The sequence below is a fragment of the Ideonella sp. genome (assembly GCF_041287625.1).
Lineage (GTDB): Bacteria > Pseudomonadota > Gammaproteobacteria > Burkholderiales > Burkholderiaceae_C > Ideonella.
The window spans coordinates 57,672-115,342 of the sequence record NZ_JBGGNH010000012.1 but is presented as its reverse complement, the minus strand read 5'-3'; the positions used below and the strand labels follow the sequence as shown (position 1 = coordinate 115,342).

The window sequence follows — 57,671 nt, the reverse complement described above, 5'->3', positions numbered from 1 at the left end:
CGCGCGGGCAATCGCCACGCGCTGCTGCTCGCCGCCGGAGAGCTGCGCCGGGTAGACGTGCTGGCGGTGCGTGAGCCCCACGCGGGCCAGCAGCGCCTCGCCGCGTTCGGTGGCTTCGGCCTTGGTCTTGCCCAGCACGTGGATGGGCGCTTCGATGACGTTCTCCAGCGCCGTGCGGTGCTGCCAGAGGTTGAAGCTCTGGAACACAAAGGCCAGCCGGGTGCGCCAGTGCTGCAGTTGCTTCGCATCGGCTGCGCCCAGGCTGCCGTCGTGCTGGCGCTTGAGCTGCAGCACCTCACCGTTCAGGCTCAGCGTGCCTTCGTGCGGCTGCTCCAGCAGGTTCAGGCAGCGCAGCAGCGTGCTCTTGCCCGAGCCGCTGGAGCCGATGATGGCGACCACGTCGCCGCGCTGCGCCTGCAGCGACACGCCGCGCAGCACCTCGCGGTCGCCAAACTTCTTGTGCAGGTTCTGGACCTGCAGACCGCCGGAAATTTGCATGCGATGGCTTTCAGGCGGACAACAGCTTGCCCTGGCGCAACGCCTGCTCGCCGGCCACCTTGCCCAGCGTCATGCCGGCCACTGCAAAGCGGCGCAGGTCGCGTGCGAAGAACAGGCCGGTGACGGGGCTGTTCAGCGTGGTGACCGCGCCGCTGATCGGGTCGATCAAATCCACCAGTGGCTCGCCAGCCTGCACCTCGGTGCCCGGTGGCTGCAGGAAAACGACCATGCCGCCGTGCGGCGCGACCAGCGGGATGGAGCCCGACAGCGGCGTTGGCGCGCGGCGCAGCGCCGGCATCGGCAGCGGTTTGGCTTCGGGCGCCACCGCACCGCAGGCGACCAGGAACTGCACGATGCCTTCTGCGTCCGCCTCGGCGCGGGCGTGCGAGACATCCGCCTCGCCGCGCAGCTCGATGGTCGCGGCCATGCACGAAGGCGGCAGCGGCTTGTCCGGCCCGAGCCTGGCGGCCAGCGCCGGCCAGACCATCGAACAGGCCTCGTCGAACGGGTCACCACCGGAACGCTCGGCCAGCAGCGAGAGTTCGGCGCGGATGCAGCGCGCCAGCAGCTCGGCGGTGGACCAGGTCGCCGGCGTGGTGTAGAGGTGCAGCACGGCCTCGCCGTCGCAGTGCAGGTCCAGCACCACGTCGGCGTCGATGGCCAGCGCCAGCAGCGTCTTGCGCAGGCTTTCCAGCTCGGTGGCCACCGGCAATGCCGCCGCGGCCTCGCGCAGCGCGCCGCGCACCAGCGCGACGTTCTGCTTCGCGTCCGCGCCCAGCTGCGCGCCGACCGCCGCCAGCACCGCCTCGGTCAGGTCCGCATAGTTGCGGTTGAAGTTCTCGCCGCTGCCCAGCTCGAAGCGGCCCTGGTAGTTGCGCAGCACCCATTGGCCGATGCCGATCGGGTTGGCCGCCGGCACCAGCACGATCTCGCCGAGCAGCCGGCCCGCGGCCTCCAGCGCCGCCAGCTGGCTGCGCAGGTGGTGGGCGACCAGCATGCCGGGCACTTCGTCGGCATGCAGCGAGGCCTGGATGTAGACCTTGGGGCCGCGGCCGGGCTCGCCGTGGTGCAGGCTGACCAGTTCGCGGCGGGTGCCGGGCACGGGGCTGAGCAGGGAATGGGTGACGGTTTTCATGGGTACGACAACTGAAGTTTCAGTGCGGCAGATTCAGCGCGGGAGCAGCGGCTGCAGCCAGCGCTTTTCAGCCTGGCGGAACAGGGCCACCAGCACCAGCGTGATCAGCACGTAGAACGCGGCAGCGGTGATGAAGGCTTCGAAGGGCAGGTAGTAGATCGAATGCACCTCGTTGGCGGCATTCGTCAGGTCGGCCAGCGTGACGACGCTGGCCAGCGAGGTGCCGTGCATCATCAACACCACCTCGTTGCCATAGGCCGGCAGCGAGCGGCGGAAGGCCGAAGGCAGCACGATGCGCCGCAAGGTCACCCAACGCGACATGCCCAGCGCCTTGGCCGCTTCGATCTCGCCGTGCGGCAATGCCTTGATCGCGCCGTGGAGGATCTCGGTCGTGTAGGCGCAGGTGTTCAGCGCAAACGCCGCAATGGCGCAGAACCAGGCCGAGCTGAGCCAGGGCCACAGGATGCTGGCGCGCACCCACTCGAACTGCGCCAGCCCGTAGTAGAGGATGAACAGCTGCAGCAGCATCGGCGTGCCGCGCATCACGTAGGTGAACAGCCAGACCGGCTTGTTGGCCCAGGGCGACGGCAGGCTGCGCAGCATGGCCAGCGGCAGCGCGCCCAGCATGCCCAGCGCCAGTGCGGCGACCAGCAGTTCCAGCGTGACCAGCACGCCGTGAAAGTACAGCGGCAGGCTTTCGCGGATCGCGTCGAAATCCATCGTCAGTTCAACTTCTCAACGCTCAGAGAGAAACGCGCCGCGTGCCGATGGACAGCCGCTTCTGCAGCCACGCAAAGCCGAGCTCGGACAGGCTGGTGAACAGCAGGTAGATGCCGCCGGCCGCCATGTAGAACAGGAAGGGCTCGCGCGTGCTGCCGGCCGCGCCCTTGGCGCGCGCCATCAGGTCCGACAGCCCGATCAGCGAGACGATGGCGGTGCTCTTGATCATCACCAGCCAGTTGTTCGACAGGCCGGGCAGCGCATGCCGCAGCATCTGCGGGCCGACGATGCGGCGCAGCACCTGCCAGGGCGTCATGCCGTAGGCGACCGCGGCCTCGCGCTGGCCCGGCGGCACGGCCAGGAAGGCGCCGCGCAGCACTTCGGTCAGGTAGGCGCCGAAGATGAAGCCGATGGTCAGCACGCCGGCCACGTAGGGGTTGATGTCCAGGCTGTCCCAGCCCATGCGCTCGGCAAAGCTGTTGGCCGCGACCTGCCCGCCGTAGAAGACCAGCAGCATCACGACCAGGTCCGGCACGGCCCGCACCAGCGTGGTGTAGGCCGTGGCCAGCCACTGCAATGCGCGCACCTTCGAGAGCTTGGCCAGCGCGCCGGCCAGGCCCAGCACCAGCGCAATGGCCAGCGAGCCAAGCGCCACCGCGAGTGTCAGCAGCGCGCCCTCGAGCAGGCTGTGGCCGTAGCCGTGCAGGAAGTCCAAGCGCGAGTCCCCGCCTTACTTGCCGAAGACGTCGAAGTCGAAGTACTTGTCCTGGATCTTCTTGTAGCCGCCATTGGCGCGCAGCGAGACGATGGCGGCGTTGAACTTGTCGACCAGTGCGGTGTCAGCCTTGCGGATCGCGATGCCGGAGCCGTCACCGAAGAACTTGGTGTCTTCGATGGCCGGGCCGATGAAGCTGAAGCCCTTGCCGATCGGCCGCTTCAGGAAGCCGCCGTCTTCGGCGACCGAGTCACCCAGCGTCGCGTCGACGCGGCCGGCCGCCATGTCCAGGTAGACCTCGTCCTGCTTGGCATAGCGCACGATCTCGCTGTCCTTGTAGAAGGCGGTGACGTAGCGGTCGTGGATGGTGGTGCGCTGCACGCCGATCTTCTTGCCCTTCATGCCGGCAGGCGACACATCGGTGCTGGCGTTGCCCTTGCCGACGAAGCGGGCCGGCGTGTTGTAGTACTTGTTGGTGAAGGCGACCGCCTTCTTGCGCTCTTCGGTGATGGCCATCGAGGCGATGATCGCGTCGAACTTCTTGGCCTGCAGCGCAGGGATCATGCCGTCCCATTCCTGCTGCACCAGCGTGCACTCGGCCTTCATCTCGGCGCACAGCGCCAGCGCCATCTCGATGTCGAAGCCCTTGAGCTTGCCGTCCGTGCCCACTTCCGAGAACGGCGGGTAGGCGCCTTCCACGCCGATGCGGACCTTCTTCCAGTCCGGAGCCTGGGCCAGCGCAGCGGCGCTGGCGAACGTGCCGAGGGCGGCGAACAAGCAGGCGATGAAGAGAGGGCGGCGTTGCATGGTGCAAAAAGCTCCTGGGGAGAAAAAGCGCACGGGGACCGAAACGAAGGCCGGAGTATCGCGCGGCGCGGGGTGCGCGCTCAGCGGCCGGTCCACGGTGCAAACAAGGGCCGTGCCATGCGCACCGGCTGCAGGTCCAGGTAGACATTGACCACGCTGTAGTCGTCGCCGCCCTGCTCGTCGGAGTACCAGCCCAGCGTGTCCTTGCCCTTGTAGAGGCGGAACGAGAAGCCGAGGTCGGGCAGCGGGTCGCCGGGCTGCGCCTTGGGATCGAAGGCCAGGCCGCGCACTTCCTTCTGGCTGCTGTCGATCAGGAAGCCCATCGCATTGGCCACCGTGGTGTCGCCCAGCATGTCGATGTAGAAGGGCTCGTTGGTGAAGTCGGGCTTGTAGCCGGCGGCGTTCGGGTCCAGCTTCTGGCCACGCTGCTTGCGCTCGGACGGCGTGATCTGCCGCGTGCCGAGGTCGTAGTGGTCGCCGCGGTCCAGGTAGCTGAGCTTGGCACCGGTGAGGTTCAGCGCGCCGAGCTGCGGGTTGGTCTGCACATCGGCCAGGTCCACCAGCAGCGCGCCCTTGCCGCCAATCACCTCGACCAGGTCGCCCTGCACGATGGCCGCGCTGTTTTCGTCCACGCCCAGCCCGAGCTTGTAGCCCTTGGCCAGCATCAGCGGGATCATGCGGCCGAAGCGGCCTCGCTTGAGGAAATGCTGGTCCACGAACAGGTTCGGGCCGACGAAGCCCAGGCCATGGTCGACTTCCTTGCCGTCGCGCAGCTGGCCCTTCATGACGCTGAGCACGCTCAGTGCGTCACGGAACATCACCGTGCTCATCACCGCGGCGCCGGCCGAGGTGCCGGCCACCACGCCGCCGCGGCGGTACACGTCCCAGATGGCCTGCAGCATCGGCGTGGGCTTGCCGCCAGGGTTGAAGGTGTCGACGATGCGCTCCTGCGCGCCGCCGGAGAAAAACACACCCTTGGCGTTTTTCACCAGCTCCAGCAGCGCCGGATCGCGCACCGCCTTGTCCAGGTCCACCCATTTCAGCGCAGGCGCCACAGGCAGCTGTTCGGCCACCGCACCGCGGCGCTCCAGCAGGTCGCCGATGCGGCGCGCGGTCTTGTCCGGGTTCTCGGAGGCGGTGCCAAACACCACCCAGCGCGAACCGCGCCCGCCGGCCAGCTCCACCAGCCGGCCCCAGACCTCGTCGTTGTCATCCTTCAGCGCACCGCCGATGACCACCGCGTAGCCCTTGACCTGCTGGAACGGGATCGCCCCGGCGGTGATGCCGCCTGCCCGTGTGACCGCCCCGACCGACTCGCGGCCCGCCACCGCCACCTGGGCATGCAGCCCAGGCACCAGGCCAAAGCCCAGGCTCAGCGCCAGCCCAGCCAGCAGCAGCCGGTGGTGCCCCATGCGCTTCAACGCCTTGCCATCCCTCTTGTCCGTCTCGCGGCGCACGCTCATGCCAAACCCATCCCAAATCCATCTGAACCACGAAAGCGGCTGACGCACCTGCCCGGAGGCGGCGCATCGCCATGGCGCATCTTGGCACCGCATTCCGTTGGAACAAACGCCACGCGTGGGATTGCGTCGAGATTGCGGGCCTCGTTACGGCCCCGGCGCAAACACCCCATGCAATCCCTTGTGAAGCCAAGTTGCTGAATTGCGACGCTCGGTGAAAGCGCCGTGACATGCGGCGCGAACGCTTCCTAGACTGGCAGACCACCCTGACACACCACAACACATCGCTTCGGAGGATCTTCTTCATGCACCGACCCGTCACGCCGCACGCGGCTGCCCACCGCCCCACGCGCCTTCGGGCCTGCGCCCAGGCTGTGGCCCTGCTGCTTTCCGGCGCGGCCCCGGCCTTGCTGCATGCCCAGACGGCACCAGCCGACGAGCCACAACGGGTGGAGATCACCGGCTCGGCGATCAAGCGCATCGACGGCGAGACGGCGCTGCCGGTGCAGGTCATCACGCGCAAGGAGATCGACAAGGCCGGCCTGACCACGGCCGCCGAGATCGTCAGCCGCATCAGCGCAAGCGCAAACAACCTGACCGATGGCGGCAGCATCGCCTACGGCGGTTTCCGCGACCAATCCGGCCTGAACGCGGCCAACCTGCGCGGCCTGGGCGTCTCGTCCACGCTGGTGCTGCTGAACGGCCGCCGCATGGCCAACTTCGCGTCACCGGGTGACGGCGCAGGCGTCGACCTGAACACCATCCCAGCCGCCGCCATCGACCGCGTGGAAGTGCTGCTGGACGGCGCCTCGTCGCTGTACGGCAGCGACGCGATCGGCGGCGTGATCAACTTCATCACCAAGCGCGATTACCAGGGCGGCGAGATCAGCGCCTACGTCGGCAAGACCGGCGAAGGCGGCGGCGGCAAGCGCTCGGCCACGCTGTCGGGTGGGCTGGGCGACTACGGCCGCGACGGTTTCAACCTGTTCGGGGTCTTCGACGTGCAGAAGACCGACAGCCTGAACGCACGCCAGCGGCACTTCATCAAGGACCTGAAAATCCCGGAGCGCCTGCCGGACCTGCTCTCCAGCGCCACCTTCCCCGGCAACATCACCCTCAGCAGCTCACAGCGCGACCGGCTGATCGACGAAGGCTATTCCAGCAACGGCAAGACCGTCATCGACTCGAAAACCATCAACCCTGCCGCTGCCACCGGGTGCAACCCGCCCGCCACGCTCTATCTGCCGAACGGCATTGGCGGCGCGGATGGCTGCACCTACGACTACATGCGCGACATCGAGCTGTACCCGCAGTCCACCAAGACCAGCCTCTTCGGGCGTGGCGCGCTGGATCTGGGCGGCGGCCACCAGCTCTTTGGCGAAGCGTCCTGGGCCCGCGCGCGCACCTTGTATTCGGGCACACCGAACCGCATCGATGCCGACATGGACGTCTCGCTGGTGCCCGGGCTGGCCGGTACCAGCCTGAACACGTTGGCCCCGGACGACGAAGACCGCATCATCACCGTGCGCACCCGGCTGGCGGAGGCCGGCCTGCGCACCAGCGAGCTGGTTTCGACCGGCCAGCGTTATGTGCTGGGCCTGAATGGCACGCTGTCGAAGTGGGACTACGAGGTGGCGCTGAACCACAGCAGCAGCCTGGTCTCGGACCGCGACCACAACGGCTACCTGAACGAGGACATGATCCGTGATGGCTTTGCCGACGGCACTCTGAACCCGTTCGGCCCATCCGGGGCGGCCGGCCTTTCGCTGTACGGCGATGCCCAGATCCGCGGCGAGGTGCGCCACGCCACCGGCCAGACCGACAGCCTCGACTTCAAGGCCTCCCGCCCGGTGCTGGCCCTGTCCGGCGGTGACATGGCACTTGCCGTGGGTGGCGAATTCCGCCGCGAACGTCAGAATTACCACCAGTCCCAGGCCTTGGCTGACGACCTGATCCTCGGCGAAACCTCGCAGGGCCAGAACGCCGACTTCGGCGCGGCGCGCCACGTTGGCGCCGTCTTCGGCGAAATCAGCGCGCCCATCACCAAACAGCTCGAACTGCAAGCCGCTGTTCGCTATGAGCACTACGAAGTCACCGGCAGTGCGACCAGCCCGAAGATCGGCCTGAAGTACACCGCCAGCCCGGAGCTGATGTTCCGTGCATCGGCTGGCACCGGTTTCCGAGCGCCCAGCTTGTCCGAGCTCTACCGCCCAGTGACCGAAGGCTCTGCCGCGACCGTGACCGACCCGGTCTGCCTGGCCAACGACCCGGAGAACACGGTCACCGACTGCTCCGACCTCTGGACCACGCTGAACTACAGCAATGCCAAGCTGAAGCCCGAGCGCTCGCGCCAGTTCACGCTGGGCACGGTGTTCGAGCCGCAGCGCGGCATGAGCGTGAGCCTGGACTACTGGAACGTGCAGAAGAAGGACACCATCAGCACCATTGGCGTGGACGTGATCCTGGCCAATCTGGACAAGTACGGCAGCCTGGTGCACCGCTACAACGACCCGGCTGGCGATCCGGCCAGCGACTTCATGCGCGTCTGCGGCGACGACCTGGACGAAGACGACAACTCGATCTGCTACATCGACCTGGTCAAGCAGAACCGTGGCCAGCAGCGCGTCTCCGGCCTGGACATCGGGCTGTCGCTCAGCAAGCTGCAAAGCGGTGTCGGCACCTTCGGCGTGCGGCTGAACGGCACCTGGACCGTCTCGTCCAAGCAGCAGACCGGCAAGGGCGATCCCTTCGTGAGCAACCTCGGCGAATTCGTCAACGACGGCGTGGTGCAGCGCTGGCGGCACACGGTGGCGCTGGACTGGGAACAGGGCCCGTACTCGGCCACGCTGTCCAACAACTACCTGTCGGGTTACAAGGACCAGCACATCATCGGCAAGGACGATCGCCGCGTCTCGGCCTACACACTGTGGAACCTCTCGGGCGGCTGGGACATCACCAAGGACTTCACGCTGCGCGGCGGCGTGCAGAACCTGTTCGACACCGCCCCGCCGTTTTCGCAACAGGCCTGGTTCTTCCTGTCCGGCTACGACCCCAGCTACACCGACCCGCGCGGCCGCTTCTTCTACGCCAGCGCCACCTACCGGTTCAAGTAAGCCGCATCTCGCCTTTCTCCAAAAAGCCCGGCCGCTCGCGCGCCGGGCTTTTTTTCGTCCATCGCCGCCAGCGCCTGTCAGGTTTCACGGCCTCACTCGACCAACGTTCTCCCGGACCTGAAAAGGTTCAAGAAAACGTGAAACCTGTGCGCCCGCCCCGGCCGAACAATGGCTGGGCGCGGGTGCTCGCCCACGCCTGAGCCCAACCATGTCCCACCTTGCCGCTCGAAAAGTCCTGCTGGTCGAAGACGACGCGCCGATTGCTGAGCTGGTGCAGATGCACCTGCGCGAAGAAGGCCTGGACGTGACGCACGCGGCCAGCGGCAACCTGGGCGCTGAGCTGCTGGCGCGCAGCCAGTGGGACGCGCTGGTGCTGGACCTGATGCTGCCCGGCGTGGACGGGCTGGAGATCTGCCGCCGCGCGCGGGCGATGGCGCGCTACACGCCCATCATCATGATCAGCGCCCGGGCCAGCGAGGTGCACCGCATCCTGGGCCTGGAGCTGGGCGCCGACGACTACCTGCCCAAGCCGTTTTCGATGCTGGAGCTGGCCGCCCGCGTGAAGGCCTTGCTGCGCCGCACCGACGCGCTGGCGCGCGACGCGCGCATCGAGTCCGGCGCGCTGTCGCTGCACGGGCTGGAGATCGACCCGCTGGCGCGCGAGCTGCGGCGGGACGGCAAGTTGATCGAACTGACGCCACGCGAGTTCGACCTGCTGTATTTCTTCGCCCGCCACCCTGGCCAGGTCTTCTCGCGCATGGACCTGCTGAACAAGGTCTGGGGTTACCAGCACGACGGCTACGAACACACGGTCAACACCCACATCAACCGGCTGCGCCTGAAGATCGAAGACAACCCTGCGCTGCCGCAACGCGTGCTCACCGTGTGGGGCCGCGGCTACCGTTTCGCAGCAGAGGCGCCGGCATGACGACGAGGGCAAGCTCGCTCTCCACCCGGCTGGCGCTCTTGTTCGGTGGCCTGCTGCTGGCCTGCGGCATGGCCGCGACCGCATTGCAGATCCATGCCGGCGAGCAGCGCGAACAGGAGGTGGTGCAGCGCCTGTCGCTGGGGCTGGCGGGGCACATCGCCGGCCATGAGCTGTTGATGCTGCCGGACGGACCCGATGCGGCCAATGTGCAGCGCCTGTTCAGCAAGCTGATGGACGTGAACCCCAGCGTGGAGCTGTACCTGCTCGGCACCGATGGCCGCATCCTCGCCGAGGCTGCGCCGCCCGGCCACCTCAAGCGCCACCAGGTGGACCTGGCGCCGCTGCAACGACTGCTGGCCGGCGCGCCGCTGCCGGTCTGGGGCGACGACCCGCGCAGCGAGACCGGCCAGAAGGTCTTCAGCGCCGCGCCGCTGTGGACCAACGGCCGGCTCGCCGCTTATGTCTACGTGGTGCTGATCGGCGAGGAGCACCAGGCCTTGCTGCACCCCTGGGCCGACGCGCCAGCCCACATCGGCGCGATGGCGCTGATCACCGGCCTGGCGCTGCTTGCCGGCCTGCTCGCGCTGCGCGCCATCACCCGGCCGCTGCAGCGGCTCACGCGCATCGTGCAGCACTTCGACCACGAAGGCCTGGCCGGGCTGGAGGCCGCGCAGCAGGCGCTGGCCGGCGAGCCGCCGTCGAACGACGAGATCGGCCGGCTGCGCCAGGCCTTCGGCCACATGGCGCAGCGCCTGGCCGCGCAGTGGCAGGACCTGAACAACCAGGACCAGCAGCGCCGCGAGCTGGTGGCCAACATCTCGCACGACCTGCGCACGCCGCTGACCTCGCTGCACGGCTACCTGGAAACGCTCAAGCTCAAGGCCGCGCTGCTCAGCGAAGCCGAACGGGCGCGTTACCTGGACGTGGCCATCGGGCAGAGCCGGCAGGTCGGACGCCTGGCGCAGGAGTTGTTCGAACTGGCGCGACTGGAATACGGCGCGGTGACACTGAGCCGCGAGGTCTTCGCGCTGCCGGACCTGGTGCAGGACGTCTGCCAGAAGTTCGCCCTGGCCGCCGAGGCGCGCGGCCAGCGGCTGCAGGCCGACATTGCGCCGGCGCTGCCGCAGGTCGAGGCCGACGTGGGCCTGATCGAACGTGTGCTGACCAACCTGATCGACAACGCGATCCGCCACACGCCGCCGGGCGGGCTGATCGAGCTGCGGCTGCGCGCGCTGGGCCAGGCAGTGGAAGTGCGGGTGCGCGACGACGGACCCGGCGTGCACGAGCACCTGAAACCACACCTCTTCGTGCGGCCCAGTTTCCAGACCGGGCTGCGTGGCCGCGCCGGCGGCCTGGGCCTGGTCATCGTCAGCCGCATCCTGCAGCTGCATGGCTCGCAGATCCGGCTGCAGCCCTCCGAGCGCGGCGCGGTTTTTTCGTTCCAGCTCGCGCCGGTCAACGCCTGAAGGCCTGCGGGCCACTCCCGATGGGCTGCTGGCAAGGCGCTGACACAGAGATCACGAAGCGTTGATCTTTGCGTGAACAACTGGCGACCACCATCGCCGGAGACTGCGGCTCAACGCAGGGCCAGGCAGGCCATGCGCCCCGACACAGGCACCTCTTTGTTCAACCGCATTCCTCGCTTCCTCCCGGAGATCAACATGACCGTTTCCCGCCTCACCCTGAGCACCATCGGCCTGGCCATCGCGGCCTTCGCTTCCACGGCCGCCCTTGCCGACACCGTGGCCGTGCCCGGCCTGCACAGCCACAAGGTCTTCACCAGCAGCAATGCCGCAGAAGGCAACGAGCTGATGGTGCTGGCGCCTTCCGCCACCGGCGAGCTGGGTGTCGTCGCCCACACCACCACTGGCGGCCTGGGCCTGGGCAAAGGCCTGGGCTCGCAAGGCGCGGTCACGCTGAGCGGCGACGGCCAGTACGCGTTGGTGGTCAACGCCGGCAACAACACCGTCTCGGTCTTCACGCTGGGCGACGACACGCTGACGCTGAGCGCCACCGTCGACTCCGCCGGCCTCACGCCGATCAGCGTCACCGAACACGAAGGCCAGGTCTATGTGCTCAACAGCGGCGGCGCCGGCAACGTGGCCGGCTTCACGCTGGCGGACGGCCAGCTGACGCCGGTGGCGGGCGCGGTCGCGCCGCTGTCGGTCGCCACCGGCGCCATGCCGGCCCAGGTCAGCTTCAGCGCGGACGGCAAGGCGCTGGTCGTGACCGAGAAGGGCACCAACAAGCTCAGCAGCTACCACGTGCATGCCGACAGCTCGCTGAAGGGCCCGATCGTCACCAACTCGCCCGGCCAGACGCCGTTTGGCTTCGCGTTCAGCGCCAATAACGTGATGGTGGTCAGCGAAGCGGTGGGCGGCGCAGCCGGTGCCAGCACCGTCTCGTCCTACCGCTTCAAGGACGGCTCGCCGGCCGTGCCGCGCGTGATGAGCGCCGCGGTGCCGGACACGCAAAGCGCCGCCTGCTGGGTCGCCATCACGCCGAGCGGCAAGTGGGCCTATGTGGCCAACACCGGCAGCAGCAGCGTGTCCAGCTACCGCATCGACAGCAAGGGCATGGTCACGCTGAGCGCGGCCGTGGCCGGCAACACCGGCGCCGGCACCGCGCCGGCCGACCTGACGGTCGCCGCCGACGGCCAACACCTTTACGTGCGCAACGGCGGCGTGCCTGGCATCGCCAACTTCACGATCGGCAAGGGCGGCGTGCTGAGCGCCGGCACCAGCTTCACCGGCCTGGTCAGCACCGCGACCGGCCTGGCCGCGAACTGACCCCGCTGGAATTCAGGGTTGCCCGCCCAGTTGCTTCTTCAAGGCCACGCCCACGCCCTTGTTGACGAACTGGTAGGTGGCGACCTTGCCCAGGTCGACCTCGCCGGCCTTGTACAGGCCGGCGCGCACCATCTTGTCGTAGAAGTCCTTCACGCGCTCGGGCTTCATCGCGCCGATGCCTTGCGTCAGGCTGTCGCCGCTGTCGACCACGCCCAGGTCCTTCATCAGCGCCAGGGACTGGTCGATGGTGGCCTGGTCCATTTCGGGGTTGTCGCGCTTGATCAGCGCGTCGCCCTTGCTGTGGTCGCCGTAGAGGTAGTTGACCCAGCCGATGATGGAGGCCTCGACGAAGCGCTGCACCAGGGCCGGGTTCTTCTGCACCGTATCAAGCCGGGTTTCGATGGTGGTGCTGTAAGTGCTGTAGCCGTGGTCGGCCAGCAGGAAGGTCATGGGCTTGAAGCCGCCCTGCTTCTGGATGCTGATGGGCTCCTCGACCGCGTAGCCCTGCTGCACGCTTTTCTTGTCGGCCAGGAAAGGACCGAGGTTGTAGTTGTAGGGGCGCAGCTGTTCGTCGCTGAAGCCGTAGTCGGCCTTCAGCCAGGCCCACCACGAGAACTGCGCGTCCTTGGCGATCCAGGCGACCGGGGCCTTCTTCAGGTCCTCGAACTTGACATAGCCCTGGCCGGGATGGGCCATCAGCGCCTGCGGGTCCTTCTGAAACAGGCTGGCGACGGTGACGACCGGCACGCCGTTCTTCACGTTGTCGAAGCTGTGCAGCAGGTTGCCGGTCATCAGGAAGTCGATCTTGCCGGCGGGCAGCAACGGCCGGTTGTTGACCTGCGGGCCGCCGGGCCGGATTTCCACTTCCAGGCCGTACTTCTTGTAGGTGCCGTCGGCAACCGCCTGGTAGAAGCCGCCGTGCGCGGCCTGGGCCTTCCAGTTGGTCGCGAAGACCACCTTGTCGTCCGCCTGCGCCAGGCCACTGTTGCCGGCCATCGCCAAGGCGGCCAGGGCCGCCGCCGTCCAGTTCGTACTCGTCATCGTGATGCTCCTCCAACGATGCGGCATGGTAGCGGCGGCGAGGTTCCGATGCAGCATCAGCGTGAGGATGCACGCCGCTGCGCCAGTCGCAGCACCAGCGCGCCGGTGCTGGCCAGCGTTGCCAGCACCGCCACGCCGCTCCAGCCCCAGGTCGACAGCGCCAGGCTGCCCAGCGCGGCACCGCTGGCCATGCCGATGAACACGCCCGTGAACAGCAGCGCATTCAGGCGGCTGCGCGCGGCCGGCTCCAGGCCGTAGACGATGGTCTGGTGCGCCACCAGCGCGGCCTGGATGCCGAAGTCGAAACCGATGGCACTGGCCACGATCAGCCCGAGTTGCGCACCAGCCGAAAACATGGATGAAAACAGCGGCGCCAGCAGCATCGCGGCGAACGACAGCGCAGCCAGCCCAGCCCCCAGGCGGATCACCAGCTCCGGCCCGCGCCGGTCCGACAGCCGGCCGGCCAGCGGCGCCGCCAGTGCACCAGCCGCACCCGCCAGGCCAAACGCGCCGGCCGCAGCGCTGCCCAGGTGGAAGCTGCCATGCAGCATCACCGCCAGCGTGGACCAGAAGGCGCTGAAGCCCATCGACAGCAGGCCCTGCGCCATGGCCGCGCGTCGCAGGCCCGGATGGCGCCGCCACAGCGCGATCATCGAGCCCAGCAGCGCGCCGTAACCCAGCTGCGTGGTGGGCGTGAAGCGCGGCAGGCCGCGCCAGACCGCCACGCCCACGGCGGCAATGGCCAGCGCCGCGCCCAGGTACATCGCGCGCCAGCCGAAGTGCTCCGCCACGAAGCCGCTGACCACGCGTGACAGCAGGATGCCCAGCAGCAACCCGGTCATCACCGTGCCGACCACCTTGCCGCGCTGCGCTTCGGGCGCCAGCGTGGCCGCAGCCGGCACCAGGTCCTGCGCCATCGTCGCCGTCAGGCCCACCGCGAGGCTGCCCGCCACCAGGCCGGCAATGCCAGGTGCCACACCGCACAGCAGCAGCGCCAGCGTCAGCAGCACCGCCTTCACCAGGATCACGCTGCGGCGGTCGAAACGGTCGCCCAACGGCGCCAGCAGCAGGATGCCGAGCGCGTAGCCCAGCTGCGTCACCGTGGGCACCAGGCCCACGGCGCGCGTGCCGGCTTGCAGGTCGGCGCCCAGCACGCCGAGCATGGGCTGGCTGTAGTACAGCGAGGCCACGCTGAGGCCGGTGCCGGTGGCCAGCAGCAGCACCAGGCCGGCCGGCACGCCGGCTTGGGCCGGCGCGGGCTGGGCATGCACGGAAGGAATGGAGGTCATGGTGAAAACCCTGTGATTGCGCGAATGGCTGCCAGTGTCTTCTCGCGCGCCCCGGAACGGTAGTCGCCGCGGATGCAGATTCGCTATACGCTTGGCGCATGACCAACCTGCCCGCGCCCGGCGCCGACCGCATCGAACTGATGCAGACCTTTGTGCGCATTGTCGAAGCCGGCAGCCTCTCGGCCGCCGCCACCCAGCTGGGCACCACGCAGCCCACGGTCAGCCGCCGGCTGCAGGCGCTGGAACGGGCGCTGGGCCTGAAGCTGCTGCAGCGCTCCACCCACGGCATGAAGCTGACAGGCGACGGCGAGCGCTGCTTCGCCCATGCCAAGGAACTGCTGGAAAGCTGGCGCGCGCTGGAAGACGACCTGCGTGGCGCGAGCGATGCGCCGCGCGGCCTGCTGCGCGTGGTCGTGCCGCATGCCTTCGGCCAGGACCAGCTGGTGGCGCCGCTGACCGAATACCTGCAGCGCCACGCGCAGGTGTCGGTCGACTGGCTGCTGCACGACCGCCGGCCGGACTTCATTGCCGAAGGCATCGATTGCGCGGTGATGGTGGGCTCGGTAGACGACCCGGCGCTGATCGCGATCCGCCTGGCCGAGGTGCCGCGCATCGTGGTCGCGGCGCCGTCGCTGTTGCCGGCCGGCCCGGCCGCGGCGCATGCACCGCTGGCCGAGCTGCCATGGCTGGCGCTGAAGACCTACTACCGCAACGAGGTCACGCTGCAGCACCGGGAAGATGGCCGTGAGCAGCGCTTCGCCATCCAGCCGCGCATGGCGACCGACAGCCTCTACGCGCTGCGCCAAGCCGCACTGGCCGGCCTGGGCGCCTGCATCGCCTCGGCATGGATCGTCGCCGGCGACATTGCCCAGGGTCGGCTGGTGCACCTTGCGCCCGACTGGCGCGCCTCGCCGCTGCCGGTCCATCTCGTCTACCCGCCCGCGCGCTTCTACCCGGCCAAGCTGCAGCGGTTCATCGAGTTGATGCGCGAGCGCATGCCAGGCATCGTCGGTATGGTGGGCACGGCCCGCAAGCCAGCGCCTGCAAGCTGAAGGCCTCAGCGCCCTCGCTCGCTGTCATGCCAGCCGCGCAGCAGGCGCCGCGACAGCCATTCGAAAAAGGCGTGGATCAGCACGCCGGTCAACGAGACCAGCAGCAGTGCGGCGAACATCTTCGGGATCTCGGTGCGGAAGGCCGCTTCCAGGATGCGCGAAGCCAGGCCGGTGTTGCGGCCCGCGGCGCCGGCGGTGAACTCGGCCACCACGGCGCCGATCAGGCTCAGGCCGCCGGCGATCTTCAGGCCGGACAGGAAATACGGCAGCGCCGAAGGCACCAGCAAGAAACGCAGCGTCTGCCAGCGGCTCGCGTGGTACAGGCGGAACAGCTCCCGCAGGCCGGCGTCCGCACTGCGCAAACCCGTCAGGGTATTGGCCAGCAGCGGGAAGAAGGCGACGATGAAGGCGCAGATCAGCACCGTGGCGGTGGCGCTGTCGGTCAGGATCATGATCAACGGCGCGACCGCAATCACCGGCGTGACCTGCAGCACCACGGCAAACGGCGTGAGGCTCCATTCGACCCAGCGCGACAGCGCGAACACCGCCGCCACGCCCACGCCGCCCACACAGGCCAGCGCCAGCGCCATCAAGGTGATGCGCAGCGTGACCCACCAGCTCGCCATCAGCGAGCCCAGGTTGTCCCACAGCGTGACCAGCACCCGCGAGGGCGCCGGCAGCAGGTAGGGCGGGATCTCCCACCAGGCCACGGCCGCTTCCCAGCCGCCCAGGAACAGCAGCACCGCCAGCAGCGGCAGCAACCAGCGCAACGTCTGCTCGTGCCGGCTTGCGGAAGCAGATGCTGCGTGGACCACGATCAACCGAGCGCCGGCTCCTCGGCCGCGCGGGCCAGCGCTTCGCTCAGGCGCGCGCAGGCATCGACGAACACGGGGCTCTGGCGGAACGAGGCGTCGCGCAGGCGCGGGCCTTCGATGCGCAGGTCGCAGGTGATGCGGCCCGGCCGCGCGCTCATCACCAGCACGCGCTGGCTGAGGAACACCGCCTCGAACACGCTGTGCGTGACGAACACGCCGGTGAAGGCCGGCACCTTGGTCTTTTCGCCTTGCGGCAGCCACAGCGACAGCAGGCTTTCGTTCAGCGCGAAGCGAGTGATCTCGTCCAGCGCGGCAAACGGCTCGTCCAGCAGCAGCAGCGCCGGCTGCGTGACCAGCGCACGGGCAATCGCCGCCCGCATCTTCATGCCACCGGACAGCTCACGCGGCATGGCCTCGGCGAACTCGCCCAGGCCCACGCGGGCCAGCGCGGCGCGTGCCGCAGCCTCGCGCGGCTCGGCCGCCATGCCTTGCAGGCGCAGCGGCAGTTCGACATTGGTGACCACATTGGCCCAGGGCATCAGCGTCGGTTCCTGGAACACGAAGCCGGCGTCGCGCACGGGGCCGCGGGTGGCCGCGGCGCCCTGGCGCAGCACCTCGCCACTGCTCGGCAGGTCCAGCCCGGCCAGCAGGCGCAACACCGAGCTCTTGCCGCAACCCGAGGGGCCCAGCAGGCTGACAAATTCACCGGGCGCGATGCGCAGGTCCATGCCTTGCAAGGCAAGCAGCCCGGTTTCGTAGCGGCGATCAACCGCTTTCAGTTCGATCAATGCAGGAGAGTTCACGGGCGGAACTGTACGCGAGGCGGGCGCCAGCCCTGTTTCTGCAACATTTCACCAGCCCTCGCGCGGGCCAGCTTCACGGCACGCGCCGGAAAATAGGCACCTTTATCGGGAGGCCTCGCCGGCGCCCAGCAGCACCTGCGCCGCGGCCCTGCACACGCCGTCGCGCAAGGCATCTGCCAGCGGCAATCCTTGCCGGCATTGCCAGTACAAGGCCACGTCCAGGCCGCGCCCCGGCAGCAGCTCCACCAACTCGCCACGCGCCAGCCGGTCCGCCACCAGCGGCTCCGGGTTCATGCCCCAGCCCAACCCTGCAGCGCTCGCGTCGACAAAGGCTTGCGTGGACGGCAGCCAGTGCGTGGGCACCGGCGGCGCGGCGCCAAAAGCGAGCTGCATCCAGCTGTCCTGCAGGCGGTCGCGCCGGCTGAAGACCAGACAAGGCGCGGCGGCCAGCGACTGCAGGTTCACGCCTTCCGAGAAGAACCGCGCCACGTAGGCCGGACTCGCCGTCGCCCGGTAGCGCAGGCTGCCCAGCGGCACGCTGCGGCAGCCCGGCACCGGCGCCGCCAGCGCGGTGACGGCCGCCACCACCTCGCCCGAACGCAAGCGCTCGGCGGTGTGGTCCTGGTCCTCCAGGCTGATGTCCAGCAGCACCGGCTGAGATTCGGCCAATGCGGCAGCGGCGTTGACAAACCAGGTCGCCAGGCTGTCGGCATTGACGGCCACCGGCAGCGTCACGCGCGCAGCCGGTGCAGCATCGCCCGGTAACAGCCCTGGCAGCGCATCGGCCAGGCCGCGCTCCAGCAAGGCAACCTGCTCGGCATGCCGGCACAAGGCGCGGCCAGCCTCGGTCGCGCGGGTCGGCTGTTCACGCACCACCAGCACCTGCCCCAGGCGCTGCTCCAGCAGGCGCACACGCTGCGAGACGGCCGAAGGCGTGATGCTCAGCACCCGCGCGGCGCGCTCGAAGCTGCCTTCGCGGACCACCGCGGCCAGGGCGTCCAACAAGGCGTAGTCGAGCATTCGAGGCCGGTGGAAAAAGAGAGGGCCGAAGCAGCGCTTCAGGGGCTGAAGCAAGTCTAACTGGCGGCCTGCGGCGGTCTTGGGCATGCTGCGCGGCGATGTCCTTGACCCCTGCCTTCGCTCCCACGTCCCTCGCCGGCCCCGCGCTGCAAGGCCTGCTGCTGTGCGGCTCGTTGATCGTCGCGATCGGCGCGCAGAACGCCTTCCTGCTGCGGCAGGGCTTGCGCCGCGAACACGTGGCGCCGCTGGTGCTGGCCTGTTCGCTGGCAGATGCACTGCTGATCGCGCTCGGCGTGGCCGGCCTCGCAGGCCTGCTGGGCGCACGGCCACAGCTGGCGCAGGCGATGGCAGCGGCCGGCGTGCTGTTCCTGCTGGCCTATGGCTTGCGCGCCTTGTGGCAGGCGCGCAAGCCTTCGACGCTGCAAGCGGCCCAGGGCAGCTCGCTGTCGCTGCGCGCAGCCTTGCTGCAGCTGGCCGGCTTCACGCTGCTGAACCCGCATGTCTACCTGGACACGGTGCTGCTGATGGGCTCGGTCGGCGCGCAGCAGACCAGCGGCGCGGCGCGCGCGGCCTTTGTCGTCGGCGCCAGCAGCGCCAGCCTGATCTGGTTCACCGGCCTGGGGTTCGGCGCGCGCAAGCTGGCGCCGCTGTTCGCCAAGCCCCGGGCCTGGCAGGTCTTCGACGCGCTGATCGGCGCCGTGATGCTGCTGATGGCCTGGCAGCTGCTGCCGCTGGCGGCCGGTGGACACCTGGCTCCGTGAGGACGCGGCGCCACCCTCCAAGAGGGTTCGCAGGCGGCCTTGGGGCGGCCCGGCGTCGGCCTGCGTGTACGCTCGCGCCCCTATGTTGATCGGAACCCTGTTTGCGCTGGCCGCCGGCCTGATGTGGGGCCTGGTGTTTGTCGGGCCGCTGCTGCTGGCCGACTACCCGGCCGTGATGTTGTCGTTTGGCCGCTACCTGGCGTTCGGGTTGATCGCGCTGCCGCTGGCCTGGTTCGACCGCGCCGCGCTGCGCCAGCTGAGCCGGGCCGACTGGCTGGAAGCGCTGAAGCTGTCGCTGGTCGGCAATGTCATCTACTACCTCTGCCTGTCGGCCGCGATCCAGCGCGCCGGCGGGCCGCTGCCGACGATGATCATCGGCACGCTGCCGGTGGTCATCGCCATCTGTGCCAACCTGCGCGCCGGCGGCCAGGGCGTCACGTCCGAACGCCTGCCGTGGGCGCGGCTGGCACCCTCGCTGGGCTTGATTGCGCTGGGCATCGCGCTGGTCAACCGCACCGAGCTGGCCCAGTTGCAGGCCGACCCGCACGCCGACCTGGCGCGCTACGCGCTGGGCGCGCTGCTGGCCATCGGCGGCGTCATCTGCTGGACCTGGTATCCGCTGCGCAACGCGGATTGGCTCAGGGCCCATGCGGACCGAAGCCCGCGCACCTGGGCCACTGCGCAAGGCCTTGCAACGCTGCCCATGGCCTTGATCGGCTACGCCGGGACCTGGCTGTACTTCTCCGCCACCGATGCGCCCTGGGCCATGCCGCTGGGCCCGCGGCCGCTGCCTTACCTGGGCCTGATGTTCGCCATCGGCCTGTTCGCCTCGTGGCTGGGCACGCTGTGCTGGAACGAGGCCAGCCAGCGCCTGCCGCCGCACCTGGCCGGGCAGCTGATCGTGTTCGAGACGCTGTCTGCGCTGAGCTACGCCTACCTGCTGCGTGGCGAGTGGCCGGCACCCGCAACGCTCGCCGGCGTTGCCTTGCTGATCGGCGGCGTGATGTGGGCGCTGCGGGTCAAGCCCGAGCCACCGGCGATTGCCGAGCCGGCGCCGCACTGACGGGTTCAAAGGCATCGCCGTCCAGCGCCGGGTTGAACCAGCGCCGCAGCGCATCCGCCAGGCCTTCCGTGCCGCTCCCATCGCCCGCCCAGGCCACGCAGGCATCGGGGCGGATCAGCATCGACGGGCCGCCATCGACGGCGACGCAGCAGACCTTGTCGGTCGCCGCTGCCACGCGGCTCGAAAGCTGCCGGTCGGGGGATGCGTCGAGGAACACGCCGGCACCGGCGTGCATGAGCGCGTACAGCGAAACCTCCACCTCGCCGTGGCGGACCGCCTGGTCGCCGATCAAACGGCCCACCTCGTCCCGCGTGGATCCGAGCTCGTAGCGCGTGGACAGGCCGCTCGTCATCTCGCCAATGAAGCGGTTGACGTCATCGAACTGCAGCAGCTTGGCCATGAGTTCCCGCATCGCGCCGGATTGGGGATCGGGCCGCATGATGGCGGCCTGGGCCAGCGTGTTGGCCAGCACCGCTTCGGCAACGGGGCGCCGCTCCGCGGTGTAGGTGTCGAGCAGGCTGTCGGGCATGTCGCCTCGCATCACCGCGGCGAGCTTCCAGCCGAGGTTGGCCGCGTCCACCAGCCCCAGGCTCATGCCCTGGCCGCCAAACGGCGTGTGCACATGGGCTGCGTCCCCGGCGAGCAGCACCCGGCCTCGGCGATAGCTGTCTGCAAGCCGCGTGTTGTCGGTCCATTTGCTGGCGCTTTCCAGTGCCGCCACGCGGACATCTGCACCGCTGATGCGGCGCAGCACGGCTTCGATCTCCGCCGTGGCGACCGGCGCGTCACGGTCCGCGGGCGGGCCGCTGAAGTCCAGCATGACCAGGCGGCGCGGCAGGAAGCCGTAGGAGAACACGCCCGCCTCGGTGCGGCGCCAGCCGCTGGGCGCCAGACGTTCGGGCAGGTCGACATCGAGCACGGCCTGGTACATCGTCATCGTGGGCGGTGTGCCGGGAAAGGCGAAGCCGGCCATCTTGCGCACGCGGCTGCGCCCGCCGTCGCAACCCACCAGCCAGGCGCAACGGACACGGCCGTCGCCCGCCGGGGATGACCAGGCCACGTCAACCCCATCGGCCTGCTGCACAAAGCCCGTCACATCGCACTCGCGGCGCGGCTCGATGCCCAGGGTCTGCGCGAGCTCGCCCAGCATGGTTTCCACCGCCGGCTGGTCCACCGGGCGACCGCGCCGATCGGGCTCTTTCTGCGCGTCCGCGCGGATCAGCGAGAGCCCGGCGAAATGACCGATGTAGCGCGGGCCTGCCGCACTCGCCGCAGGCCGGTTCATCAATGCCAAGCTGCGTGCCTCTGCGGCGGCGATGGCTTCGGCCATGCCGCGGCGCTGCAAGGCCTCGACGGCCAGCGGCCCGATGCCCAAGGCCTTGGCAACGAGGCTGGGCGCGGCCAGGCGCTCCAGCACCCGCACGCGAACGCCACCCAGCGTCAGCTCGATGGCGGTCAGCAGCCCGACCGGCCCTGCGCCCACGACCACCACATCCACCTGCTCATCCATGGACTTCACCCAAACATGTACTTAGTACATTTAATGTACTCGGTACAATATTTGGATGTCAACGCCCCCCGACCGCCGGTCCCGCAAACGCCTCGTCACGCGGCAAAGCATCTCCGACGCCGCGACGCGCCTCTTCCTGGAACGCGGTTTCGATCGGGTGACGGTGGACGAGATCGCGGCTGCCGCGGACGTTGGCCGCATGACGGTGTTCAATCATTTCCCCCGCAAGGAGGACATGTTTTTTGACCGCGACGAGGAGGGCCGCGAGGTCTTGCGCAACGCCTTGCGCCAGCGCGATGCCCGCGTCACGCCCATCGAAACGCTGCGCCTGCTCGCGCACCGGCTGGTGGCCGAACAGCGCCCATACGTCGAGTTCTCGGCCTTGAGCCAAGGCTTCGTGCAAACGATTGCGGGCAGCGAAACCCTCAAGGCCAGGGCCAGGGCGATCCGCGACGAGCTGGCGCAAGTCGTCGCGCTGGCGCTGTCCGAATGCGCGGGGCGCGAAGCTGCCGATCCCGACGCGCATCTGGCGGCCGGCCTGTTGCTGGCCATCTGGAGCGTGGCCTTCCTCCAGGCTCACCAGACCTTCCGCGAGCGGCAAGACACGGCGGCAGCCAAAGCCGTCTTTCTCGCCCTGGTCGACAAAGGCAGCATTGCACTGAAAGCCGCCATGGCGGGCACGCCTTACGCCTGAGCTCAATTTCCGCTGCCACCGTCCGATAAAAGTGGTCCATGCGGGACTCCCCCCGCGAAGGTGGTACGCAATGGCTGCAAGCACGGAGGCTCCTCTGAAGATCCTGCTGGTCGATGACCAGCAATCGCACCGCATGGTGCTTTCGGCGGAGCTGCAAGCCCGGGGCCACCAAGTGCTGGAAACCGACAACGCCGAGTCCGCCGTGCGGCTGTTCGTGCAATGCCGGCCAGACGCCGTGCTGCTGGACGTTGAAATGCCGGTGCACAACGGCCACTGGGCGGCGCGCAAGATGCGCGAGACCGAACCCGAAGGCTGGACGCCCATCATCTTCCTGTCCGGCCTGGTGGGCGACCGCGACCTGGCCACCGGCATCGAGGCCGGCGGCGACGACTACCTGTTCAAGCCCGTCTCTCCCGTGGTGCTGCATGCCAAGCTGCGCGCGATGCAGCGCCTGTGCGGCCAGCAACGCCAGCTGGTGCAGCTGACCGATCAACTCAAGGCCAGCAACGCCAGCCTGCAGGCCCTCTCGGTGCGCGACCCGCTGACGGGACTGACCAACCGCCGCGGCCTGGACGCGCGGCTGGACGAGGAACTGCGCGCCGCGCGGCGCGAAAAGCAGCCGCTGACGCTGATGCTGGTCGACGTCGACAACTTCAAGCTCTACAACGACACCGCCGGCCACCTGCAGGGCGACCAGTGCCTGCGCCGCATTGGCCAGCTGCTGGGCGAGACCTGCCGCCGGCCGCGCGACCTGGCCGCTCGCTTCGGCGGCGAGGAATTTGTCATCCTGCTACCCGGCACCTCGCATTCCGGCGCGATGCTGTTCGCCAAGGGCCTGCAGAAGACCATGCGCCAGCTGGCACTGCCGCACCCGGCCAACGGCCAGCGCTGCGTCACCGTCTCGGGTGGCATCAGCACCTGCGTGCCCGATGGCAGCACCACCATCGAATCCCTGCTGTCCCGCGCCGATGCGGCGCTCTACACCGCCAAGTCCCTCGGGCGCGACCGCTTCTTCTGCTTCGAAACCCAGGCCGACACCAACACCGGCCACGCCGAAACCGGCCACTACGACCGCGACCAGGGCAGCTCGGCCGAGATGTTCTGAAGCGGCCCTGTGCAGGGGGCTGCGCCCAGCCCCCGGTGGACAAGGAAACTTGGGGCGGCCCGGCGCTTCCTTGAGCATCTCTACGCGCAACAAACATTGCGCGTAGATTCGTTCTTGCGCGTACGGCTTGAATTGTTGCGCATGGAAGGTCGCCATCGTGGCCAAGCCGCCACCGGAAAATGATCTCACCGCCATCGTGGCTGCCCTGGGTAGCCAAGCTGAGGCCTGCTCGGCGCAGAAGATCCTGCAACCCCGGCGTCCCCGCCATCGCGGCACACGCTGCAATACCGGCTGCGCTTGCTGGTAGACAGGGCCGGACAACCTGCTGGCTGACCCGCTGGCCGCCGGCCGGCTGCGCTACATCTCGGTCGGCATCGAAGGCTTGACCTTCCATCTGCTGGAAGTGCCGTTCCTGATCGAAGAATGCTTTGACCAGATCCTGGCCACCGCCGCCGCAATTGCGGACCCGTACGAGCAAGCCTGGTTGGTGCGCTCGGGCGTGCGCAAGGCCGAAGCGGCGGCACGCATTGCCGGCCGGTCCGCCGCGCATGTCGCACCCGAGGACCAGCCCATGTTCAACCAGGTGGTGGAAACCGAACTGGCCAGCCTGCACGAAGGCAACTTCGCCCGCTACGCGATCCGGCCTGCGGTGTTCAAGGCCTGGCACGAGCGCTGGCGCGCCACCTGAGCCAGCCGTCCAAAGAACCCGCTGACTCTGCGGACCTGGATATTCCGCAGCCGCACGGCGCCAGCGCCGCCACAGGATGCTTATCCTCCTCTCCTGCCGGGAACACCATGTCGATTTGGCTTCCCGTCGTTCGTCGATGGGATACGAGGGCGCTCCCAGGCGGGCGCGCCGACCGGTCAACTTGGCAGACAGGAGCGAAGACATGTCATACATCGATGGTTTCGTGATCGCGGTCCCCACCGCCAACAAGCAGAAGTTCATCGAGCACGCGCGCCATTTCGACGCGATGTTCATCGAGTTGGGCGCACTTCGCGTGATTGAAAGTTGGGGCAATGACGTCCCCGACGGCAAAGTCACCGATTTCCGCCGCGCAGTCCAGGCCACGGCCGAGGAGACGGTGGCCTTTTCATGGGTCGAATGGCCGGACAAGGCCACACGCGACGCCGGCATGAAGAAGATGATGGAAGACCCGCGCATGGATCCGGCCACACCCGGCAACCCGCCCATGCCCTTCGACGGCAAACGCATGATCTTCGGCGGCTTCGAACCGGTGGTCGAAGTGAAGGCTTGAGCGCCAGGGCCACACCGCCCCAGGACGCGCGACGCGTCACGGCGGGCGTCTGCGCACAAACTCTCGACCCGCAGGCGGGGTCTCCGGGACATCGCGCAGGGCGCCCGCCGCCCCGGCCCACCACCCAAGCACCCAAGCACCCAGGCCACCCAACGGCCAGCGCCCGACCGTCACCCCGCCGCTGCCGCCAGCGCCTCCCGGACAACAACAAGGCCAAAAGCCGGGGCCCCGGAGGCCACCAGGAGACAGCCCGAACTGGGTGACGGCGGCCCACGAGCTTCTTCCGACAAAAGACTCGGCGCAGGTCCCGCCACGGGATGCGCATGGACCCGCACGAGTGCATGCGACTGCGCCAGAATGCGCGCGTCGGGCGTCGTCCCATCCTTGAACGTAAGACCGCGGGCAGCTGCCTCTCGTAGGCGCCGGCAGCCGGCCAGGAGCGGTCGAGGCAATGGGCGGCTTTGGCCCCTGGCGCCCGGACGGCTCATGGACAAGTTGATCCAAATGCACTAAACTGGCGATGCAAATGAACGCAACACCGGAGCTCCTCATGTCCTCGACCGCCGCTTCCCCGCTGCACAACCTCTGGTCGATTGTCCTGTCCAAGGTCGGCAGGGCCCACATCGAGCTCGGCGACAACATCATCATCACGAACAACGAGGTGGGCCCGGCGCCGCGGGCGGGTGGCAAGGCTGCCGCCAAGGGCGACCTGAATGACGTCAAGGGCGTCGGTAGGGCGTTCAAGATCGACTCCAAGCTTGGTGGGCACGCGCACGTGCACCGCAAGTCTGCTGTCGAGCTCTTCACGATCCCTGACCACCTGTCGGCCAAGCAAGCCTACGTCATCGTCAAGTTGGGCATCCCTAGCCGCAGCCTGGAGCCGCTGAGCGACCACTTGGGCATCGGCAAGGGCGCGGCCGCGGGTGTCCTGGGAATGGACCGCGCCACGGCCAACCGCAAGGTGGCCAAGGACGACGTGCTTCCGACCTACGCGGCCGAGAGCATGCTGCGCCTGCTCGAGCTCGACGCGATGGCACGCGACACCTTCGAGACTGATGAAGAAGCGGCTGCGTGGCTGCGCCAGCCACACCCGATGCTCGACGGGGAGACGCCGCTGGACTGCGCCAAGTCCGGCTTTGGCGCCGAACGCGTCAAGGACATCCTCAGCGCCGTCAAGTACGGTGGCGTCGTTTGACCACGGTCTACCGCATCGGCTACTGCGACACGCCGGCACCAGCGCTCAACATCCTGCTCATGAGTCTGGGCTACGGCTCGACGCAGGGCAACGGCCGCTGGCACACCAAGGGGCCCAACCAGGTCGTCTACTGCGGCTCGAGCCGTGCCCTGTGCCAGCTCGAAAAGCGCGTGCACGCTAACGGCGCCAACCCCAAGAACCAGGCGCTCATGCGGTTGGAGATTCCCGCGGCCGCCCCCCTGATCGAGGTCGAGACGCTGGGCCTGCCCGCGGACTGGCGCGACGACGAGACGGCCACCCAGACCATCGGCAACACCTGGGTTGCCTCGGGCGCGAGCCTGGGGCTATGGGTGCCGTCCTACATCGAGCCCGGCGAGCGGAACCTGCTGCTCAACCCCGCGCACCCGGCGTACGCCACCGTCACCCTCCACATCGAGCGCCACCCGTTCAAGTTCGACCCGCGGCTGTTCATCGCGCCGGCGCCCGCAGCGGCTGGCACTTCGCCCTGAAGCGCCAACTTCCAGACGCCAAGAGAGTTCTTTGGCTGTCTTGCTGAGGCAAGCGCCGAAAGGGCTTTGAACGTCCGCTTCGCCGCGCCGAGATCAGCCGACTCGAAGACCGCAAAGGGTCGTAAGCAGGTATTCGACAGTTCGCCTTGCCGGCCCTGAAACAGCCTCCCTTGCGCCAAGACTTGCGGCCCCGCCGCGCTAAAGCGCGCAGCCCCAATCCTCAGCGAACCAGCCGGCAGGCATCCCCGCTCGCTTCGCGCCGCACTTCAACGCGAGCAAGCTTGCTGCTGTAAAGCAGCTCCATCGCGCGCCAGATGTAGGCGCAGAGGTTTTCCAGCGTGGCGGGGCCGAGGCCGTGGACTTCGTCGAGCAGGCGGTGGTCGAGTTCGAGGCGCAGGGTTTCGATGGCGCGGCGCAGGTGGGCGAGGTCGACCACCATGCCGGAATCGGCCCCGGGCTGGCCAGACAGCGTGACTTCGGCGATGTAGGTGTGGCCGTGGATGCGCAGGCTGGGCGCCACGTCCACGGTGCGGCGCAGCGTGTGGGCGGCTTCGAAATAGAAGCGCTGGCTGAGTTCGAATTTCATCGGATGCCCAGCACCTTGTGCGTCTGCACCGACAGGCGCCAGCGCGGGTCGGCCATGCAGTGGGCCGTGGCGATCTCGGCGTTGCGCCGCGCCAGCGGGCCGTCCATGGCCTGCACGAAGTGGTGCGCAAACGGCAGCGCGGCCAATGCATCCAGGTCCAGCCCGGCCTGGGGAATGACAACCTTCAATTCCTGTCCCTGTTTCTGGACCAGCGTGCTGCCGGCCTTCGGGCTGACGCAGATCCAGTCCAGCCCCAGCGGCGCGGCAATCGTGCCGTTGGTCTCGACGGCGATCTCGAAGCCCTCGGCATGCAGCGCGGCGATCAGCGCCTCGTCCACCTGCAGCAGCGGCTCGCCGCCAGTCAGCACCACCAGGCGTTGGCCGCGCGTGTTGGCCGGCCACTGGGCCGCGACGAGCGTGGCCAGTTCCTCGGCCGTGCGGTACTTGCCGCCCAGCGTGCCATCGGTGCCGACAAAGTCGGTGTCGCAGAACTGGCAGACGGCGCTGGCGCGGTCTTCCTCGCGGCCCGTCCAGAGGTTGCAGCCGGCGAAGCGGCAGAACACCGCGGCACGGCCCGCATTGGCCCCTTCGCCCTGCAAGGTATAGAAGATTTCCTTGACGCTGTAGGTCATGGCAAAACCGGGTGGGCCGCAAAACAGGCGACGCCCGGGTCAGTGAAGTCAAACGACCTGGGATTGTCCGCCATCGAGGCAAAAGGGCCCAGTTGCAACGGGCGGGCAAGGTTGTGGCAAATGTCTGCCGCGGCGTCGCTGGCCGCGCGCGAAGCGGCGCGATGCGACCGGAATACCCATGTCAATCAACGAAAGGGCGGTAACACGGGCGCAGCTCAAGGGATACCACCGGCCTGTTTACACGAACACTGCCTGGCGACCTCGATCTCCCGTCCCTTTCCCGTCCACGGTCCCGCAGTACCAACCGCCACGCATCGAATGAGCCTTTGCCGCCACCCTGCCCGCCACCCTGCAACCGCAGTTTTCCAATGGCGCCGGCTGGCGCTCGCCATGGCCTTGGCGCTGCCGTTGATGCCAGCCTGGTCGCAGGTCGTCGTGCCAAGCCAGTTGCCGCCCGGCGCCGAGCCCGGCCGCGAGCCATTGAAACCGCCGCAGTTGGTGCCGCAGGCCCCGGGCGCCGCCGTCGCAGTGCCGCAGGCCCCGGCCACCCGTGCGCCAGAGGGGGCCGAGCAGCTGCGCTTCACCTTGCAGCGGGTGGACATCACCGGCGCCAGCGCCTACCCGGCCGAGAGCCTGCGGGCGCTGTACGCGGAGTTGCTGGGCCAGACCATCAGCGTGGCCCGCGCCTTCGAGGTTGCGGCGGCGCTGGAGCTGCGTTACCGCACGGCCGGTTACGTCACCTCGCGTGTCATCGTGCCGCAGCAGACCATCGAAGACGGCGTGTTCCGCATCCAGGTGGTGGAGGGCCATGTCAGCAGCATCGTGGTCGACGAGGCCGTGGGCTCGGCCGCTGCGGCGGTACGGCGCCTGCTGGCGCCGCTGAAGGACGTGAAGCCCATCAGCGTGGCCGAGATCGAGCACCGGCTGCTGCTGGCCAATGACCTGCCCGGCCTGACCGTGCGCGCCACGCTGTCGCCCGCGGCCGACGCGCTGGGCGGCTCGGAACTGCTCGTGACCACCGCCAGGCGAGACTTCGACGGCTCGGCTTCCATCGACAACCGCGCCTCGCCCTACCTGGGCCGCGGCGAAGTCGGCGCCGCGCTGGCCTGGAATGCCATTGGCAGCAACGCTGACCGCCTGACCCTCAGCGCCCACAGCGCCCTGCACCCGGACCGCAGCCACACGGTGGCCGCCGGCTGGGACACGCTGCTGGCGGACGACGGCACCACCTTCGGCCTCGGCGCCTCGCTGGCTCGCTCGCACCCCGGGCGGGAACTGGACCCGCTGGACGTTCGCAGCAAGGTTGCCTCGGGCCAGGCGACGGTGACGCAGCCGGTGATCCGCTCGCGGCTGGAGAACCTGCGCCTGGTGGGCCAGTTCGAGGCCCGCAACGTGGACACCGACATCGCCGGCACCGCGTTCACCCGCGACCGCCTGCGCATCCTGCGCGTGGGCCTGAGCTACGACCTCACCGACGCCTGGGACGGCATCACCGCCGCCCGCGTCACGCTGCACAAGGGCCTGGACTTCGCGGGCGCCAGCGAGCGCGGCGCGCCCACCGCCTCGCGCGTCAACGGCCGCAGCGACTTCTTCAAGCTGACCGCCGAACTGACGCGGCTGCAGCAGCTCGGTGCCCGCACCAGCCTGCAGGCCACGATGGCCGCGCAATGGACGCCGCAGGCCTTGCTGGCCAGCGAGGAAATGGCATTGGGCGGCGCCAGCTTCGGCCGCGCCTACAACGACGGCGAGATCGCCGCCGACCAGGGCGTGGCGGCTGCGCTGGAACTGCGCTACAGCCCGGACATGCCAGCGCTGCCCAACGGCGCCCAGGTCTACAGCTTCATGGACGGCGGCCGGCTGCGCGCCACGTCCCACGGCAACCCCATCAGCGGGCCTCACGCGCTCGCCTCCTGGGGCCTCGGCGCTCGCGCCAACCTGCTGCCCGGTGTGATGGCGGCACTCGAAGTGGCCAAACCCTTCCGCACGGAAGTGCGAACCGAGGGCAACCGCAACGCCCGCGTGTTCGCCACCCTCAGCGCCCAGTTCTGAACATCCAGCAGGTTCCTCCATGACCCACCGCACCCTGACTCCCCGCGCCCCCGCCGCGCGTGCCCGCTTTGCCCGCGACCTGCTGTTCGTTCGCCTGCCCCGCCGCGTGCGCCGCGCCTTGCGCTGGCACCTGAACCGCGGCCACGGCGTGGCCTTCACGCAGCTGGCGCTGCTGGCCGGCGCTGCCGCCTCGCCAGGCCTGGCGCTGGCCAACCCGACCGGCGCGCAGGTGGTGGCCGGCAATGTGCAGATCGTCAGCAGCGTGCCGGCCACGCTGGACATCCAGCAGAGCAGCAGCAAGGCCATCATCAACTGGGACAGCTTCAACATCGGCGCTGGCGAGACGGTCAACTTCATCCAGCCTTCGCTGAAAAGCGTGACGCTGAACCGCGTGCTGGGCAATGACCCGAGCGCGATCTTCGGCCAGCTCAATGCCACCGGCACCGTGATGCTGGTGAACCCGAACGGCATCGTGTTCGGCGCCGGTTCGCGGGTGGATGTGGGCGGCCTGGTGGCCACCACCTCGAACATCAGCGACCGCGACTTCCTCGCCGGCCGCTTCAACTTCAACACGCCCTCGCCGCTGGCCACCGGCGGCATCGTCAACGCCGGCCAGATCAGCATCAAGGACAGCGGCCTGGCCGCGCTGGTCGCCCCCAGCGTGCAGAACAGCGGCGTGATCCAGGCCCGCCTGGGCCGCATCGCATTGGCCGGTGCCGAGCGCTTCACGCTGGACTTCCAGGGCGACGGTTTGCTGAGCTTCAGCGCGGGCTCGGCCGTCACGCAACACCCCGTGGACGCCAACGGCCAGCCGGTCGCGGCACTGGTCAGCAACACCGGCGTGATCCGCGCCGACGGCGGCAGCGTGCTGCTGGCGGCCAACGCGGTGCAGGGCGTGATCGACAACGTCATCAACACCAGCGGTGTGATTGCCGCGACCACCGTTGGCAGCCAGGGCGGACGCATTGTGCTGTCTGGTGGGCAAGGCGGCGGCGAGCACGGCGGCGTGGTGGTGGGCGGCAGCGTGTCAGCCACCGGCCAGACCGGCGGGCATGTGACCGTCACCGGCGAGGCGGTGCGCGTCGTTGCCGGCGCCGTGCTGGATGTGTCCGGCCAGGCCGGCGGCGGCGAGATCGCGCTGGGCAGCCGGGGCCGCGCCAGCGGCTACGCCGGCAAGAGCAACACCACCACCGTCGAAGCCGGCGCCAGCCTGAAGGCAGACGCACTCGCGCGCGGCGACGGCGGCAGCATCACCGCCTGGTCGGCCGACACGACGGTGTTCGACGGCGGCATCTCGGCGCGTGGCGGCGAGGCCGGCGGCAACGGCGGCTTTGCCGAAATCTCCAGCCAGAAGAACATCGGCCTGACCGGCCACGTGGACCTGCGCGCCACGCACGGCGCCACCGGCAACCTGCTGCTGGACCCGACCGACCTGCGCATCACCGACACGGCCTCCGGCGGCAGCCAGGACGGCAATGCCACCGACGCAACGGTCGCCGCGGGCGATGCCAACCAGGGCAGCGGCAACACGCTGAACACCGTCTCGCGCGGCCTGCTCGAAAGCCTTTCGGGCAGCAGCAACATCACGCTGCAGGCCACCGGCCAGATCACCGTGGACGCGATGGCGAACCACCTGATCAACTTCGCCACCACCGCGGGCCACAGCGTGAGCCTGCAGTCCACGCAGAACGGCGGCATCCAGTTCATCGACCCCAGCACCGAGCTGCGCACGCAAGGCGGCAGCATCACGCTGGAAGCCTTCGGCATTGGCAGCACGCTGAGCAACATCGGCAAGCTGACCAGCAACGGCGGCGCGATCACGCTGAACGCCACCGGCGACGTGCAACTCGCCGGCGCGATCAACGCCGGCAGCGGCGCGGTCACGGTGCAGAGCACGGTGGGCTCGATCCGCAACGCCGCGAGCAGCACGCCGCTGCTCAGCGGCAGCGCGGTCACCCTCAGCGCGGCAGGCGGCGCCATCGGCGCCAGCGGCAACGCCATCAACACCCACACCGGGAACCTCACGCTGGCCTCGGGTGGCGACATCGTGGCCGGCAGCGACACGCAACTCGCCAGCCTCTCGCTCACCGCCAACCATGTGGCGCCCGGCGCCGCCAACGCCTACCAGGTCAGCGCGCCCAACCTGCTGCTGCAGATGACCGATGGCGCCAGCCTCGGCGTCACCCAGGTCAGCCAGAGCGCAGGCCTGAACCTTGGCCTCGCGTCGGACCGGTCGCTGCAACTCGGCACGCTCAACGTCGGCGCTGGCACGCTGGACCTGCGCAGCACCGGCGGCAACCTCACCGGCACGGCCGGCACCGCGCTGACGGCCGGCAGCGTCACGCTCACCGCGCAGGGCAGCAACGGCAACAACGGTGCCGTCGGCACCAGCGGCCAGGCCATCAACACCAGCACCGGCCACCTGGTGGCCAGCGCCGGCAGCGGCGGCGCGTTTGTCGCCAACACCGGCGCGCTGGCGCTGGACCGGCTGGACGCCACCGGCAGCTCGGCCATCAGCGCCACCGGCACCCTGAGCGCCGGCAGCGTCAACGCCGGCACGGCCACGCTGGCGCTGACTTCCAGCGGCGGCAGCCTGCTGGACGACGGCAACGCCACCACCCGCATCGCCGCCGGCACGCTGCAGCTCAGCGCCGGCGGCGCCATCGGCTCGGCCGGCACCCGGCTGCAGACCAATGCCAGCACCCTCAGCGCCACTGCGGCCTCCGGCGGCATCTACGCCGCCACCTCGGCCACGTCCAGCGTGCTGTCCAGCATCAGCTCGGGCAATGGCGCGATCGACATCACGGTCGGGGGCAGCAGCACGCTGAGCTCGCTCAGCTCCGGCACCTCGTCGGCCAGCAACGACATCACGGTGACGGCCACCGGCACCGGCTCGATGAGCATCGGCACCGTCAACGCCGGCAGCCTGGGCGACGTGAACCTGGCCACGCAAAGCGGCTCGATCTTGGGCAGCAGCGGCACCATCACCGGCAACACCGTGACGCTGAACGCCGCCAACAGCGGCAGCGTCTCGGTGCGCACTGCCGCCTCGCACCTGGACGTGCAGGCAGGCTCCAGCAGCATCAGCATCACGCAGACCGGCGCCGTCACGCTGGACCGCATCGCCACGCCGAGCAGCCTGGTCAGCGTGACCAACAGCAGCGGCGACATCACCGTTGGCAACGTCAGCACCTCGGCTTCCGGCCAGGTCAGCCTGACCGCCAGCGCCGGGGCCATCCTCGACGACGGCAACAGCGCCACCCGCATCAGCACCGGCACGGCAACGCTCAGCGCCAGCGGCAGCATCGGCAGCGCCAGCCACGCCCTGCAGACCAGCGCCACCGGCCTGGCCGCCACCAGCACCGGCGACCTGTACGTGGACAACGCCAACAAGACGCTGACCAGCCTCAGCGTGACCAACCGGCACACCACGCCGGGCAGCGTCAACACGCTGCAGATCAGCTCCGACTACCTGACTTTCGACGTCACCGACAACGGCAGCCAGTACACGCTGAACCGCCTGGTGGGCGCACCACTGAGCTCGCTGGCTTTCAGCGGCGACCAGGGCGCCGTCATCGGCCAGGTGCAGGGTGCCGGCTCGGTGAGCCTGACGGCCACGCAAGGCAACCTGGTGGACGACGGCAATGCCAAAAGCCGCATCACCGCCGGCAGCACGCTGAGCTTGAGCGCCACAGCCGGCAACGTTGGCAGCTCGCTGCACCCGATGGGCGCCAATGCCGGCAGCCTGGTGCTGACCACCCGCGGCGACCTCTACGTCAGCGACATTGCCGACCTCAGCTCGCTGACCATCGCCAGCTCGCACCCGGACGCGAGCACCAGCTACGGCATGGCCATCACCGCGCCTTCGCTGAAGCTGGCAGTCACCGACTCTGCGGCGGGCCACCTGGTGAGCACGCTGACCGACAACTCCTCGCTGTCGCTGAGCTTCACCAGCGACCGCGACATCACGCTGGGCACGGTCAACCTGACCAACACCGGCACGGCACGCTTCACCTCCACCGGCGGCGCGATCAAGGACGACGGCGACAAGAGCACCCGCGTGCTGGCCAACAGCACCACGCTAGCCGGCAGCGCCGTCGGCGCCAGCGGCAGCGACCACATGGACGTGGTCACCGGCACGCTGGCCGCCAGCGCCACGGCCGGCGGCGTGTATGTCGAAGTGCCCATGCCCACCGGCAGCACCAACACCACCAGCACGCTGACCCTCGGCACCATCACCGCCACCGGCCCGGTGGTGATCAACGCGCTCGAAGGCGACGTTTCGCTCGGCGGCTACCTCACCGCGACCAACCAGGCGGTGAGCCTCACCTCGGCGCAGGGCGGGATCTACAGCCCCAGCGGTTACAGCATCGGCTTTGGCACCGGCAGCCTGACGCTGAACGCCGCCAAGGGCATCGGCACCAGCAGCGCACCGCTGATGCTGACCAGCACCGCCGGCAGCACGCTCAATGCCAGCGCCGGCAGCGACGTCTTCCTGCGCGACAGCGGCGCGCTGCTGCTGGCCAGCGTGGCCACCAGCAGCGGTGGCATCACCCACACCCAGACCAGCGGCGACGTGAGCCTGGGCACGCTGAGCGCGCCGGGCGCGATCGCCGTCACCGCCAGCAGCGGCAGCGTCCTGGACGATGCCAACACCGGCACCGGCCTCAGCGGCAGCCAGGTCACACTGGCGGCGGCGGCCGGCAGCGTGGGCAGCAGCAGTGCGGCGCTGAACGTTGCCACGCCCAAGCTGCTGGTCACGGCCAAGGCCGACGTGGCGGTGAACGACAGCACCACGCTGGACACGCTGAGCCTCACGCGCTCGGCCAGCTCTGCGGGCACGATCAGCATCGGCACGGCCGCGGGCCAGAGCGTGCTGATCACCGAGGACGCCGGCAGCCACGACCTGCAGCAGGTCAGCAGCAGCACGCCGCTGGCCTTCAGCTTCAGCGGCCAGCGCAGCGTCAAGGTCGGCCAGCTCGACCTGGGCGCCGCCGGCTCGGCCACGCTCACTTCGACCACCGACATCGGCAACGACGCGGTCTACGGTTCCTACATCGCCGCCGGCACCGTGGGCCTCACCGCCGGCAGCGCCTATTCCATCGGCACGAGCACCAGCGCCATCGCGCTGCAGGGCACCACGGTGCTGAACGCCAGCGCCGGCCGCAACGTCTACATTGCAGACGACAGCACGCTGACCGACCTGAACCTCATCAGCACCAACACCACCACTGCCGCCGGCACCGCCAGCGTGTTCGACATCACCGCTGCTGGCCAGACCTTTGGCATCACCGACAGCGGCACGACCCAGAGCCTGGACTTCAGCGGCACCGCGCTGGCCAGCACCAGTTTCAGCACGCGCAAGAACATCGAGGTCGGCGCCATCACCGCCACCGGCGACGTGACGCTCGCCACCAGCGGCGGCGGTGCCAACAGCAACATCAGCAGCAACAGCGGCAGCGGCACCATTGCCGGCAACCGCGTGCTGCTGACGGCCACCTCCAGCACCGCAGGCGGCGGCTCGATTGGCAGCAGCGGCACGGCCTTGCGTGTCGACTCGCCCACCGTGATCCTGAACGGCAGCGCCAACGTCTACCTCGACGACGCGCAGAACCTCACCAAGCTGGACATGACGCTGACGCACGGCACCGCTGCCACGTTCGGCTATGACGTGACCGCCGGCAACCTCAACAGTTTCGCGGTCACCGACGGCAACACGCAAAGCCTGGGGATGGCCGTCTCCGGCGCGATGGACTTCAGCTACAGCGTGGACCGGGCACTGAGCGTGGCCACCATCGACGCCGGCACCAGCACCACGGGATCGATCTCGCTGACCTCGCGCAGCGCGCCCACTGGCACCAACGCCCAGATCAACCGCAGCAGCGGCAGCTTGACCGGCGGCACCATCACGCTGTCGGCCACGGGCTACAACGGCGGTGTGGGCGCAGGCGCGACGCTGAGCACCAGCACCAAGAACCTGAGCATCGCCTCCGGTGGCAATGTCAGTGTCTCCAACAGCACCACGCTGACCAGCCTGAACCTGGATGCGCGCCACAACACCAGCGGCAGCAGCACGCACAGCTACGCCATCAGCTCGACCGGGCTGACCTTCAGCATCAGCGACACCACCGGCAACAACGCCTTCCAGCTGACCAACATCGCGCAGAGCGGCCTGGACCTGGCGCTCAAGGCCGACCGCGTGATCACCGCCAGCAGCGTCAACACCGGCTCCGGCGGCAAGGTCACGCTCAACAGCAGCAGCTACGTCCAGGGCGGCAGCGGCGCCAGTGCCGGCAGCCCCAGCATCACCACCGGCGACCTGAGCCTGAACGGCGGCAGCGCCTTCGGCTACCAGGGCAGCACGCCGCTGTACACGGCAGCCAGCACGCTGGCCAGCAGCCTCAGCTCCACGCTGTACCTCTCGAACAACGGCAGCCTCAGCCTGCTGGCCAACACCGTGGGCAGTTCGGCCGACGTGGCGACCACCAGCGGCTCGCTGCTGCAGGGCAGCGGCGGCCTGTTCAGCACGCCCACGCTGAAGCTCAGCGCCAACCAGTCCATCGGCGCCAGCGGCACGCTGCTGACCGACGTGCGCCGGCTGACGCTGGTGGCGCGCGGCAACATCGACGTGGCCAATGCGTCCGACCTGTATGCGCTGGCGATGACCTCCACGCACGCCACGCCAGGCGTGCAGAACACCATCGCGGTGACCGCACCGCGGCTGACGCTGAACCTGAGCGACAACGGCAGCGGCAACCAGTACCACCTGGCCAACCTGCTCGACAGCAGCGGCCTGGACTTCACGCTGAGCACCGACGTGGCCTTGAGCCTGGGCAGCGTCAACGCCCAGGCCGGGCGCGCACTGGGGCTCTACAGCACCGGCAGCACCACCGCCATCACCAACGACGGCAGCAGCCTGCTGACCGCCAGCAGCATCACGCTGTCGGCTGGCGGCTCGGTGGGTGCGGCCGGCGGCAGCGGCACCCGCATGCAGACCGATGCGCTGGGCCTGGCCATCATCACCGGCGCGAATGCCTTTGCCGACAACGCGCAGGACCTGAGCAGCCTGTCGCTGACCAGCTCGCAGACCGCTGGCGGCACGGCGCCGGTCTACCAGGTGACGGCGCCTTCGCTGAGCTTCGACATCAGCGACAACGGCATCACCCACCTCAACAACCTGGCCGACAGCACCGGCCTGAACTTCGCACTGAACACCCGGCGCGACCAGGCGGTGGACGTGGTCGATGTGACCGCCTCCGGCACCGTGAGCCTGACCAGCAGCGGCGACATCCTCGGCGACGCCGACAGCAGCCACCGCATCACCGCCGGCAGCGCCGCCTTCTATGCCAGCAATGGCGGCGCCATCGGCAGCGTGGGCAACCCGATCCACCTGACGGCACCGCTGGTCAGCCTGAGCCCGACCGGCGCGCTGAACATCGAGTCCGACACCCACATCGACCGGCTGGCCATCAGCACCACGCACCCGGTGGGCTACGGCGGCAGCTACAGCATCGTCTCGACCCCCATCACCGGCGCGGCCTACCAGCTCTTCAGCGCCACCGACAGCGTGACCGGCACCGCGCTGACCAGCCTGGACGACACCCTTGGCCTGGCCTTCAGCTTCACCAGCGACCGGGCGATGCAGGTCGGCAACCTGGACCTCGGCAGCACCGGCACGGTCGCGCTGACCGGCACCGGCAGCGGCGGCATCCTCGGCGATGGCGACCCCAACACCCAGGTGCAGGCGGCCTCGCTGAGCATGGTGAGCTATGGCGGCGCCGTGGGCGCCACCGGCAGCGGCAATGCCATCGACGCGACCGTCAACAGCGTCAGCGCCACCGCGCAGGGCGGCGGCGTGAACCTGGCGCTGCATGGCCGCACCACGCTGGGCAGCATCAGCAGCACCGGTGGCTTCAACCTGGCCAACGACGTGGGCGACATCGCGCTGGGCTCGATCAATGCCGGCGGCAACGCCGTCAGCATCAACAACCAGGGCGGCTCCATCCTCAGCGGCTCGATCTACAACACCACCTCGGTGGCACTGACCGCAAGCGGCTCCATCGGCAGCACCAGCGCCGTCGGCCTGTCGGCCAATGGCGGCGGCACCACCACGCTGACGGCTTCGGCCAGCGCAGCGCACGGCGCCAGCGGCAGCATCGCCATCAGCGAGAGCTACAACCTGGCGGCCAGCTCGGTGACGGCACCGGCGGCCGTCACGCTCAGCAGCGGCTACACGCTGTCGCTGGGCAACGTCACCAGCGGCGGCGCGGTGACCATGAGCTCGTCCCAAGGCAGCATCACCGGCATCAACGGCAGCAACACCATCACCGGCACCAGCGTGGACCTGTCGGCCCGCTATGGCACCGGCAACGGCATTGGCAGCAGCGGCACGCGCTTGAACCTCAACACGCCGCAGCTCACGCTCAACACGCCCGGCAGCATCTACGTGACCGACGCGGCCGACCTGAGCACGCTGGTCATCGACCGCACCAACTACACCGGCACCGGCAGCAGCGGCACGCTGAGCGTGATCGCCAGCGGCCTGAGCTTCAGCGCCAGCGACAGCGGCAACCTCACCACGCTGAACACGCTGAACGACAGCACCGGCGTGGACTTCAGCTACCTGGGCATTGGCTCGCTGAGCATCGGCAGCCTGAACGCCGGCAGCGGCGCGGTGCTGCTGCAGGCTTACCTGAGCAGCGGCGACGGCAACATCGACGCCATCAACGGCAGCTCGCTGATCACCGCCGGCAACCTGACGCTGCAGTCCTACGGCAGCAGCAGCCACATCGGCAGCAGCGGCAGCACGCTGGGCCTGGCGGTGGGCAGCGTGACGGCCAGCAGCGGCACCGGCGGCCTGTTCCTGCGCCAGGCCGGCTCGCTGAGCCTGGGCAGCCTCAGCACCTCGGGCGATCTGGCGGTGACCGCCAGCAGCGGCGACCTGACGCTGGGCAGCCTGAGCTACGGCAGCAACAAGACGCTGAGCCTGACCGCCAGCGCCGGCAGCATCCTGGCCGGCAGCGCCACGCTGGCCGGCGGATCGTCCAGCGCGGCCATCACGCTGAGCGCGGCCAACGGCATTGGCACCGAGCTCGCGCCGGTGCTGGTCAACGGCTCTGCCGGCAATGCCATCAGCGCCAGCGTCACCGGCACCGGCTCGCTCTACCTGAGCAGCACCGGCACGCTGAACGGCGGCCTGACCACGGCGGTGCACAACGGCGCGACCCAGGTCACCGCGGCCGGCAACATCAAGCTGAGCGCAATGAGCTCGGACACCGACGCGCTGGGCAATGACATCACCGTCACCGCCAGCGCTGGCGACATCACCGTGGGCAGCGTCTCGGGCGGCAGCAATGCGCGCTTCAACGCGGTGGACCTGTCGGCCAATGCCGGCAAGATCATCGCCACCTCGGGCGTGCTGGTCGAAGGCTTCGACGTCAGCCTGCACGGCGCCACCGGCGTGGGCGACAGCAGCAACCGCATGGCCGCCAGCGGCCAGCGGGTGCAGGTGAGCAGCGGCGGCGGCGCGATCTACCTCAACGCGGCGGCGCCCTCGGTGCTGTCGTCGGTGGACTCGAACGGCGGCGCGATCAACATCACCAGCTCGGCCGACCTGCTGCTGGCCAACGCCCGCTCCAGCGGCGGCGCGATCTCGGTCACCACCAGCACCGCCGGCACCGAACTGATCCTCGGCAACGTGAATGCCGGCAGCGGCGCGGTCACCGTGAGCGCCACCGGCGCTGGCAGCTCGGTGCAGGACGACGGCAACCGCAACACCCGCGTGGCCGGCGGCAGCGTCAGCCTGACCGGCACCGCCGGTGTGGGCAGCGCTGCGCAAAGCCTGCAGACGACCGCCGGCACGCTGAGCGCCAGCAGTGCCAACGGCATCTACATCGACGACGACAACGCCAGCGGCGTGACGCTGAGTTCCATCGTCGCCAGCAACGGCGCGGTGGCCCTCACCACCACCGGCCCGACCACCGCCACGCTGGTGGCCGCACAAAGCGACGCCAGCGGCAACGACGTCAGCATCAGCACCAGCAGCGGCGACCTGACGTTGGTCAACGTTTCGGCTGGCGCCAACCACGGCACGGTCAGCCTGTCGTCGGCCGGGTCCATCCTGGCCAGCGGCAGCGGCACGCAAGTCAGCGGCCACAGCGCCAGCCTGCTGGCCGGCGGCGACGTTGGCGCAGTGAGCAACCTGGCCACCGGCGCCGGCTCGCCGGTGAAGCTCGATGTCGGCAGCCTCAGCGCGCTGGGCACCACCGGCAGCAACCGCGTGGTCTCGGTCAGCAACCTCGGCACCGGCACGCTGAGCCTGGGCGGCAGCGCGCTGTCGCTGGGCAGCGGCAGCTCGGCCTACGTGGCCACCGCAGGCGACCTGGACGCCAGCGCCGGCATCCAGCTTTCAGGCGGCAACCTGGCGCTGACGGCGGGCGGCACGCTGGTGTTGCCAACCTCCGCCATCACCACCACCGGCGCGGTGCGCCTGAGCGGCACGACCGACGTCATCACCTCCGGCAACGGCCGCAACCTGCAGGTCAACGCCAACAGCCTGGTGCTGCGCAGCGGCTCGGCCGGCGGCAGCACGCAGCTGACGACCGCCGTCGGCAGCCTGGACGCGCAGCTCACCGGCACCGGCGCGCTGACGGTCAACAACACCGGCACGCTGGCCAGCACCACGTTGGCCACGGCCAACGGCGACATCAGCGCCAGCAGCAGCAACGGCCTGAGCGCCAGCTCGGTCGTGGCCGGCGGCGCCAGCCGCACCGTCTCGCTGACGGCCGGCAATGGCGACCTGACGGTGGCCACGGTGAACGCCGGCAGCAACGGCACGATCAACCTGACGGCCAGCCACGGCGCATTGACCGGCGGCGCGGCCACGCTGACCAGCCACGCGCTGAACCTCGCCAGCGCCAGCGGCATTGGCAGCGCCGGCCAAACCTTCGGCACCAGCGCCGCGCTGGTCTCGGCCCAGGTCAGCGGCACGGGCGACATCTGGCTGGCGCCGACCGCTGCGGTCACGCTGGGCCAGCTCAGCACCGCCGACGGCAGCATCTCGGTGGCCGGCAGCGGCAACATCACCAGCGCCACGGGTCTCTCGGCGGGCAACGGCGGCAGCCTGTCGCTCACCAGCACCGGCGGCGACGTGAGCGTGGCCCATGCGATCACGCAGGCCGGCAACGTGACGCTGCAAGGCCAGCACATCAGCGTGCAAGGCGTGAGCAGCAGCGGCGCACAAAGCTACACCGGCGCCACCACGCTGAACGGCGACCTCAGCGGCAGCGCGATTGCGCTGCACGGCGGCACCACGCTGGCCGGCAACCGCAGCCTGCTGGCTGGCAACGGCGCGCTGGTGCTGGACGGCACGCTGACCGCAGGCGGCTTCGCAGCCCACCTGCAAGGCAGCAGCGTGAGCCTGGGCGGCGACCTGGCCAACCTGGCCTCGCTGTCGGTCAGCGGCGCCACCACCTTGTCGGCCGACACGAGCATCGCCACGAACAACGGCGCGGTCAGCTTTGCCGGCAGCCTGGACGGTGCGCATGCGCTGACGGTCGATGCCGGCACCGGCCTGACGACGCTGGCCAGCGTGGGTGGCAACACCGCGCTGAGCTCGCTGACGGTCAACGGCGCAGCGCAGCTGGGCGGCAATGTCAGCACCAGCGGCGCGCAGCACTATGCCGGCGCAGTGACGCTGGCCTCGGACAGCACGCTGAGCGGACAAGGCGTGGCCTTTGACAGCAGCGTCAACGGCACGCAGGCGCTGACGGTCAACGCCGGCAGCGGCGACGCAAGCTTTGCCGGCGCCGTCGGCCAGACCACCGGCCTGGGCGCGCTGACGGTCAACAGCAGCGGCGCCACCACCTTCGCCAGCAGCGTGCAGGCCGCCTCGCTGAGCACCGACGCAGCCGGCACGCTGGCGCTGAATGGCGGCGCGGTGAGCACCACCGGCGCACAAAGCTACGGCGAGCGCGCGGTGCTGGGCGCCGACACCACGCTCACCGGCAGCAGCATCAACCTGGCAGCCGGCGCCGATGGCGCGCACCAGCTGAGCATTGCCGGTGACGCGGTGCTCGGCACGCTGGGCGCGCAGCAGGCACTTGCCGGCCTGGCAGTCAGCGGCGCCACCACGCTGGCAGCCGACACGCGCATCACCACGGACAACGGCACGGTGAGCTTTGCCGGCAGCGTGGACGGCGCGCATGCGCTGAGCATCAGCACCGGCAGCGGCGCGATCACGCTGGCCGGCCCGGTCGGCCAGACCACCCGCCTGGGCGCGCTGCAGCTGGACAGCAGCGGCGCCACCACGCTGGGCGGCGCCGTGCAGGCAGCTTCGGTGAGCACCGACGCGGCCGGCACGCTGGCGCTGAACGGCGGCTCGGTCAACACCACCGGCACGCAAAGCTGGGGCGAGCGCGCCGTGCTGGGCGCCGACACCACGCTGACCGGCAGCAGCGTGAGCCTGGCCGCCGGCGCCGATGGCGCGCACCAACTGAACATCGTGGGCGACGCCAGCCTCGGCACACTGGGCGCTCAGCAGGCGCTGGCCGGCCTGGCCGTCAGCGGCAGCAGCGCACTGGGTGGCGACGTCACCACGCTGGGCGACCAGCAGTACGCCGGTGCCGTGCAGCTGGCAGGTGACACCGTGCTGCACAGCAGCGCGGGCGGGCTGACCTTGGGCTCAACCGTGGACAGCGCCAGCCACGCCAACCTGACGCTGGCCAGCGACGCAGGCGCGATTGCGCTGGGCGGCGCGGTGGGTGCCAGCAGCGTGCTGGGCGCGCTGACGGTGCATGCCGGCACCACGCTGGATTTCTCCGGCAACGTGCATGCCGACCAGGTCAGCGTCAACACCGGTGGGCTGACCCGCTTCCTCGGCACGCTGACCGCCGATGGCGCAGGCGGCCTGAACCTGAGCAGCGGCAGCCTGAGCTTCGCCCAGGCGGTCACGGCCACCAGCGGCGCCATCGCGCTGGTCAACACCGACAGCGCCGGCACCGCAAACTTTGCCTCGCAAGCCAATGTGCAGGCTGCCACCGGCTTCACGCAGACCGGCGGCGCAGGCATCGTGCTGCCAGCCTCGGTGCGGGTGGCCAAGGGGCCGATCACGCTCGCAGCACCGGCCAGCCTGCCCAGCGGCGAAGCGCTGATCGAAACCGAAGGCACGATCACCATCAGCGGCCTCAGCGGCCCGGCCACGCACCTGACGCTGGCCGCCGGCCACGGCCCGGTGGCCGGCAGCGGCCTGCCCTACAGCAGCACGGCCGGCGCCTTGCTGATCGGCCTGGCCGACGGCAACAGCGCCCACCAGATCGACGTCGCCAGCCTGACGGTGACCGACGCCACCTCGGCCAGCCTCTTCGGCCGCATCAATGGAAAGGGCGGCGCGGTCGTGGCCTCGATGATCGACAGCGCACTGGTCAATGCGCCGTTTTTCGTCAATGGCACGCCGTGGGGCCCGGTGGAGGTCATCAACCGGCTGGTGGCCACCACGGTGCCGGTCAGCGTGGTGCCGAGCACGCCGGGCGCCAATGCACTGTTCACCCAGGTGGTGACCAGCGCCGGGCTGGCGCCGAACGCGCTGGGCGTGTACGCGGCGCCGCAGGTGCTGACGCTGAGCGCCGCCCTCTCGCCCAACCTTCTGCCAGGCCTGCCTGGCAACAGCGGCGCGGAGAACGGCAGCGGCAACACCGACGAAGAAAAGAAGAAGCCATGACGCCAGGCACCGCACCCGCAGCCTCGCTGGCGCTGCTCTACCGCCAGCCCCGGGTGCTGCAGCCCGGCCTGCACAGCGGCCTGGGCTTCGCCGGCAACGGCCTTTACGGCTTTGCTGCCGAGGCCAATGCAGTACCTCTTTTGGCGGCAGAGATGGCCGCCGCCGGCCGGCGGCTGCCCATCGTCTTCACCGGCAACAGCGTGCCGCAGGCCAGCGCGGTGCTGGGCCTGCGCACGCGGCAGAACCTGTGCGTGGACACCGCCGGCCGCTGGCTGGCCGGCCCGCATGTGCCGGCCTACCTGCGCCGCTACCCCTTCATCTTCCTGGAGGACAGCGCGCGCCAGGAGCTCACGCTGTGCATTGACGAGGCCGCCACCGTGGCGGTGGGCGCCGATGCGCCCGCGCTCTTCGACAGCGAAGGCCAACCCACCGCGACGACGCGCAGCGCGCTGGCCTTCTGCCGCGACTACCAGGCCCATCGCCTGCTCACGGCTGATTTCTGCCAGGCCGTGGCCGCCGCCGGCCTGCTGGTGGACAAACATGCCGACATCACGCTGCACGACGGCCGCCCCCTGCGCCTGGACGGCTTCCAGGTCATTGACGAAGCCCGCTTCAACCAGCTGCCGGCCGAGACGCTGGCGCAGTGGCGCGACAAGGGCTGGCTGGCCCCGGTCTACGCCCACCTGCAGTCGCTGGACAACTGGCGCACGCTGATCGACTTGGCGCGTGAGGCTGCGCCAGCCGTCCCTGGGCTGCCCGCAGGCACCGTGAGTCACTGATCTTTATTCTCTCGATTGAGAGGAATTCCCAATTTGGGGAATTTGTTCCACAATCGGGAAATGGCGATCAATTCTGAGAACTTGTCCGATGCCACGACCGACGACACGCTGGACCAGCGCCTGTCCGAACGGCTGGCCAGCCTGCGCCAGCGCCAGCAATGGTCGCTGGACGACCTGGCCCAGCGCACCGGCATCAGCCGCGCCACGCTGTCGCGCCTGGAGCGTGGCGAGACGAGCCCCAGCGCCAGCCTGCTGAACCGGCTGTGCGCCGCTTACGGGCTGCCGATGTCGCGCCTGCTGGCCGAGCTGGAAAACGCGCCGGTGCGGGCACTGCCGCGCAGCGAGCAGGCCTTGTGGGTGGACCCGGAAACCGGTTTCCGGCGCCGCATGGTCTCGCCGCCCGGTGCGGGTTTTGTCGGCGAGCTGATCGAGGGCGAGTTGCCACTCGGCGCCAGCGTGCTGTACGAGCAGCCCAGCGTGCAGGGGCTGGAGCACCACCTGTGGCTGCAGTCCGGCGCCTTGACGCTGACGCTGCAGGACGAAGCCCACCCGCTGCGACCCGGCGACAGCCTGCGCTACCGCCTGTGGGGCAGCTCCCGCTTCCAGTCCACCGGCAGCGAGCCGGCCCACTACCTGATCGCGATTTGCCATGTCAGCAGCTGAAGACACCCGCATCGAAGGCTGGCCGGCCGAGCTGTCAGACGGCGCACTGGGCCAGCTGGCCGCGCTACTGCAAGCCAGCGTGGCCGCCGGCGCCAGCATCGGCTGGGTCGACACGCCAAGCGAAGCGACCGCGCTCGCCTTCTGGCGCAACTGCAGCGAGGCAGCGGCGCGGGGCGAGCGCAGCGGCTGGTGGGCGCTGCAGCAGGGCCGCGTGGTCGGCAGCGTGCAGGTCGTCTGGCAACAGCCTGAGAACGGCGCGCACCGGGTGGACCTGGTCAAGCTGATGGTGCACCCGGAGGCGCGCCGCGCCGGCATTGCCAGCCGGCTGATGGACGCCGCCGAAGCCGAAGTCGCGCGCCGCGGCCGGCGCCTGATCGTGCTGGACACCTGGCGCGCCAGCCCCGCCGAAGGCCTGTACTGGCAGCGCGGCTACCAGCGCAGCGGCTTCATCCCCGACTACGCCTTGACGACAGCAGGCGGCGCGGGGGCGACCCGCGTGATGTTCAAGCGCCTGGGCACCGGCGGCCTGCAGGTCCGCCCCGGCACACCGGATGCGCCCGAGGCACAAGCGCTGCTGGACGCCCTCTCTGCCGAGCTGCTGCAAAACTACGGCAGCGATGGCCGCAGCGGCCTGGCCAACTGGTCACCACAAGGCAGCACTTTTGCACTCGCCCGGACCGGCAACGGTGAACCCATCGGCTGCGGCGCTTTCCGCCCGCTGGCGCTACCGGCCACCGATGGCGAAGGCGCCACTCCCCGCTGTGCCGAAATCAAGCGCATGTACGCCCGCGAACGCGGCCAAGGCATCGGCCAAGCCGTCCTCGCCTGGCTGACCCACGAAGCCTGGACCCGTGGCTACCGCGAACTGCGCCTCGCAACCCGCCGTGCGAACACACGGGCGCGGCGGTTCTACGCCGCGCAAGGCTTCACGGAATGCGCGCCATGGGGGCGGTATGTCGGGCGGGCGGAGTCGGTGTGTATGGGATTGGCGCTGGACGATTGACCGCCCAGCGGGGCGTCAAGCCTGCCCGTCCCTGAGTTGATTCACCAACTTGAGCGTCGCGGCTTGGGCGCTCCTGCGGACCGGCAGCAGCAGGATGCCATTCCGCTCGCACCAGACATCGTCAGGCAACCCACGACGAGCAAGGGACGAAATGACCTCGCCGAGGGTCCGCTGCTCTCGATTGGCAAGCTGCCTCGCTGCGGCCAGCACGTCGTCATCGATTGCCAGGGTCGTGCGCATCACCTTCTCCAACGTAGCCACGAGGCATCATGCGCCGCGCGTTGGCATGCGGGGCTGGTTTGCATGAGAAAGATGCGCATCGACAGTTCGCTCCACTGTCTTTCGGTCGTGGCGCAACCTGGCCAAGTCGATGAAAATCTTTGCCGGCTGGCCCGCGGCGTCTTCACGCAAGCGCAGCACCAGCTCATCACCCTCGTTGTCCACCACCCTCGCATCGGCGATGGCAGACCACAGCACGGTTGGTCGCTTGCGCCACAGATCGGTCACACCTTTGGCATCCAGCACCAAGGCCGGACCTTTCCATAGCAGCGCCTTCATGCTGGCTCGCAGCACCAGGCCCCAGACGACCAGCGCCGCCAGCCCGAGCAGCGCCGGCACCACAGGGCCGCGGCTGCCGGCCACCATGGTGGCGAAGGCAATCACGGCGTAGATGCAGACGGGGCCTAGCACCGTCGCGCATGCTGTCACCAGCCCGGCGAAGAAACGCCGGGGGTGGAGATGCAAAGGCGCTGGGTGCGCCGGGTGCGCCGGGTGCGTCACAGCTTCAGTCAGACGCCCGGCAAAAGATGAAACGGTCTTCCTGGCTCCAGAGGTGGTCCGCGCCGGATCGGTAGCGCCTCAACCAAAGCACGCCGTCGATCCGCCGAAGATAAAAGCCCCTGGGCGTGTCGTCATCTTCAGCAATTGGCAGCGACGCCACCGTGAGGGAGCCAGGCGGCGCGCGATGTTGCGTGACCGGCTGCCCGACAAAGCCTTCGGCCTGGTCGTGAAACGCGGGTCCGCAAAAAGCAACTGCCCTGCTTCGTTGAGCGCCACGCCCGCCGCCTCCAACCGGGCCAGCAGTCCAGGCTTGTTTGTGCCGCCAATGCTGACTTGTCTCAAAACAGCTCCTGATGTGAATGGCCGACCCGACCCCCCGGACGTATTCATTTCTCGCAGCGAATGTTGGCGGTGACTACGCCGAATGTGCCGTCGCAGCAACAGCGCAGCCAGCAACGGCGACGCGTCGCGGCCACAATGCCGGCCGGATCTGGGGTTGATTTCATCGAAAGCGCCGAATGCCATTTTCCCGCCGCCTGTCCGGGCTGCTGCACGCAGGGCTGTTGCTCTGTGCCGCAAGCCTGCTGTCGAGTGCACAGCTCGCCCACGCCAGTGACATCCTGATCGGCCAGTCGGCCGAACTTTCGGGGGAGGCTTCCGCGAAGGACAACGTGGAAGGCGCGGAAGCGTATTTCCGGGCCGTCAACGCGCGCGGCGGGGTCAACGGCAGCAAGATCCACCTGATTTCGCTGGATGACAAGCGCGACCCGAAGCTTGCGGTGGAGAACACCAAGACGCTGATCGACGACAAGAACGTCATCGCGCTGTTCAGCTACCGCTCCACGCCCACGGTGCAGGCGGTGCTCCCGATGGTGCAGGAACGCAAGATTCCGCTGGTGGCACCGATCACCGGCGCGGCAGCATTGCGCAAGTCGGGCAATGACTACGTCTACAACCTGCGCGCCAGCTACGCCGACGAGGCGGCCAAGATCGTCCAGCAGATCGGCACCATGGGCATCAGCCGGGTGGCGGTGTTCTTCCAGGAAGATGCCTTTGGCAAGGAGGTTCGCGACCACTTCGAGACGGCGATCAAGTCGCAGAAGATCACCGAGGTCGCTTCGGCAAGCTTCAACCGGCAGGACATGCAGGTGGCGCCAGCGGTCGCGAAGATTGCCGCGGCCGAGCCGCAGGCCGTGCTGATGGCCTGCACACCCAAGGGCTGCGCGCTGTTCATCCGCGCCATGCGGGCCAGGGGGTCGCATCCGCAGTTCATTGCCGTGTCCAACGTCAACGGCCAGGAGTTCTTCACCGAGCTGGCCGGCGAGTGCCGCGGCGTGGCGATCTCGCAGGTGGTGCCGCACCCGACCAACATCGGCGTGGCGGTGGTCAACGAGTTCCAGGCATCTCGCAAGGGCATGGAATCGCCGCCACCGGTCAATTTCGCCGCCATGGAAGGCTTCCTGAATGCCAAGCTGCTGGTCGAAGGCCTCAAGAAGGCCGGCCCCAATCCCACGTCGGCCAAGCTGGCCGCGGCGCTGGACAGCTTCCGCGATGTGGACCTGGGCGGCGTGCGCGTGGGCTTCTCGCCGCAGGAGCGCGCGGGTCCGCGCTTTGTCGAACTGACGGTGCTGACCGAGGACTGCAAGGTCCGGCGCTGAACCTGCCGCAGCGGGCTCAGGGCCGCTCGTCCAGCACCCGCCTCACCAGCGCCGGCAGCTGCTCCACGCTGAATTCCTTCTGCAGCAGCGCCTTCACGCCAGCCTCCCTGGCCGCCTGACGCACTTCGTCGGACAGGTAGCCTGAGCTGATCACCACCGGCAGCTCGGGGCGCAGTTCGGCGCTGGCCTGCGCGAGTTCCAGGCCTGAGAGCTCGGGCATGTTGAAGTCGCTGAGCAGCAGGTCGTAGGCAGCGGCGTTGTGCTGCAGTTCGGTGAGTGCGGCGGGCGACTGTTCGAACAGCGTGACGCGGTAGCCGGCGGTTTGCAGCAGGCGTTCGACGATCAGGCCGATGGCGGGGTCGTCGTCGACCACCAGCACGTGTTCGCCCTGGCCCGCCGCGCTGGCGGGCGCAGGAACCGGCGCGCTGGGCGGTGGCGCGTGGCCGTCGGCGGCCAGCGGCAGGTAGAGCGTGAAGCAGCTGCCGGCGCCGGGGCTGCTGTCCACCGTGATGCTGCCGCGGTGGGTGGCGACGATGCCGTGCACGACCGCCAGGCCCAGGCCGGTGCCGTGGCCCACGCCCTTGGTGGTGAAGAAGGGCTCGAACAGGCGGGCCAGCGTGTCGGCCGACATGCCGCAGCCGTCGTCGCTCACCCAGAGCCTGGCGTAGTCGCCGGGCACCAGGCCGGCCAGGCGCTCGGGCAGCGGCGCGCCAAGGGACTGGGCGGCCAGGCCGATCTCGATGCGGCCGCTGCTGCGCCCGTTGCCGCGGCCATTCATCGCGTGCCAGGCGTTGGTGCAGAGGTTCATCAGCACCTGCTGGATCTGCGTCGCGTCGGCACGAACCGGCAGCGGGGTGCCGCTGAGCGCCAGCTCCAGCTGCACGCCGGCCGGCAGCGTCGCGCGCAGCAGCCGGGCGGTTTCCTCGACCAGCGGCTGCAGCGGCTGGCTCAGCAGCGCGGGGGCCTGCTGGCGGCTGAAGGCCAGGATCTGCTGCACCAGGCTGCGCGCGCGGCTGCCGGACTCCTCGATGCGGCCCAGGCATTCGTGGGCACTGCGCTCGCCCTGCCCGGCCGCGAGCTGCTGGCGGGCCAGCGCGACATTGCCGAGGATGGCGGCCAGGATGTTGTTGAAGTCATGCGCAATGCCGCCGGCCAGCGTGCCGATGGCTTCGAGCTTTTGCGACTCGCGCAGCTGCGCCTCCAGCCTGGCCTGCTCACGCTCGGCCTGCTTGCGAGAAGTGATGTCGCTGACCATGGCCAGCGCACCGGGCGGCTGGCCGGCCGCGGCCGGAATGCAGGTGAACGACAGTTCGGCCCAGAGCAGCTGGCCGTCGGCCCGGCGCAGGCAGAGCTCGCACTGCAGCGTGGGCAAGGCGACCGGCGTGCCGACAGGCTCCGCGCCGTGGGCCGGCGGCCCCTCGCGCAGCCACGGCAGCTGTGGCAGCGGTGGGCTGTCGGCGGCAAGGAAGTCGCCCAGCGGCTGGCCTTGCAACGCGCGCAGCGGCCAGCCCAGCATCAAGGCCAGGCGCGGGTTGGCAAAGCTGGTGCGGCCTTCGGCGTCCAGCATCCAGATGCCTTCGCTGGTGGTCTCGACGATGCGGCGGTAGCGCGCCTCGCTCTCGCGCAGCTCGCCGGTGGCAAAACGCGCCAGCCGCAGCGCCTGTGCACGGCCACGCTGCAACTGCGAGGTGAGCACCGCCAGCAACAGGCTCAGGACCAGGCCGGCAGCGGCAATGGTGCGGGCGGCGCCGCCGCCCATGCGGCGCTCGAACTCGGGCTCGCTGCGCACCACCAGGGTCCAGCTGCGGCCGGCCAGCGCGAGGTATTCCTGGGCTTCCATCGGCGCGCTGCGCTCGTCATCCAGTGGCGCCCCGACCGCCACGGCGTCGCCACCATCGTCGGGCTGGCTGCCGCTGGCCTGGTACATCAGCGCAGCGGGCTCGGGCGTGACGCCTTCGTAGAGGCTCAAACCCAGCCCGGGCACACGCTCGCCGTACAGGCTGGACATCATGTCCTCGACCGAAAACGTGGCCCAGGCCCAGCCGACCAGCCGCGCCTGCCGGGCCGCAGGCGCCAGGTCCAGCCCGGGCGTGGCCAGTCCGCCGGCCAGCGCGGCACCGGATTCGCCGCGGTACACCGGCAGGAACATCAGGAAGCCGCTGCCAGCCGGCTGGCCGGCGCGCGGCACCAGCGCCACGCGGCCGCTCAGCGCCACCTGGCCGGCGTCACGCGCCTGCAGCATGGCCGGGCGCAGCTGCGGGTCCAGCCAGGGGTTGCCGGCGAAGTGGCCGGGGTCGCCGGGCTGGCCGGGGGCCGACAGGCGCGTGCCGGCGAGTTCGGCCGGCACGCCGGGCGCCGGGTGGTAGGCCAGCGCGCGCAGGCCGGTGTGGTTGCTGCCGGCCAGCAGCGAGTCCATGTAGCGCTCGAACTCGGGCGGGCTCAGCGGACCCTTCGCGGCCAGCAGGCCTTGCGCGCCACGCAGCATCTGCTCGTAGCTGGCCAGGCGCTGGTCGATGCGGCCGCTGAGCTGGCGCAGCGAGGCATGGAAAGCCGACTGCAGCAGCTCGCGCCGGACCTGGTATTCATGCCGCCACAGCCAGCCTGTGACCGCCAGCGACAGCGCCCCGACGAACAGCGGCAGCCAGCCGGCGCGCAGCCACCAGGCCTGCGCGGTGTCGCCGCGTGGCCGCTGGCCCAGCCAATGGCTGGCGCGTCGGAACCAGCGGGACAACAGGGACTGCGGCATCGTGGGTGCAGCTCAGAACTGGGTCAGGCTGCGGGCCAGTTCGTGCTTGAAGTACTTCTCGAAGATGCGCTGCACCGTGCCGTCGGCCCGCATCTCGTCGACCAGCGCGCGCCAGGCCGCCTGTTCGCCAGCCGACAGCGCGCGGCGCGACATGATCAGCCCGTGCGGCACCGGCGGGTCGCCAAACGACAGCAGGCTGGTCTCTTCACGCAGCCGGCCGCCCTCGACCATCGGGAAGTCGAAGGGCTCGATGATCAGTGCCTGCACCCGGTTGGCCAGTAGGATCTCGTACAGCGGGTCCAGCCCGGTCGCGTAGCTGACGCGGCCGTCAGCAGCCAGCCCGTCCATCAGCTCGTTGGCCTGCGGGCTGTAGCGGAAGCTGCGGATGGCGCCCAGCCGCAGCCGATCGTTGCGCTCGAACTCGGCAATGCTGCGCACATGCGCGTCCTTGCGCACCAGCAGGTGGTACGGGTTGGCGAAATACCAGGCGAAGGCGGCGTATTTGTCGCGGGCTTCATTGGTGATGCCCGAGAGGCTGAAGTCCAGCGAACCGGCCTCGATCAGCTGCCAGATGCGGGCCCGCGGCATCACCGAGACGCTGATGCGGCAGCCACTGCGGCGCGCCAGCTCTGTCGCCATGTCCTGGTCGATGCCCTGGCCGGTCTGGGCCGAATACAGCAGGCCGTGTTCGTGCAGCGCCAGGCTGTAGCTGCGGTTGCAGTCCGGCCTGGCCGGACGGCCGGCTCCCGGCACCGCGGCCACGGCAGGCGCGACGGCGGCGGACGCAGCGGGGCCAGGTTCGCTCGCGGCCGGGCCAGCGGCCCAGGCGCTGCCCGCGAAGGCCAACGCCATCCCGCCAAGCCAAAAGCCCACACTCTGGTGCCACCCTGCCCGGCGCTGGCATGGCCGATCCTGCTGCTGCCTCACCTGCACGCCCTCCGCAATGCTGCGCGCCCGACTTTATGCCAGCCAGGGCCGCACCAACAGGGGGCGGAAGTGTGAATAAGTCAGCTTAATCGGGCGCTTCATTGGCCGGCGCCTCAGCACCACCGACCGAGCGCCGGCCGCATCGCGCCCGCATGCAGGCCAGCGCGCACCTGTTGGCCTGCACCTTCAGCCACCAGCGGCAGCGCTCAACGCGTCGTCCAGCACTTCCACCCAGTGCCGCACCGGCCGCGAACTGGTCGCGCCCAGGTGCTGGATGCAGCCGATGTTGCCCGAGACGATGGTGTCGCCCGGGGCGCCGGCCAGCGCCTTGAGCTTGCGCTCGCGCAGCTGGCCAGACAGCTCGGGCTGCAGGATGGCGTAGGTGCCGGCCGAGCCGCAGCACAGGTGGCTGTCGACCGGCGCGCTGCGCACGTCGAAACCCAGCGCGCCCAGGTGGGTCTCCACGCCGCCGCGCAACTGCTGGCCGTGCTGCAGCGTGCAGGGCGGGTGGTAGGCCAGCGGCACCGGCTTGCCGGCTGCCTGCTGCTCGCGCGTGAGCCGGCCTTGCAGCAGCGGCTGCAGCCTCGGCACCAAGTCGGGCAGCAACTCGCTGAGGTCGCGCGTCAGCGCACCGATGCGCGCAGCCTTGTCGGCATAGTCCGCGTCGCCGGCCAGCGCGTGGCCGTATTGCTTGACGGTGACGCCGCAGCCGCTGGCGTTCATCACGATGGCTTCGACCTTGCTGTTCCCACCCAGGCCTTCGACCAGCGGCCACCAGGCGTCGATGTTGCGGCGCATGTCGTTCAGCCCGCCCTCGTGGTCGTTCAGATGCGTGCGGATCGCGCCGCAGCAGCCAGCCTCGTCGGCCACCACGGTCTGGATGCCGGCAGCGTCCAGCACGCGGGCGGTGGCAGAGTTGATGTTGGGCATCAGCGCGGGCTGCACGCAACCCATCAGCATCAGCACCTTGCGCGGATGCTGGCGGGTGGGCCAGCGGTGCGCCTCGGGGCCGGCGCGCGGCGGCACCTTGGCCTTCAGCGCGGCTGGCAGCAGCGGGCGCACCAGCCGGCCCACGGCCAGCGCCGGGCCGAAGGCCGGCGAGGTCAGCCCTTCCTTGAGCAGCCAGCGCAGCGCACGCTGGCCCGCCGGCCGCTCGACCTTCTGCTCGACGATGCGCCGGCCGATGTCCACCAGGTTGCCGTATTGCACGCCGCTCGGGCAGGTGGTCTCGCAGTTGCGGCAGGTCAGGCAGCGGTCCAGGTGGGTTTGCGTGGCCTCGGTGACAGGCGCACCTTCAAGTACCTGTTTCATCAGGTAGATGCGGCCACGCGGCCCGTCCAGTTCGTCGCCCAGCAGTTGGTAGGTCGGGCAGGTGGCGGTGCAGAAGCCGCAGTGCACGCAGCTGCGCAGGATGGCCTCGGCGGCCTCGCCGTCTGGCGTGCCGGCGAATTCGGGAGCGAGGTGGGTTTGCATCGATCGTTCAGAGTTGCGGATGCAGGCGTTCGCGGTTGAAGATGCGCTGCGGGTCGAAGGCCGCCTTGAGCTGCTGGTGCAGCCGCAGCAGCGGGGCCGACAGCGGTGCGAAGACCGCGCCGTCCGGCACCTCGACGCCAGTGCCGCGGCGGTACAGCGTGGCATGGCCGCGCGCGGCCAGTGCCGCTTCACGCACCCGCTGGGCCGGCTCGCGGCTCAGCAGCCAGCGCCGGCCGCCACCCCACTCCAGCAGCGTCTCGCCGGCCACTTCCAGGCGCGGCGCGGTCGGGGCGACCGAGAGCTGCCACAGCGAGAAGCCAGTGGACTCGCTGTCACCCGCCGCCAGCACCGACTCGGCATGCAGGAAAAATTCGTCGCGCTGGTCCCGCAGCCCGTCCCAGAAACCCGCGGCCAGCGCTGGCGGAATGACCTCGCCGCCGAGCCGTTGCGCGGCCGAGGCCACTGCAGCTTCGGCGCCCGCCAGGCGCAGCACCAGGATGCCGTCCCACCAGGCGCTGGCCTGCAGCGGCAGCGGCTGGCCGGCCCATTCGTTGAGGTGGCGCAGCGCGTTGGCCTGGTCCATGTCGAAGCGCAGCGTCAGCGTGGCCGGCGGCTGCGGCAGCACCTTCAGCGAAACCTCGCAAATCACGCCCAGCACGCCCATCGAGCCGGCCAGCAGGCGCGACACGTCATAGCCGGCGACGTTTTTCATCACCGTGCCGCCAAAGCGCAGCAACTCGCCGCGGCCATTCAGCAGGCAGGCGCCCAGCACGTGGTCGCGCACCGAGCCCGCCGCCGCGCGCGCCGGGCCAGCCAGGCCCGAGGCGACCATGCCGCCCACCGTGCCGCCCAGCGACAGGCCCGCGCCATCGCGCCCCAGCCGCGGCGGCTCGAACGGCAGGCACTGTCCGTGTTCGGCCAGCACCGCTTCCAGCTCGTCCAGCGGCGTGCCGGCACGTGCCGTCACCACCAGCTCGGTCGGCTCGTAAGACGTGATGCCACGCAGCGGCCGCAGGTCCAGCGGCTCGCCCAGCAGCGGGCCGCCGAGGAAGTCCTTGCTGCCGCTGCCGCGCAGGCACAGCGCCCGGCCGTGCCCCGCGGCTTCGCGCACCGCCTCGATGAGGTGGCGCAGCGCGGGCTCGATGGCCGGCACGCTGGCGGCACCGGCCTCGGCAGAAATCGACGCGCCCAGCGCCACCTCGGCACGGGCCTCGACGGCGGGCGGCAGGTCGCGCGGCACGGCGTCCGGGGCCGGACCGGTGGCTTCGTTCATCTCTGTCGATGAGGGCTCGCTCATCAAAAGCGCTCCAGTTCCGGAAAGGCCAGCAAGCCCTTGCGCACATGCATGCGGCCATATTCGGCGCAACGATGCAGTGAAGGAATGACCTTGCCGGGGTTCAGCACGCCAGCCGGGTCGAAGGCCGCTTTGAGCCGCAGCATCTGCTCGCGCTCCTCGGGGCTGAACTGCACGCACATCGAGTTCAGCTTCTCGACGCCCACGCCGTGCTCGCCGCTCACCGTGCCGCCCATCGCCACGCTGGTCTCCAGGATGTCGGCACCAAACTGCTCGCAGCGGTGCAGCTGGTCCGGGTCGTTGGCGTCGAACAGGATCAGCGGGTGCAGGTTGCCGTCGCCGGCATGGAAGACGTTGCAGCAGCGCAAACGGTACTTCTTCTCCATCTCGGCAATCGCCAGCAGCATGTCGGCCAGGCGCTTGCGCGGGATGGTCGAGTCCATGCACATGTAGTCCGGGCTGATGCGGCCCGAGGCCGGAAAGGCGTTCTTGCGACCGCTCCAGAACTTCAGCCGCTGCGCCTCGTTTTCGCTGACGGCCAGCCCGGTCGCGCCCGCGCCGGCCAGCACCGCCTTCATGCGGCCGATTTCTTCCTCGACCTCGTCGGGCGTGCCGTCGCTCTCGCACAGCAGGATGGCCGCGGCCTCCAGGTCGTAGCCGGCGTGCACGAAGTCTTCCACCGCGGCGGTCATCGGCTTGTCCATCATCTCCAGGCCGGCCGGGATGATGCCGGCGGCGATGATGGCGGCCACCGCATCGCCGGCATGGCGCACGTCGGAAAAGCTGGCCATGATGCAGCGCGCCAGCTGCGGCTTGGGTGTGAGCTTCACCGTCACCTCGGTGATGACCGCCAGCATGCCCTCGCTGCCCACGACCACGCTGAGCAGGTCCAGCCCCGGCGCGTCCAGCGCGTCGCCGCCAAATTCCACCGGTTCGCCCTCAGCGGTGAACCCGCGCAGCTTCATCACGTTGTGCAGCGTCAGCCCGTACTTCAGGCAATGCACGCCGCCCGAGTTCTCGGCAATGTTGCCGCCAATGGTGCAGGCGATCTGGCTCGAAGGATCGGGCGCGTAATACAGCCCGTGCGGCGCGGCCGCCTCGCTGATGGCCAGGTTGCGCACGCCGCATTGCACGACCGCCGTGCGGCTGTACTTGTCGATCTGCACGATGCGGTTGAAGCGGGCCAGCCCCAGCGTCACGCCCATCGCGTTCGGCATCGCCCCGCCGGACAACCCGGTGCCCGCACCGCGCGCCACCACTGGCACGTTCAAGCCATGGCAGGCCTTGAGTACCGCCGCCACCTGCGCCTCGGTCTCCGGCAGCGCCACCAACAGCGGCCGCTCGCGGTAAGCCGTCAGCGCGTCGCACTCATAGGGCACGGTTTCCTCGGCCTGCCACAGCAGCGCATGGGCAGGCAGCAGCGGCTGCAGCGCGGCGAGCACCTCGGCCTGCCGCGCACGCCGGTCAGGCACCGTTTCGCCAAGAACCCCATCGGTCACAGCTGTCATCGCAAAGCAGCCCCGTGTCAGGAGGCATCAGCAGCAAAAAGCCGGCAGCAGCTGGTTGACACCAGCCTGGTGCCCAGGCGCCCCGCAAAAAGGCGATGCCCGACTTTACTGCGCTGGCGAAGGCAGGCCGGTCGAAACAATGCCAACTGAAATCGGGGGAATCACCGGCCGCGCGGCCCGGGCTCAGGCCGCGGTGGTGAACACCGTCAGCACGCCGGTGTAGCCGTACAGGTGGTGGCCGGCGATCTCGCCGGCGGCGAAGAAGCCTGCCAGCGGGACCTCGCCGAGCGCATGGCGCACGATTTGCAGCTCGGCCGAAGGGCCGCCGAACAAGGCGCCGCCGCGGCCGGTGCAGCTGATGTAGACCGCGCCGGCCATGCGCTGGCGCGGGCCGATCAGGCCGCTGGCTTCGAGGTCGTCGCTGCCCTCCACTTCCTCGCGCAGCTCGGCGCAGATGCGCACCAGGTCGCGCCGGGCGGCGTCGGCGTCGCGCCGGCAGAAGGCCAGCTGTTGGCCGGGTTGCACCAGGTCGGCCACGGCAACAGCCTGGCGGCCCGGGTCCAGCCCGATCAGGTGGCGCACGCGGGTGTGCTGGCCGAACTGGCCGCCCAGGCCACGCGCCTGCTCGCCGGCATCCGTCAGGCCGGCCAGCGTGCCGCGCAGGCGCTGCATCAGCGGCTCGGGCGGCGTCAGTGCCACGCCGAGGTCGGCCAGCAGCAGCGGCAAGGCCGGCTGGCCGTCGAGTTGCAGCACCAGGTTGCGGTCGGACTGGGTGACCGTGCGCACCGGGCCCAGCGGCACGCAGCCCTGGGTCACACGCGACAGCAAGGACACCTCGCGGCCAAACGCCACGCCGGACAGGCCACCGCGGAACACGCCATCGGCCAGCTGCAGCGTGTGGGCCTGGCGGGCGCTGGCCAGGCCGCCGAACAGGTAGCGCCCGCCGGTGCGTTCGGCCAGCTCGACCAGCAGTTCGGCCAGCTCCGGCGTGGCCGGGTCGGCATGCACCAGCGCGCTCCAGGCGCCGGTCTGCCAGGTTTCGTCCAGTGGACGGCGACCGTTGAAGACCTGGAAACTGCCCGGCGGCAGGTCCAGCATCAGCATCACCAGCGCCGGCTCGTCGTGGTACTCGACACCGCAGGCCGCGATCCCTGTGCCGACTGTGCCGACCACGCTGAGCCCGGGCCAGCGGCCTTGCGCGTCGGCCAGCAGGGCTTCGGCCTGGCGCGCGTAGGCCTCGGTCAGGTACATCAGCGCCAGCGTGGGCCGGAACTCGGGCCGCAGCTGGCGCTGGGCTTCGAGCTGCGCAGCGACCAGTGCCAGCGCCATGCGGGCGTCCGGGTGCGTGGCGTGGGCTTGCAGAAAGCCGGACAAGCCGGTGTCATTCATGGGGCAGCTTCATCGAGGGAGGAGGGAGGCGCTTCAGGCGCCGGTGCGGGGCTTGCGCGGCCTGGGGGCGGGGGCCGCTACGGCCAGGGGTGCCGCCTTGCGGGCCGGGGCCTTGCGCGGCGCAGCGGTCTTCTTCGTGGCAGCAGCGGGCGCAGGCTCGGCGGTGGCCGAGGCTGCAGCGGCCTG

Annotated in this window: 42 protein-coding genes (2 of these 42 cut by a window edge); 19 read left to right on the top strand and 23 right to left on the bottom strand. The window is 69.6% G+C overall.

Features of this window, described 5'->3' with window-relative positions:
- From ACAH41_RS03415 to ACAH41_RS03390, 6 genes are all read right to left on the bottom strand, one after another.
- Positions 1 to 498: the 5' portion of an ATP-binding cassette domain-containing protein gene (locus ACAH41_RS03415; protein ID WP_325648082.1), read on the bottom strand. 276 nt of this gene lie to the left of the window's left edge; the window shows 498 of its 774 coding nt (coding positions 1-498); it begins with the start codon at positions 496 to 498; the stop codon falls past the left edge of the window.
- Positions 499 to 508: 10 nt separating this feature from the next.
- Positions 509 to 1,633 carry a succinylglutamate desuccinylase/aspartoacylase family protein gene (locus ACAH41_RS03410; protein ID WP_325648081.1) on the bottom strand — a complete coding sequence of 375 codons (1,125 nt, stop codon included), beginning with the start codon at positions 1,631 to 1,633 and terminating at the stop codon, positions 509 to 511.
- A gap of 33 nt (positions 1,634 to 1,666) precedes the next feature.
- Entirely contained in the window at positions 1,667 to 2,353 is a 687-nt protein-coding gene (locus ACAH41_RS03405) for an ABC transporter permease (RefSeq protein WP_325648080.1), read from the bottom strand.
- 22 nt (positions 2,354 to 2,375) lie between these two features.
- A complete protein-coding gene (locus tag ACAH41_RS03400) occupies positions 2,376 to 3,068 on the bottom strand; it encodes an ABC transporter permease (RefSeq protein ID WP_325648079.1) in 693 nt (230 codons plus the stop codon).
- Between the two features lie 15 nt (positions 3,069 to 3,083).
- On the bottom strand, positions 3,084 to 3,875 hold the full coding sequence (locus ACAH41_RS03395) for an ABC transporter substrate-binding protein (RefSeq protein WP_325648078.1): 792 nt from the start codon (positions 3,873 to 3,875) through the stop codon (positions 3,084 to 3,086).
- A gap of 80 nt (positions 3,876 to 3,955) precedes the next feature.
- Positions 3,956 to 5,338: a cyanophycinase gene (locus tag ACAH41_RS03390; RefSeq protein ID WP_325648077.1), complete on the bottom strand. Its 1,383-nt coding sequence runs from the start codon at positions 5,336 to 5,338 to the stop codon at positions 3,956 to 3,958.
- 302 nt (positions 5,339 to 5,640) lie between these two features.
- Between ACAH41_RS03390 and ACAH41_RS03385 the strand changes: the two genes are divergently transcribed.
- From ACAH41_RS03385 to ACAH41_RS03370, 4 genes are all read left to right on the top strand, one after another.
- The gene (locus ACAH41_RS03385) at positions 5,641 to 8,448 is read left to right on the top strand and encodes a TonB-dependent receptor (RefSeq protein ID WP_325648076.1); all 2,808 of its coding nucleotides are present in this window, start codon (positions 5,641 to 5,643) and stop codon (positions 8,446 to 8,448) included.
- 208 nt (positions 8,449 to 8,656) lie between these two features.
- Positions 8,657 to 9,376 carry a response regulator transcription factor gene (locus ACAH41_RS03380; protein WP_325648075.1) on the top strand — a complete coding sequence of 240 codons (720 nt, stop codon included), beginning with the start codon at positions 8,657 to 8,659 and terminating at the stop codon, positions 9,374 to 9,376.
- Positions 9,373 to 10,842: a HAMP domain-containing sensor histidine kinase gene (locus ACAH41_RS03375; RefSeq protein WP_325648074.1), complete on the top strand. Its 1,470-nt coding sequence runs from the start codon at positions 9,373 to 9,375 to the stop codon at positions 10,840 to 10,842. The genes ACAH41_RS03380 and ACAH41_RS03375 overlap by 4 nt, the downstream gene beginning before the upstream one ends.
- Before the next feature lie 195 nt (positions 10,843 to 11,037).
- Positions 11,038 to 12,165, top strand: a complete 1,128-nt coding sequence (locus ACAH41_RS03370) for a beta-propeller fold lactonase family protein (protein ID WP_325648073.1) — start codon at positions 11,038 to 11,040, stop codon at positions 12,163 to 12,165.
- A 12-nt stretch (positions 12,166 to 12,177) separates the two neighbouring features.
- Here ACAH41_RS03370 and ACAH41_RS03365 read toward each other — a convergent pair whose 3' ends face one another.
- Both ACAH41_RS03365 and ACAH41_RS03360 read right to left on the bottom strand, forming a co-directional pair.
- Positions 12,178 to 13,206 (bottom strand): ABC transporter substrate-binding protein, encoded by a 1,029-nt coding sequence (locus tag ACAH41_RS03365; RefSeq protein ID WP_325648072.1) that lies wholly within the window; start codon positions 13,204 to 13,206, stop codon positions 12,178 to 12,180.
- Positions 13,207 to 13,262: 56 nt separating this feature from the next.
- Positions 13,263 to 14,495, bottom strand: a complete 1,233-nt coding sequence (locus ACAH41_RS03360) for an MFS transporter (protein WP_325648071.1) — start codon at positions 14,493 to 14,495, stop codon at positions 13,263 to 13,265.
- A gap of 98 nt (positions 14,496 to 14,593) precedes the next feature.
- Between ACAH41_RS03360 and ACAH41_RS03355 the strand changes: the two genes are divergently transcribed.
- A complete protein-coding gene (locus ACAH41_RS03355) occupies positions 14,594 to 15,547 on the top strand; it encodes a LysR family transcriptional regulator (protein ID WP_325648070.1) in 954 nt (317 codons plus the stop codon).
- Positions 15,548 to 15,552: 5 nt separating this feature from the next.
- On the opposite strand, the gene ACAH41_RS03350 is transcribed toward ACAH41_RS03355, so the two are convergent.
- From ACAH41_RS03350 to ACAH41_RS03340, 3 genes are all read right to left on the bottom strand, one after another.
- Positions 15,553 to 16,317: an ABC transporter permease gene (locus tag ACAH41_RS03350; RefSeq protein ID WP_325648069.1), complete on the bottom strand. Its 765-nt coding sequence runs from the start codon at positions 16,315 to 16,317 to the stop codon at positions 15,553 to 15,555.
- A 47-nt stretch (positions 16,318 to 16,364) separates the two neighbouring features.
- Positions 16,365 to 17,165 carry an ABC transporter ATP-binding protein gene (locus ACAH41_RS03345; RefSeq protein ID WP_325648068.1) on the bottom strand — a complete coding sequence of 267 codons (801 nt, stop codon included), beginning with the start codon at positions 17,163 to 17,165 and terminating at the stop codon, positions 16,365 to 16,367.
- A gap of 102 nt (positions 17,166 to 17,267) precedes the next feature.
- Positions 17,268 to 18,185, bottom strand: a complete 918-nt coding sequence (locus tag ACAH41_RS03340; RefSeq protein WP_325648067.1) for a LysR family transcriptional regulator ArgP — start codon at positions 18,183 to 18,185, stop codon at positions 17,268 to 17,270.
- Between the two features lie 98 nt (positions 18,186 to 18,283).
- Here ACAH41_RS03340 and ACAH41_RS03335 point away from each other — a divergent pair, with 98 nt between their 5' ends.
- Positions 18,284 to 18,946, top strand: a complete 663-nt coding sequence (locus ACAH41_RS03335; RefSeq protein ID WP_325648066.1) for a LysE/ArgO family amino acid transporter — start codon at positions 18,284 to 18,286, stop codon at positions 18,944 to 18,946.
- 82 nt (positions 18,947 to 19,028) lie between these two features.
- Positions 19,029 to 20,009, top strand: coding sequence for a DMT family transporter (locus ACAH41_RS03330; protein ID WP_325648065.1), 981 nt, complete (start codon positions 19,029 to 19,031; stop codon positions 20,007 to 20,009).
- Here the strand turns inward: ACAH41_RS03330 and ACAH41_RS03325 are convergent.
- Complete coding sequence (locus tag ACAH41_RS03325) at positions 19,966 to 21,519, bottom strand: FAD-dependent monooxygenase (protein ID WP_325648064.1); 1,554 nt, start codon at positions 21,517 to 21,519, stop codon at positions 19,966 to 19,968. The genes ACAH41_RS03330 and ACAH41_RS03325 overlap by 44 nt on opposite strands.
- A 55-nt stretch (positions 21,520 to 21,574) precedes the next feature.
- Between ACAH41_RS03325 and ACAH41_RS03320 the strand changes: the two genes are divergently transcribed.
- From ACAH41_RS03320 to ACAH41_RS03295, 6 genes are all read left to right on the top strand, one after another.
- Positions 21,575 to 22,213 carry a helix-turn-helix domain-containing protein gene (locus tag ACAH41_RS03320; RefSeq protein ID WP_325648063.1) on the top strand — a complete coding sequence of 213 codons (639 nt, stop codon included), beginning with the start codon at positions 21,575 to 21,577 and terminating at the stop codon, positions 22,211 to 22,213.
- A 70-nt stretch (positions 22,214 to 22,283) separates the two neighbouring features.
- Positions 22,284 to 23,318, top strand: a complete 1,035-nt coding sequence (locus ACAH41_RS03315; protein ID WP_325648062.1) for a diguanylate cyclase — start codon at positions 22,284 to 22,286, stop codon at positions 23,316 to 23,318.
- A gap of 382 nt (positions 23,319 to 23,700) precedes the next feature.
- The gene (locus ACAH41_RS03310) at positions 23,701 to 24,006 is read left to right on the top strand and encodes a hypothetical protein (protein ID WP_325648061.1); all 306 of its coding nucleotides are present in this window, start codon (positions 23,701 to 23,703) and stop codon (positions 24,004 to 24,006) included.
- A gap of 202 nt (positions 24,007 to 24,208) precedes the next feature.
- Entirely contained in the window at positions 24,209 to 24,577 is a 369-nt protein-coding gene (locus ACAH41_RS03305) for a DUF1428 domain-containing protein (protein ID WP_325648060.1), read from the top strand.
- Between the two features lie 550 nt (positions 24,578 to 25,127).
- The gene (locus ACAH41_RS03300) at positions 25,128 to 25,772 is read left to right on the top strand and encodes an antitoxin Xre/MbcA/ParS toxin-binding domain-containing protein (protein ID WP_325648059.1); all 645 of its coding nucleotides are present in this window, start codon (positions 25,128 to 25,130) and stop codon (positions 25,770 to 25,772) included.
- Complete coding sequence (locus ACAH41_RS03295; protein WP_325648058.1) at positions 25,769 to 26,281, top strand: RES family NAD+ phosphorylase; 513 nt, start codon at positions 25,769 to 25,771, stop codon at positions 26,279 to 26,281. The genes ACAH41_RS03300 and ACAH41_RS03295 overlap by 4 nt, the downstream gene beginning before the upstream one ends.
- Positions 26,282 to 26,501: 220 nt before the next feature.
- On the opposite strand, the gene ACAH41_RS03290 is transcribed toward ACAH41_RS03295, so the two are convergent.
- Complete coding sequence (locus ACAH41_RS03290; protein ID WP_325648057.1) at positions 26,502 to 26,867, bottom strand: 6-carboxytetrahydropterin synthase; 366 nt, start codon at positions 26,865 to 26,867, stop codon at positions 26,502 to 26,504.
- The gene (gene queE, locus ACAH41_RS03285) at positions 26,864 to 27,499 is read right to left on the bottom strand and encodes a 7-carboxy-7-deazaguanine synthase (RefSeq protein WP_325648056.1); all 636 of its coding nucleotides are present in this window, start codon (positions 27,497 to 27,499) and stop codon (positions 26,864 to 26,866) included. Before queE ends, ACAH41_RS03290 begins: the two co-directional genes overlap by 4 nt.
- Before the next feature lie 390 nt (positions 27,500 to 27,889).
- Between queE and ACAH41_RS03280 the strand changes: the two genes are divergently transcribed.
- From ACAH41_RS03280 to ACAH41_RS03260, 5 genes are read left to right on the top strand one after another with little or no spacing between them, the layout of a single operon-like run.
- Positions 27,890 to 29,548 carry a ShlB/FhaC/HecB family hemolysin secretion/activation protein gene (locus tag ACAH41_RS03280; RefSeq protein WP_325648055.1) on the top strand — a complete coding sequence of 553 codons (1,659 nt, stop codon included), beginning with the start codon at positions 27,890 to 27,892 and terminating at the stop codon, positions 29,546 to 29,548.
- A 19-nt stretch (positions 29,549 to 29,567) separates the two neighbouring features.
- On the top strand, positions 29,568 to 43,265 hold the full coding sequence (locus tag ACAH41_RS03275) for a filamentous hemagglutinin N-terminal domain-containing protein (protein ID WP_325648054.1): 13,698 nt from the start codon (positions 29,568 to 29,570) through the stop codon (positions 43,263 to 43,265).
- Positions 43,262 to 44,044, top strand: coding sequence for a SapC family protein (locus tag ACAH41_RS03270; RefSeq protein WP_325648053.1), 783 nt, complete (start codon positions 43,262 to 43,264; stop codon positions 44,042 to 44,044). Before ACAH41_RS03275 ends, ACAH41_RS03270 begins: the two co-directional genes overlap by 4 nt.
- Before the next feature lie 60 nt (positions 44,045 to 44,104).
- Positions 44,105 to 44,707: an XRE family transcriptional regulator gene (locus ACAH41_RS03265; RefSeq protein WP_325648052.1), complete on the top strand. Its 603-nt coding sequence runs from the start codon at positions 44,105 to 44,107 to the stop codon at positions 44,705 to 44,707.
- Positions 44,694 to 45,710, top strand: coding sequence for a GNAT family N-acetyltransferase (locus ACAH41_RS03260; protein WP_325648051.1), 1,017 nt, complete (start codon positions 44,694 to 44,696; stop codon positions 45,708 to 45,710). The genes ACAH41_RS03265 and ACAH41_RS03260 overlap by 14 nt, the downstream gene beginning before the upstream one ends.
- A 15-nt stretch (positions 45,711 to 45,725) precedes the next feature.
- Here ACAH41_RS03260 and ACAH41_RS03255 read toward each other — a convergent pair whose 3' ends face one another.
- Both ACAH41_RS03255 and ACAH41_RS03250 read right to left on the bottom strand, forming a co-directional pair.
- The gene (locus ACAH41_RS03255) at positions 45,726 to 45,950 is read right to left on the bottom strand and encodes a CopG family transcriptional regulator (RefSeq protein WP_325648050.1); all 225 of its coding nucleotides are present in this window, start codon (positions 45,948 to 45,950) and stop codon (positions 45,726 to 45,728) included.
- Between the two features lie 27 nt (positions 45,951 to 45,977).
- Positions 45,978 to 46,373, bottom strand: coding sequence for a hypothetical protein (locus ACAH41_RS03250; RefSeq protein WP_325648049.1), 396 nt, complete (start codon positions 46,371 to 46,373; stop codon positions 45,978 to 45,980).
- 635 nt (positions 46,374 to 47,008) lie between these two features.
- Here ACAH41_RS03250 and ACAH41_RS03245 point away from each other — a divergent pair.
- Positions 47,009 to 48,148 (top strand): ABC transporter substrate-binding protein, encoded by a 1,140-nt coding sequence (locus tag ACAH41_RS03245; RefSeq protein ID WP_325648048.1) that lies wholly within the window; start codon positions 47,009 to 47,011, stop codon positions 48,146 to 48,148.
- Positions 48,149 to 48,164: 16 nt separating this feature from the next.
- Here the strand turns inward: ACAH41_RS03245 and ACAH41_RS03240 are convergent, their stop codons facing one another.
- The 7 genes from ACAH41_RS03240 to ACAH41_RS03210 all read right to left on the bottom strand — a co-directional run.
- Positions 48,165 to 50,894, bottom strand: coding sequence for an ATP-binding protein (locus ACAH41_RS03240; RefSeq protein WP_325648047.1), 2,730 nt, complete (start codon positions 50,892 to 50,894; stop codon positions 48,165 to 48,167).
- A gap of 12 nt (positions 50,895 to 50,906) precedes the next feature.
- Positions 50,907 to 51,746 (bottom strand): transporter substrate-binding domain-containing protein, encoded by an 840-nt coding sequence (locus ACAH41_RS03235; protein WP_325648046.1) that lies wholly within the window; start codon positions 51,744 to 51,746, stop codon positions 50,907 to 50,909.
- 261 nt (positions 51,747 to 52,007) lie between these two features.
- Entirely contained in the window at positions 52,008 to 53,294 is a 1,287-nt protein-coding gene (gene glcF, locus ACAH41_RS03230; protein WP_325648045.1) for a glycolate oxidase subunit GlcF, read from the bottom strand.
- A gap of 7 nt (positions 53,295 to 53,301) precedes the next feature.
- Entirely contained in the window at positions 53,302 to 54,591 is a 1,290-nt protein-coding gene (gene glcE / locus ACAH41_RS03225) for a glycolate oxidase subunit GlcE (RefSeq protein ID WP_325648044.1), read from the bottom strand.
- The gene (locus tag ACAH41_RS03220; protein ID WP_325648043.1) at positions 54,591 to 56,096 is read right to left on the bottom strand and encodes an FAD-linked oxidase C-terminal domain-containing protein; all 1,506 of its coding nucleotides are present in this window, start codon (positions 56,094 to 56,096) and stop codon (positions 54,591 to 54,593) included. The genes glcE and ACAH41_RS03220 overlap by 1 nt, the downstream gene beginning before the upstream one ends.
- A gap of 183 nt (positions 56,097 to 56,279) precedes the next feature.
- Positions 56,280 to 57,485, bottom strand: coding sequence for an FIST N-terminal domain-containing protein (locus ACAH41_RS03215; RefSeq protein WP_325648042.1), 1,206 nt, complete (start codon positions 57,483 to 57,485; stop codon positions 56,280 to 56,282).
- Positions 57,486 to 57,518: 33 nt separating this feature from the next.
- On the bottom strand, positions 57,519 to 57,671 hold the 3' end of the coding sequence (locus tag ACAH41_RS03210) for a PhaM family polyhydroxyalkanoate granule multifunctional regulatory protein (RefSeq protein WP_325648041.1). Its footprint extends 507 nt past the window's final position; only the last 153 of its 660 coding nucleotides appear in the window; its start codon lies off the right edge, out of view; its stop codon occupies positions 57,519 to 57,521.

Bases quoted from the DNA above. Each gene is read 5' to 3' on its own strand.
- ACAH41_RS03410 (WP_325648081.1), bottom strand. From the start codon at position 1,633: ATGAAAACCGTCACCCATTCCCTGCTCAGCCCCGTGCCCGGCACCCGC.
- ACAH41_RS03405 (WP_325648080.1), bottom strand. From the start codon at position 2,353: ATGGATTTCGACGCGATCCGCGAAAGCCTGCCGCTGTACTTTCACGGC.
- ACAH41_RS03395 (WP_325648078.1), bottom strand. From the start codon at position 3,875: ATGCAACGCCGCCCTCTCTTCATCGCCTGCTTGTTCGCCGCCCTCGGC.
- ACAH41_RS03390 (WP_325648077.1), bottom strand. From the start codon at position 5,338: ATGAGCGTGCGCCGCGAGACGGACAAGAGGGATGGCAAGGCGTTGAAG.
- ACAH41_RS03385 (WP_325648076.1), top strand. From the start codon at position 5,641: ATGCACCGACCCGTCACGCCGCACGCGGCTGCCCACCGCCCCACGCGC.
- ACAH41_RS03380 (WP_325648075.1), top strand. From the start codon at position 8,657: ATGTCCCACCTTGCCGCTCGAAAAGTCCTGCTGGTCGAAGACGACGCG.
- ACAH41_RS03375 (WP_325648074.1), top strand. From the start codon at position 9,373: ATGACGACGAGGGCAAGCTCGCTCTCCACCCGGCTGGCGCTCTTGTTC.
- ACAH41_RS03370 (WP_325648073.1), top strand. From the start codon at position 11,038: ATGACCGTTTCCCGCCTCACCCTGAGCACCATCGGCCTGGCCATCGCG.
- ACAH41_RS03365 (WP_325648072.1), bottom strand. From the start codon at position 13,206: ATGACGAGTACGAACTGGACGGCGGCGGCCCTGGCCGCCTTGGCGATG.
- ACAH41_RS03360 (WP_325648071.1), bottom strand. From the start codon at position 14,495: ATGACCTCCATTCCTTCCGTGCATGCCCAGCCCGCGCCGGCCCAAGCC.
- ACAH41_RS03355 (WP_325648070.1), top strand. From the start codon at position 14,594: ATGACCAACCTGCCCGCGCCCGGCGCCGACCGCATCGAACTGATGCAG.
- ACAH41_RS03340 (WP_325648067.1), bottom strand. From the start codon at position 18,185: ATGCTCGACTACGCCTTGTTGGACGCCCTGGCCGCGGTGGTCCGCGAA.
- ACAH41_RS03335 (WP_325648066.1), top strand. From the start codon at position 18,284: ATGTCCTTGACCCCTGCCTTCGCTCCCACGTCCCTCGCCGGCCCCGCG.
- ACAH41_RS03330 (WP_325648065.1), top strand. From the start codon at position 19,029: ATGTTGATCGGAACCCTGTTTGCGCTGGCCGCCGGCCTGATGTGGGGC.
- ACAH41_RS03325 (WP_325648064.1), bottom strand. From the start codon at position 21,519: ATGGATGAGCAGGTGGATGTGGTGGTCGTGGGCGCAGGGCCGGTCGGG.
- ACAH41_RS03320 (WP_325648063.1), top strand. From the start codon at position 21,575: ATGTCAACGCCCCCCGACCGCCGGTCCCGCAAACGCCTCGTCACGCGG.
- ACAH41_RS03315 (WP_325648062.1), top strand. From the start codon at position 22,284: ATGGCTGCAAGCACGGAGGCTCCTCTGAAGATCCTGCTGGTCGATGAC.
- ACAH41_RS03305 (WP_325648060.1), top strand. From the start codon at position 24,209: ATGTCATACATCGATGGTTTCGTGATCGCGGTCCCCACCGCCAACAAG.
- ACAH41_RS03300 (WP_325648059.1), top strand. From the start codon at position 25,128: ATGTCCTCGACCGCCGCTTCCCCGCTGCACAACCTCTGGTCGATTGTC.
- ACAH41_RS03290 (WP_325648057.1), bottom strand. From the start codon at position 26,867: ATGAAATTCGAACTCAGCCAGCGCTTCTATTTCGAAGCCGCCCACACG.
- queE (WP_325648056.1), bottom strand. From the start codon at position 27,499: ATGACCTACAGCGTCAAGGAAATCTTCTATACCTTGCAGGGCGAAGGG.
- ACAH41_RS03280 (WP_325648055.1), top strand. From the start codon at position 27,890: ATGGCCTTGGCGCTGCCGTTGATGCCAGCCTGGTCGCAGGTCGTCGTG.
- ACAH41_RS03275 (WP_325648054.1), top strand. From the start codon at position 29,568: ATGACCCACCGCACCCTGACTCCCCGCGCCCCCGCCGCGCGTGCCCGC.
- ACAH41_RS03270 (WP_325648053.1), top strand. From the start codon at position 43,262: ATGACGCCAGGCACCGCACCCGCAGCCTCGCTGGCGCTGCTCTACCGC.
- ACAH41_RS03265 (WP_325648052.1), top strand. From the start codon at position 44,105: ATGGCGATCAATTCTGAGAACTTGTCCGATGCCACGACCGACGACACG.
- ACAH41_RS03260 (WP_325648051.1), top strand. From the start codon at position 44,694: ATGTCAGCAGCTGAAGACACCCGCATCGAAGGCTGGCCGGCCGAGCTG.
- ACAH41_RS03255 (WP_325648050.1), bottom strand. From the start codon at position 45,950: ATGCGCACGACCCTGGCAATCGATGACGACGTGCTGGCCGCAGCGAGG.
- ACAH41_RS03245 (WP_325648048.1), top strand. From the start codon at position 47,009: ATGCCATTTTCCCGCCGCCTGTCCGGGCTGCTGCACGCAGGGCTGTTG.
- ACAH41_RS03240 (WP_325648047.1), bottom strand. From the start codon at position 50,894: ATGCCGCAGTCCCTGTTGTCCCGCTGGTTCCGACGCGCCAGCCATTGG.
- ACAH41_RS03235 (WP_325648046.1), bottom strand. From the start codon at position 51,746: ATGGCGTTGGCCTTCGCGGGCAGCGCCTGGGCCGCTGGCCCGGCCGCG.
- glcF (WP_325648045.1), bottom strand. From the start codon at position 53,294: ATGCAAACCCACCTCGCTCCCGAATTCGCCGGCACGCCAGACGGCGAG.
- glcE (WP_325648044.1), bottom strand. From the start codon at position 54,591: ATGAGCGAGCCCTCATCGACAGAGATGAACGAAGCCACCGGTCCGGCC.
- ACAH41_RS03220 (WP_325648043.1), bottom strand. From the start codon at position 56,096: ATGACAGCTGTGACCGATGGGGTTCTTGGCGAAACGGTGCCTGACCGG.
- ACAH41_RS03215 (WP_325648042.1), bottom strand. From the start codon at position 57,485: ATGAATGACACCGGCTTGTCCGGCTTTCTGCAAGCCCACGCCACGCAC.